Below are 55445 nucleotides of genomic sequence, written 5' to 3' on the forward strand. Positions count from 1 at the left end.
TGGTGCCGCCGGGCCGTTCGGGTGTTGCGTGGTCGTCAGGGTTGCAGGGCGGGGGAGTCGAGTTTGCCGATCAGCCAACGGTTTCCGCTCTTCTCCAGGGTCAGTGTGAGGGCGAGCTGACCGTGGCGGGGTTGGCCCTGGGTGCCGACGCTCGTGATCGATTGGTCGATGATGAGGATCGCCTCGGCGGTGGTGTCGGTGTTGGATCCGATCGCACAGTGGACGGTTCCCGCTGTCGCGACCACGTGGCCCTGGGTGAGGACGTCGCGAAGATCTTTGCTGGTGGCGTCGAATTCCTTTTTCCAGTCACCGGTGGCGTGGTCGAGCACCGCGGCGAAGTACGCATCGATCGTCGTGGAATCGTAGGTGGCCAGGATGGGGCCGAAAGCGCACGCCGCCTGGTGTGCCTGCTCGCGGGCTTCGGCGTGGGCATCGGCCTGCTCGTATTTCGTGCCGAACACCACCGCACAGGCCGCGGCCGCGACAGCGCCCGTCGCCGCGAGGGCGGATGCGCTGCGGCGCAACCACTTTCCGCGCTGCCGGGGTGTGGTGGAATCACCGTCCGCGGGTTCGGTGACGGGTTCGGCGGGAGTCGTCGTCCGCTCGGAGTCCGAGGTCATCGTGGTTCCTTCGTGTGATGGGGTTTCTGCTCACTTCGGCAGCAGGGGCGGGGTCTGTGCGTCGGGGTCGGCGCCCGGCGGCGCCGCGGTGGCACCGGCATCCGGGCGCGGGGCGTTGGCGCTGCCGCGGATCTGCATGCCCGGATCGGTGGTGACGCAGTAGTTGTAGAGGCGGGCCCTGCCGTCGCTGAGCCGCACCGGAGACACGGGGATGCTGTCGTACTCACACGTGGGACGAGGCCAGATGTCCATCAGGGTGTGAAAGGCGTTGTCGTGCACGGGAACACCCATGGCACCCGTGCCGGCCCTCAGCTCCGGGAACAGCGCTCGCAGGGCGGGGGTGCGCAGCCGGGCGGCGCGGGTGATGGCGAGGAAGTTGGTGACCAGGTTGGTGACGGGGTCGGTGGTTTCGGCGACCACCCCGCCCAGGGTCGCGAGCCGGCCGGGCCCGGTGTCGAGCAGTCGCTTCAGTTCGTCGTCGGCGTCGCTGAATTGCCTGAACAGTTCGCTGGAACCCGCTACGAGTGTGGCCAGATCCGGTTGCGCGTGCGAGGTGGTCTCGGCGATCACCTCGAGATGTTCGATCAGGCTGCGGGTCTGGGGCAGCAGGTCGGTCAGGCCGGCCATGGCGTGACTGAGACCGCTGATCACCGTGCGGAGCCGGTCGGGGCCGCCGGCGAGGGCTTTGTCGAGTTCGGCGATGATGCCATCGAGGCGCCGCGGATTCAGCCCCGAGACGAATGCGCTTGTGTTGCTGAGGAATTCGTTGATCGTGACCGGTGTCGAGGTGGCGGCGACGTCGACGACCGCGCCGTCGCGCAGGTAGGGCGCGCCGTCGGAAACGGGCCGGAAGTCGAGGTACTGCTCTCCCGCCGCCGACAGTCGTGCCACCGCCACCGTACCGCCGGCGGGAATGCGGACCGAGGAATCGATGGCGGCGAGGGCGACGACGCCGGCTCCGGCCGGTTCGACGGCGTGGACGGTGCCGACCCGTACCCCGCGGAAGGTGACGTCGTTGCGGGGCAACAGACCTCCGGACTCGGCCAGCTGCACCCGCACGGTGTAGACCTGACGCAGCGGGTTGGCGCCGACCACGCCCACGGTGAGATATCCGGTGCCGGCCATCAGCAGCACGATCAGCCCGGCGGTGGAGAAGGCCACGATGTGGCGGCGGGCCCACTCACCGAGGCGCACGAGAATCCAGGCGCCCAGGTCGAGCAGTTCGTCGAGGTCGCCGACCGCGCGGATCGCGGCGTTCGTGACCCGCGTACGCACCGAGGGCTTCATCGATGGCCTCCCTGTAGCCGGCCGAGCACGCGTTGCAGAACCTGAGCGAGACTGCCGGCGAACGCGCTCAGATCGGATCCGTCGGGCAGCTTGCTGCCCTGCGGGTCGGTGAGCGCACCGATATCCAGGTACGACACGGTGGCTCCGACCGCGAGCGCGTTGCCGCGGGTGGAGCCGAGTAGCCCGGGCTGGATCGCGTGGAGGCGGTCGAGGGCCCCGGCGAGATTGTCGCCCATACCGGTGAAGCCGTCCATCAGTCGTTGCACGCTGTCGAACAGGTTCACGAAACGTGGTCCCGTGGTCGAGGTGAAGTCGCCGAGCGCGGCCATGGTCGTGGATACCCCGGCAGTGAGATCGGTGATGGCGCGGTTGTTTTCGGCGATCACCCCGAGCAGCGGTGGGAAGGTGTCGGCGGTCTGTCCGAGCTCGGTCTTGCGCTGCGCCAGGGTGGTGGTGAGGCCGTCGAGTCCCTGGAGCACGCTGTCGATCTGACCGGTGCGCTGATCCAAGGCGGTCAGCGTCGCGGTCAGTTCGGTGAGCAGGTGCGCCAGTTGCGGGCCGCGCCCGGCGAACATGGAGTTCATCTCGCTGGTGATGCGGGCGACCTGTTCGAGCGCGCCGCCACCGAGCAACATCGAGACCGCTGTCATCAGTTCCTCGACCGATGCGCCGGCCGAGGTGTGCGCGCGATCGATGGTGTCGCCGTTGTGCAGCATCACCGCGCCGGGCTGCTGCTCCGGCAGGATGACGGCGACGAAGATGTCGCCCAGTGGCGTGGGCTGGCGCAGTTCGGCTCGGGTGCCGCGCGGCAACTGGATGTCGGCGCGGATGTCGAGGTCCACGGCGGCCAGGAAGTCGGTGGTGTCGATGTGGGTGACCACGCCGATATCGGAGCCGCCGATCCGCACTCGTGCCCGTTCCGGCAGGTTGAGGGCGTCGCCGAAAATCGCGTGCAGGTGATAGGTGGGCCCGTCGACCCCGGGCTTCGGTAAGGGGACATTGTCGACGGTGACCGCGCACCCGCTGATCGACAGCGTCGCCGTGGCGGCGGCCAGGAGGCGGGCGGTGCGGGCCCTCATCGGGTCAGCCCCAGCAGCGCGCCGGCCAGGCCGAAATCCGGTCCGAAGTCGGTGAGTTCGCCCGTGCGGCAGCCGTCGGCACGCAGCTGTACGCGTTCGCACAGCAGCGACAGGGCTTCACCGTCGAACAGGGACTTGTCGGTGAGCAGATGCAGCCGGACCGAACCGGTCTGCGGGCTCATGGCATCGGCGAAGTTCCGGAAGAACAGCGGCGCCACATCGGTTATCTCGATGAGATCGGTTCCGTGGCCGCGCATCTGGGTGGTGATGGCGGTCAGCCGATTCAGCGCGTCGATGAGTGGCTGCCGGTTCTCGGCCACCACGGAGCTGGTGTTCGCGACGAAATCGTCGAGCTGGGTGAGAACGGCCCGCAGGCCGGGCGCTTGATCTTTCATCAGTGTCACCAGCTCGGTGAGGCGGGCGCTGAATTCGCGCACGGTCCGGTCGTTGTCGGCGACGACCTGAGTGAGGTCGTTGAGCCGGATGACGGCATCGGAGATCTGGTCCTTGTTCGCGAGGGTGGTCCGGAAGGCCGTCGACAGGGCATCGAGGGTCTCGCGGATGCGGTCGCCGTTGCCGTCGAGCAAGGGGAACAGCACCCTGCTCGCCATCGGTCCGCCCGCGTTGTCCCCGGCCAGGGATTTGCCGAGGTCGTCGAAGGTGCGCAGGATGCGGTCGAGTTCTACCGGAGTGCGGGTGTGCTCGAGCGGAATGTGGGCGCCGTCGCCGAGGGTGGGGCCGCGCCCGGTGTAGGCGGGCGTCAGCTCGATGTGGCGGTTGGTGATCAGCTGCGGTGAGACCAGTGCGGCGATGGCGTCGGCCGGAATCGTCACGCCGTCGTCGACGGTCATCGCGACCTCCACGTAGTGGCCGCGCGCGATGACCGAATCGACCTGGCCCACAGGGAGTCCGAGCACCGATACCTCGTTGCCGGGGTAGAGACCGGCAACATTGTCGAAGTCGGCGGTGAGGTGAATCTGTCTGCCCAGCAACCGATTCGGCGTCGACGTCAAGCTGTGCGGAAGGGCGCATCCGGCCAGCATCAGCGTGACGGCGCTCACGATGGCGGCGCGCACGATGGTCGTGATCCGCATCAGCGACACCCCGCGACGGCCTGGGTGGCACACAACCAGTTGTCGGGGAACAACCCCCAGGGCAGGTAGACCTCTCCGTACGGTCCGTTGCCGAAGGTGTTGTTGACCTGCCGCAACGCCACGGGCATCGTTTGATAGAGATGGTCGAGGTTGTCCCGGTTCTTCTGCAGGCCTTGCGACATGGTGTCGAGGCTGCGGATCAGCGGGCCGAGTTGTCCGTTGTTGCCGGCGCCGATCTGCTGCAGGCTTGTCGATATCGTGGCGATGTTGTCGAGGAGGTTCTTCACCAGGTCTTGGCGCTGTGCCACCGCGTCCCCGATCGCCCGGCCCCGGGTGAGCAGCAGCAGAATGCCGTTGCGGTTCTCGTCGACCAATGTGGCTACCGAGTCGATGTTCTTCAGCAGCGTGTCGACTTCGTCGCGGCGGTCGCTGATCACGTCGGCCAGCACACCGACCGAGTCGAGGGCCGCGGCGGTGAGCTGTGGCGAGTCTCCCATCTGACGGGCCACGGCATCGAGGGAGGCCCGCAGGGCAGCGGGGTCGAGCTTCTCGAGGTGTTCGAAGGAGTTCGTGTATTTCGGGTCGTTGACGACCTTGTCCAGATTGTAGGGGACTTCGGTGCGATCGAGTCGAATCACATTGCCTGGCAATCCCTTTCCGTTTCCGGGGTGGAGCTCGACGTGCATCTTGCCGAGAATCGTGCTCATCTTGATCGCGGCGGTGGCGTCGGGACCCAGACGGACCTCGGGGCGAATCTTCAACTCGGCGACGATGCGATCACCGGCCAGGTGTGCCGAGGCGACGGTGCCGACGTCGATCCCGGCCACGTCCACGCTGTTGCCCGGTCGCAGTCCCGCCGCCTGTGCGAACTCGGCGCGCACGGTCCGGTGGCCGAGGTCGAGCCCGGTGACGAAGACGACGCTGGACACGAGCGCAATAACCGCGGTCCCGGCGCCGATGCCGAGCCACAAGTGCCGGTTCTGCCGGTAGGACGGAATCGCGTCCCACATCTCGGGGAGAGTGGGAAGTTGGAATCGGTCCAGCAGCCAGTTGATGCTGCGGAACCGGTCGAGGAATCGGTTCACTATCGACACACCTCCGAGTGCGAGTTGCCGCCGACCTGGGAGAACAACCCCGGAGGGAACAACACGCCCCCCAGGGAGACGTCCAGGCCGCAGACGTAGGAGTTGATGTAGGTGCCGTTGCCGCTGATGCGAGCCAGTCCGGCCAGCAGCAGCGGCAGTTCGACCGCGGCGCGGTCGAGCCGGGAACCGTTGGCCAGCAACAGATTCACGCCCGAGGTGGCCGACTGTTGCGCGTGCGCGATACCGGGTTCGATCGCGGCGATGAGACCGCTGAGCTGCCCGGTCGCTCCGGCGGCACGGTCGACGGCCCCTTTGAGGGTTTCGCCTTCTTCGTACAGCCCGGTGACGAGTGTGCGGGCCTGGGTGATCAGCGTTTCCAGCTCCGATGCGCGGTGGGCGAGTCCGGCGACGACGCTGCTGAGGTTGGTGACGACCCGGCCCAGGATCTCGTCGCGGTCGCGGAACGTATTCGCCAGCCCCGCTGCCCGGGTGATCAGAGCGCTGAGCGAGACGCCGTCGCCCTGCAGCGCCTGGACGAGAGTCTGCGACAGGGAATTGACCTCATCGGGTTGCAGCACGCTGAACAACGGTTCGAATCCGGACAGGACCGTCGATACGTCGAACGACGATTCGGTGCGTTCGATCGGAATCGAGCCTCCCGGTGGTAGCGGCGCGGCCGGGCCGGAACCCGGCGCCAGCGCGATGTAGCGCTGTCCGATGAGGTTTTGATATCGGACCAGTGCCTTGGTCGTGGTGAACAGGTGCTGGCGAGATCGGATCCGGAACCCGACGCGGGCCCGCTGATCATCGAGCTCGATGAAGTCGACGCGGCCCACGCGAACCCCGGCCATCCGCACGTCGTCGCCCACGCGCAGTCCGAGAACATCGGCGAACGTCGCCTGGTAGCGGTCGGTCTCGCCGGACACCGTCCGTTGCAGGGTGGAGTAGACCGTCCAGCTCGCGACCAGTGCGAGAACGACGAAGACCGTGAAGCCGAGTACGGCTGTGCGAGTGGTGATCATGTCAACGTCCGCCGTTCGAGGGTGGTGAGGTGCGCACTGTGACAGCGCCGTCGGCAAGCACCGGGCGCAGCAGCAACAGCTGTGCGGGGTTCGGCTCGCGCCCGAGGAGGGCGGTGATCGCCGCGGTTCCCGTGTAGGAGGCGGGCGTTGCGGGACCGGATGTCATCGGTGCCGGCGGCCCGTCCGCCGCCGGGCCTGCCGGTGCGGTGAGGCCGGGGATGGATGGGGGCCCGGGAACCCAGGGCAGAGCCGGCCCGGCAGGGGCGTTTGTCCCGGGAGCTGCCGGGCCGATCCGTCCCGGCAGCAATTGAGTCGGGAACTCTTGTGGCGCAGGGGAGTTGGGAATCGCACCGCATCGGGGACCGGCGAGCTGCCCATAGTGTGGACAATCGGCGGCGGTATAGGGGCGAAACGGTGTGAAGGTCACGTCGATGGCCCATTGCATCTGCTGATGTGGTCCCCAGGTGAAGATAGTGGCGTAGGCGCTCAGCGCCTGATTCAAATTCGCGACCGAGGCGCCGATCGCATCCGGATCGGCGGCCACGGCGCCGAAGACGTCGTCCAGTCCGGATACCAGTTCCTTTCCGGCGTCCGGGTTTCGGGCGAACAGTCCGTTGGTGGCCGCCACCGCCGAACCGGCGTCGGTGAGAAGGGTGACCAGTTTCGCTCGCCGTTCGGTCAAGGTGCGCGCCGCGGTCACCGAGTCGCCGAGCGCCTCGATCAGCTCCGGCGCCGAGCGGTTCACCGCCGTGGCGGCCGCGCCGAGGTCGCCCAGCATGTCTCCGATCCCCGGGATCGCTCGTACCTGTGTGGTCCAGGTATCGAGTCGTTCGATGGTCGAGCCGGGGACGCGGGCGCCGGCATCCAGCGCCTCGGCGAGGGTTCCCAGGACACGGGCCAACCTCTGCGGCTGGATCGCGTCCAGGACGGTTCGCAGTGTGGTCAGGGTGGCCTGTAGCTGGGCGGTGGCCGCGCTCGTGTCCTGGCGGATCGTTGTGCCGGCGCGCAGACCGTCGCGGGCCAGCCCGTTGTCGACCAGTTCGAGAGCGGTGACGCCGAACAGGTTCGCCGGAACCACCCGTGCGGTCACGGTCGCTGGAATACGCTGAGCCACCGAAGGTTTCAAGTGCAGGCGAACCAGCTGACGCTGACCCTTGGCGGCGATGTCAACGTCGGCGACGGAGCCCACGATCATGCCGCGGAACTTCACATCGGCGTGCGGTGGCATACCGTCGCCCGTGCTCGTCATCTCGGCGGTGACCGCGACCGTATCGGCGAATGCGCCGGTATAGCGCAGGCCCAGCAGATATATGCCCGCTGCCAGGGCGCCGACCATGGTGACGCCGATGGCGCCCAGTCGCAGTACTCCGGGGCCGCGGCCACTCGGATCGATGATCATCGCGACTCCTAGCCCGAGATCCGGATGCCGGGGTCGATACCCCAGATCGCCAAGGTGAGAAGAAGATTGGCGAAGACGACCACGATGATGGTCACCTTGATCGCGCGACCGGCTGCCACGCCCACCCCCTCGGGCCCGCCGGCGGCGACGAAACCGTAGTAGCACTGGATGAAGGACGCGATCACCACGAACGTGACGATTTTCAGCACCGAGTAGAGGATGTCGACCGGGTCGAGGAATTGATGGAAGTAGTGGTCATAGGTGCCCAGAGTTGTTCCGCCCAGGAGCATTACGGCCAGCCGTGTGCTCACATACGCGATCGCCAGGCCGACGGTGTAGAGCGGAACGATGGCGACCGCCGCGGCCAGCATCCGAGTGGTGATCAGATACGGAAGCGGCCTGATCGCAATCGATTCCAGCGCGTCGATCTCCTCCGAGATCCGCATCGAACCGAGTTGTGCGGTGAATCGGCAGCCGGCTTGGGCGCCGAATGCGATCGTCGCCAGCAGCGGGGCCAGTTCGCGGGTGGTCGCGAAACCGGATATCGCACCGGTGAGCGGGCTCATCGTCAGCAGATCGAGCGCGCTGTGGGCCTCCATGCCGACGGTGATGCCGCCGAATCCGCACAGGATCACGATCACGCCCACGGTGCCTCCGCCGACCACCAGAGAGCCGTTTCCCCACGTGACGTCGGTGATGAGGCGCAGCAACTCTTTTCGGTAATGACGGAGCACGAACGGAACGGCGGCCAGCGCCTCGACGAAGACCAGCCCTTGGTGTCCGAGGCGGACGTGCAGGCCGACGGGAACGCGCACAGCGACCGCGGCCCGACGCAGCGGACGTAGCAGCGGTGGGACGTAGACGGCCATGTCACAACACCTTCGAGGGGTAGAGGGTGTTGTAGATCTGGGTGATGAGGATGTTGATGCCGAACAGGACAATGGCGGAGTTCACCACCGCCGAGTTCACGGAGTCGGCCACTCCGGCCGGTCCGCCGCGGGTATGTAATCCGGTGTCGCAAGCGATGATCGCCGCCAGCGCACCGAAGATCGCGGCCTTGAGCATGGCCACCACCAGATCGGTGGCGACCGCGAACGAGGCGAAGGTGCGGATATAGGAGCCGGGTGTACCCGCCTGCATGTAGACGTTGAAGGCGTAACCGGTCGCGAAACCGACGAAGATCACCAATCCGCACAACAGGGTGCTGACCAGAACGGCGGCCGCGAGTCGGGGTGCGACCAGGCGCCGGATCGGGTCGACGCCCATCACGGTCATGGCGTCGATTTCCTCCCGGATCGTGCGGGAACCGAGGTCGGCGCAGATGGCTGACCCGACGGCGCCCGCGATCATCAGCGAGGTCACCAGGGGAGCGCCCTGGCGAATGATGCCCAGCCCGTTCACCGCGCCGATGAACGTCGTGGCGCCGACCTGGCTCACCAGCGATCCGACCTGGATGGAGACGACCACCGCGATCGGCACCGCGACCAGCAGTGTCGGGGTGGCCGACACACTCGCCATGAAGGCGCACTGCTTGATGAACTCCCGCCACGGAAATCGCCGCCGGAACACCGCGGTGACCAGTGCGAGAGTTGCGTGCCCGGTCATCGAGACCTGTCGGCCGGCGGTCTCCACCGAGCGCTGCGGGTGGTCGCGCCAGTAGCCGACGCCGAATCCGATGACGCGTCGACGGTCGGAAGCCGCCCCTGCTGCGCCCGAACGCACCCTCCCGTGCGTGCCCTGCGCTGACATCTGCATCCCTTCATCGGTCCGTCGGAAAACACGCCTCGCTACGAGCACGTAGGCGAGGGTTAATTACGCTCAAGTAGAGTTATTTCTACGGATGCGTAGTAATGAGGTGAGACGTTAGCAAGGGGGTTCGCGACCGCGCTGGCGTTTGAGAGGATTCGTGGGTGGCCATCGAAGAGAAACTCCCCGGTGTGTGGCAGGTCTCCCCCCGGCAGCCCGGGGGAAAGACCGGTAGACGCAACGGTCCGCGGCTCCCGCTGCCCGAGCGCCGGGAGCAGTTGCTCGATGCCGCATTCCAGGTGGTCGGCCGGGACGGACTGTCCGGACTGACGATGCAGGCGGTGGCCAAGCAGGCCGGTGTCGCCAAGCCGGTGCTCTACGCGGTCTATCCCACCGCACCCGAACTCGTCGCCGGCCTTCTGCATCGCGAGCATGCGCGCGGTATCCGCCAGGTGATGGACACGTTGCCCGACAACCTTCGCGAGATCGACCCCGATACGGCCTATGCCGATTCGGTCATGGCCTTCTTGCGTGCCGTGGAATCGGACCCGGTGCGCTGGCGGCTGATCCTGACCCACGCGGACGGAGCGCCCGCCGATTACACCGAACTGTTGTCGGCTGCGCGCGAGAAGATCGTCGGGCGGCTGATCCAGCTCCTCGAAACCGGTATCGAGCTGCGCGGAGGGCCCGCCAACGCCGACCCCGAACTCGTGGGTTACGTCATGCTCGGCTTCATCGAAACCCTCGGCCGCATGGTCATTTCCGATCCTGGCCGATTCCCGCCGGAACGACTACAGACCACGGTGCGTGCGCTCGCACGCACGTTGCCCAAAGGTTCCTGACCCGGCATCTCGGATCGACGAGGCCGCCGGCTCAGTGAGTTCGTGGGCCGAGCGCGAGTCCGAGTAGCGCGGCGACGATGCCGGTGCAGGTGTCGACGAGCCGGTCGCGCTCGATGGTGAGGTGCCCGTCGGTCCATTCCAGATACACCGACGTCAACGCTCCGGCGAGCGCGGTGCCGATGGTGGCGAGCGTGGCGTCGCTGCTGGCGAACAGATCCCCGGCGCTGTCGCCCGACAGGGGAGCCAGAGCCCGGATCACCGCCGGGGTGCGGCGGGTGATGTGCGCCCGTAAATCGTCGTCGGCCAACGGTTCACGCAGCAGCACCCGCGCCCGCCGCGGGTCCTCGTCGAAGAAATCGGCGCAGGTTTGCAGCGCCGACCGGATCGCCGTATACGGGTCGGTGCCCGCGGCGATCACCGACAGCCGCTCGCGCAACGCCGCTTCCACCCGGTCGTAGACGGCCAGGATCAGTGCTTCGCGGCCTTCGAAACTTTCGTAGAAATAGCGCGGGCTCAGATTCGCCTGTCGCGTCACCGCCCGCATCGTGACCGCCCCGGCTCCCGCTGTCCCGAGCAGATCGAAAGCGCACTCCAGCAACTGCTCACGGCGTTCGCCGGACCGGTCCTGCAGCGTCTGGCCTCGCCAGAGTTTGGGTGCGGTGCTCACGCCGGTCATCCTCGCATCCCCACCGCACATCTCATTGACATCACCTGATTCTACATGAATCATATGATTCACCTCGAGGCGCGCAGCATCGGTACCGTGGCCGGTCGCGCCGATCGTGTGAAGGGGTCGCTCATGTTCGACGAGGAACAGTTCCAGCAGGCGCTGCGGCAGCCGCGGTTGTCGAAACCGGTACCGGAATTCCTGAATTCCAATCGCGCCGTACCGATTCGGGCGATCCCCGAAGCCGAACTGCAGGCCGGCACCCTCGAGTGGTTCGGTGAGTTCGAACGCAAACTGGAGCTCTACGGCAAGCTCGGCGTCGATCTGAGCTGGGTCATGGAATGGGCCAAGAAGTACTGGTGGAGCTTTCTGGTCCGGGATATGAGCCTCAACCACGAGCTCTACGCACCCGACATCCGCTACACCGACGTCACGACCTTCGGGCGCACCATCGTCGGTATCGACGAATTCGTGAAATACAACTTCGCCTTCTTCGACGCCATCCCGGACTGGCGCTACGACCCGCTGCCCAACCAGGTGTATCTGGACGTGACGCCGGAAGGCGCGGTGCGCATCGTGATCCGCTACATCGGCAGCGGGCACTGGACCGGCCCGCTGCGCCTGTACCCGTACGACGAATCCGCACCCGTGATCTACGGCAACGGACGCTTCATCCAATGCCCTGCGGTCGACCGCTACCACTTCAACGCCGACGGACTCATGGAAGAAGGCGAAACCCTCTACGACTTCCTCGACGCCACGCAGCGCGGCGGCGTCCTGCCTCGCGATGACAGCTGGCAGTTCCGCGCACTCATGGCCGCCTCCAAACTCCCCGCCCTCCTCGCCAGGATCGGGACAGTGCGGTAGTGGGTGGCCGGGGCGGGGACTGGCTACGCCTGTCCGGCATATCTATCTGTCTACTGCCATATGCGCATCTATTTATTAAAATTCGCCGTTTCTTCCACTCGTTGACACGGTCGGCTGCGGCCGAAAGAACAGCCCGGATGGTCTGGGCCGATCGTCGGGGTGTGGGGCAGTGGAGCCGACAGTAGGGCGAGCAGAGGGCATGTGACGCAGCCTGATTCGGTGCCGCGCGGCGGACTGCGGGCGGCAACAGCGGAATTCGAGTAGCGGTCTACTCGGGTCGGCGGCGTGGTCGGTCCATACGCTGACAGCAACGTAGAAAGTTGATCGCTCGGCGTGGCTCGAACGGATGAAAGTAACGACGTCACCGCCGCAGAGGGATCCGGGTTTCGGTGCTGCTCAGCGCATTACGGTGTCGGCGAGCGTGAACGGCGCCCCGGTTTCACGGCGGCGGTGCGGCTCGGCTTATCGCCGCACAGCACCGTCGGCGCCACAGCACGCCGGTACGGTCGGTCAGCGTCCGCTGTGCAGGCTATCGCTCGTGCCTGGCAACGCAATCCGATAGGAGGTCCGGCCGGTCGATGCCCGGCAGGTCTTCTCCGATCGCGGTATCCGGCCATAGCCGGCGCCGCGACCACGCATTTGCACGGCCGTCCGGTGGGGAGGGGCGGCGGCCGGTTGAGCGGACGACCCGCGCGCACCGGTGCTCGACAGCGCGTACGCCTACCGCCGCTAGTGTGGAGGTTCTGGAAATCGGTGACTGATACCTGTTGAGGTTGGTTGTGATGGCAACGTCGGCGACGCCATATCACCATGGTGATCTGCCCAATGCGCTGGTGCGTGCGGCGATCGAGCTGCTCGAGGAGGGTGGGGCGTCGGAGCTGTCGCTGCGTGGTGCTGCGCGGCGGGCCGGCGTGTCCACCGCCGCGCCCTATCGCCATTTCGCCGACCGTGATGCCCTGTTGTCGGCGGTCGCGGCGGTGGGGTACCGCGATCTGGCCGCGCATCTGGCCGCCGTGCACCCGGAGCAGGTGGGCACCGGCAGCCTCGGCGATATCGCGGTCGCTTATGTTCGGTTCGCGCTGACCCGGCCCGGGATGTTCCGGGTGATGTTCACCGAGTCCTGCGATGCGACCAGCCCGGAGCGGGTCGCCGCGGTGGAGGCCATCCACGACTACCTGGAATCCCTTGTGCGGCAGATCTTTCCGGACGCCGACCCGGAGCCCACCGCGACCGCGATGTGGGCGTTGGTGCACGGCTTGGCCTTCCTGCACCTCGATGGGAAGCTCGACGCCTCCTCCGAGAAGGTCGTCGACGCGCGGGTGCGAGCGGCGGTGTCGGCGATCCTCGATATTCCACGACTTCGCTGAAATTTCGTCCTTTACGCCGAGGCGCCGACGTCGGCGAGCAATCGCTGCGCCAGTTTCTCCGACGATTGGGGATTCTGGCCGGTGTACAGATTCCGATCGACGACTACGTGTGGGCGCAACGGAAGCAGGGCCTTGGAATATTCGACTCCTGTCTCCTTCAATTTGTCCTCGAGCAGCCAGGGCGCCTTCTTCGCGAACCGGTTCAGCAGTTCCTCGCGGTTGGACAGTCCGGTCATCCGGTAGCCGGCGAAGGGTGACTTCCCGTCGGGTGGGGTCGCCGCCAGGATGGCGGCCGGGGCATGGCAGAGCAGGGCGAGGGGTTTGCCGGAGGCGAGCCGCTCGGTGAGCAGCGCCCCGGAGGTCGCGTCGTAGGCCAGGTCTTCCATCGGACCGTGGCCGCCGGGGTAGAACACGACGTCGAAGGCATCCGGGTCGACGGTGTCCAGCGCGACCGGATGGGCGAGGACGCTGTCGATGCGGTCGAGATACTGCTGCACCTCGCGGCGTTTCCAGGGCAGGCCGCCGGCGATTCCGAGACTGAGTCGATCGAGTGTCGGGGCTTTTCCGCCCGGGGTCGCGATGGTGATGTCCCAGCCCGCCTCGGAGAAGATGCGGTGCGGCACCGCCACCTCTTCGGCCCAAAAACCCGAGGGGTGTATTTCGCCGTCGTTCAATGTCCAGCGGTCGGCGGCAGAGATGACGAACAGGACTTTCGGCATTTTCGCTTACCTCCTGTAGTTGTGAAGAGTTTATGCGACGGCTAGGGCGCCGTCGCTCGCAGCGATCGGGTGATCAGGTCCGCGACGGCGTCCGGTGCCTCCCACGGCGGGGTATGTCCGACCGCTCGAAGCGTTGTCCACAGCGACCTGTCGAATTCCACGGTAGGCGCTCGAATCCGTGCGTCGAGTTCGCCGAAGGCCAATCGGGCCGGTTGTGGCAGCCGGGCCAGCCGATCCGGCAGCGCCATCTCGGCGAGGTAGGTGTCGATGGCGCGCGTGCTGGTGGCGAAGTTGCGCCGCCCGCGTGTGCGCGCATCGGTGACGAACCGGTCCGGTATCGGGGTGCCCGGGGCGAATGCACTGCGCTGTGCGTCGCGTTGCCGTTCCTCGGAGGCCGAGGCCCACAACAGATCTCCGATGCCGGGCAGCGTCAGGGCCCGTTCGGCCGGTCCGCGTGCGGACTTCCGGCTCGCCCGCGACCAGGGTGGGCACAGCAGTATCAGCTCCGAGACCAGATCGGGGCGACGTTCAGCCAGGGCGGTGGCGACCAGCCCGCCGCGCGAGTGGCCGACCACGATCGACGGCGAGCCGAGCAACCGAGCTGTGTCGTCGGCGTCGTCTTCGATGCTGCCCGACGAATCTAGCTGCACGGCAACGATATTCGCCCGATCCGCAAGCATCGGCACGACCCGGTCCCACACTCGGTACGAGCTCGCGAGGCCGTGGATCAGGACGACCGTGGGGGCGCCGGGCGTTCCGGTGACCAATGCCCCGGCGCTCATGCCACCACCACCTCCCGGGTGCGGCGATGCAGGAGATGACGGGTGGGATCGAAGCGCAGCGTCCGGCGGCGGAAGTCGAACGTCGATCCGGGCCAGATGTTGGTGTTGCGGCCGTTGTCGTTGAGGTACCAGCTCGTGCAGCCACCGGCGGTCCACACCGAGCCCTCGCCGAGCCGCTCGACGTCCTCGGTGAATGCCTGCTGGGCGGCGGCGGTGGGTTCGATGGCGTCGAGGTCGTGGTCGCGGGCGTAGCCGAGCGCGCCGGCGATGTAGTTGGCCTGGGATTCGAACATGTGGACCACCGAGGTGTGGCCGAGGCCGATGTTCGGGCCGTGGATGAGATACATGTTCGGAAATCCGGAGACTGAGGTGCCGAGATAGGCCGTCGGGTTGCCGTCCCACACTTGCGCCATGGTCCGGCCGTCGGGACCGTAGGTCCGGTCGGTCAGCGGCAGGTGCGAGGTGCGGAAGCCGGTGCCGTAGATAATGGCGTCGACCTCGTGCTGGGTACCGGTGTTGTCGATCAGGCCGGTCTCGGTGATCGAACTGATCCCGTGGGTGTTCACGGTGACGTTGGGCCGGTCGAGTGCGCGCAGATAGTCGTCGGAGATCAGCACACGCTTGCAGCCCAGCCGGAAGTCGGGAAGCAGCTGTTCCCGCAACTGCTCGTCGGCGACCTGGGACTCGAGGTGGCGCCGGGCGCCGCGTTCGGGCAATGCCATCAGCGCGGGGTTGCGGAAAGCGACCACCTGCCATTCGCGACGCAGATACACCCGCAGGCGCTCGAGCCGTTGCAGTGCCGGAATTCGGCGATACACGGCACGGGTCAGCGCGGTGGTCGGGCGGTCGTGGCGGGGGACCACCCAGGCGGGAGTGCGCTGGAAGACGGTCAGCCGTGCGACGTCGGGCGCAATGGCGGGAACGAACTGGACGGCCGAGGGGCCGGTGCCGATGACCGCGACGCGTTTGCCGGTCAGGTCGTAGTCGTGATTCCAGCGCGCGGAATGGAAACTCACACCTTCGAATCGGTCGATCCCGGGAATCGCGGGCAGCAGCGGATCGGCGAGCGCGCCGGTCGCCAGCACCACGTGGGTGGCTGTCCGCGGACCCACAGTGGTGTCGATGCGCCACAGGTAGGCGGTCGGATCCCATTCCAGGCGTTCGACCGTACAGCCGAGTCTCAGGCGGGAGCGCAGCCCCTGCGAACCGGTGACGTTTCTCAGGTACTCGAACAACTCGGGCTGGGTGGCAAAAGTGTTGCGCCAGTCCGGGTTCGGTGCGAAGGAGAACGAGTACAGATTGCTCTGCACGTCGACGGCGGCGCCGGGGTAGTCGTTGTCGCGCCACACCCCGCCGACCTCGCCGGCGCGTTCGAGCATCACGAAGTCGGAGAATCCCGCGCGGTGCAACCGCACCGCGGTCGCGATGCCGCCGAAACCGCTGCCGATGATCGCGACATGGGAGTGTGGGACGGTGTCGGCCGGATTGTGCTGCGGCGCTGTCGTACTCGTGGACATGATTCCTTCGAGGTGTCGACGACGAGCCGGGCTCGCCGAGGGCGGATGGTCGGGGGTTACCGCGTCGCGAGCCGGGAGGCCGGTGACGTGGCTCGTTCGCGCCGCGTCGACGCCAGCCATCGTGAGTAGCGGCGCAGCGCACGCGACTTCGCTCGCTGATCGGCGGCGAGGGCCAGCGCGGGATGGACACCGAGGGCCGGGTCCTTTCCGGCGGCCATGCGCCGCATCTGGTAGCGGACCTGCGCCATCTGCGCCAGCGAGGCGAGTGGTTTGTCCGACCAGGTCACCGGCTTCAACGCGCCGGCCGCGCCCACTCCCTCGCGCCAGCGGTTGGGCAGATCCGGGGTGACGGCGAGGGCGGTGCCCATGCCGACGACGGCGACATTCTTCGCGAGCACGCGCTCGGCGGTGTCGCTGCGTGTGATGCCGCCGGTCAACATCAGCGGAATCGGGCTGGTCTCGGCCAGTTCGGCGGCCAACTCCAGGAAGTAGGCCTCCCGCGCCGCCGTGCGGCCATCGGTGGGCCGCCCGGACATGGCGGGGCTTTCGTAACTACCGCCCGACACCTCCACCAGATCCACTCCGAGGCCTGCCAGCATGCCGATGACCTTGCGCGCGTCGTCGGCGTCGAATCCGCCGCGCTGGAAGTCGGCGGAGTTCAGTTTCACGGCCACCGCGAATTCGGGTGACACCACCGCACGGGTGGCGCGCACGATGTCCAGGAGCAGGCGCGCGCGGTTGGCGAGGGAACCGCCCCATTCATCGGTGCGGTTGTTCACCAGCGGAGACAGGAACTGCGACAGCAGATATCCGTGTGCGGCATGGATTTCCACGCCGTCGAAGCCCGCGATTTCGGCCCGCTCGGCGGTGGTGGCGAAGCGGGTGACGGTGTCACGGATCTGCTCGGCGGTCATGGCGACCGGGCGGCCGAACCGCTTGGAATGCCGGCCCACGTCGACGGCGATATCGGAAGGGCCCCAGACGACTCCCGGCATATTCGCCTGAATTTGGCGACCGGGGTGGCTGATCTGCATCCATATCGCGGCCCCGGCGGCCTTTCCGGCCTCGGCCCAGGCGGCGAACGGCTCGAGTGGGGAATCCGCGTCCAGGACGATGCCGCCGGGTCCGGTCAGCGCCTCGGCATGCACCATTACGTTGCCGGTGATCAGCAGGCCGGCGCCGCCGGCGCCCCACCGCCGGTACAGCGCGATCAGCCGATCGTCGGGCAGCTGTGCCCGCCCGGCCAGTCCCTCCTCCATGGCGGCCTTCGCGATGCGGTTGCGCAGTACCTGGCCGGACCGTAGTTCCACCGGCGAGAACAGCGTGTCTCGTGTCGAAGCGCTGGGCACGGCGGCCTCCTTCCTGGGTATGTTTGCGGCGTTCACATTGTGTGGACAGTGCTAACATAGAGGAAGATGTAAGCGGCGTCAACAATGGAAGGTGGGGATATGGCACTGTCGAGTGCGTCGTATCACCATGGAGACCTGCCCAACGCGTTGGTCCGCGCGGCGGTGGAACTGCTGGAGGAGAGCGGTGCGCCCGAGCTGTCGCTGCGGGCGGCCGCGCGGCGGGCGGGTGTCTCCACGGCGGCGCCCTATCGGCATTTCGCCGACCGTGAGGCGCTGCTGTCGGCGGTGGCCGCCGTTGGATACGGAGATCTGGCCGGGCAACTGGCCGCGGCGCATCCCGAGCCGGAGACGCCCGACGGGTTGGCGGCCGTGGCCAACGCCTACGTGCGATTCGCTCTGACGCGGCCGGGCATGTTCCGGGTGATGTTCGCCGAGCCCTGTGGTTCGGCCGATGCCGAGCGGGCTGCGGCCGAGGTGATCGAAAAATTCGTCGACGGCATTGTGCGGCAAGCATTTCCGCGCACCGATCCGGATGTCACGGCGACCGCGGTGTGGGCGCTGGTACACGGCCTGGCCTTCTTGCACCTCGATGGCAAGCTCGACGCGTCGTCGCCGGAAGTCGTTGCGGCCACGGTGAACTCGGCGGTGCGCGCCGTTCTGGCTGCCGGGTGATGCCCGAACTTCCGGCCGAACCTTCATATGTTGACGTCGTCCACATATCTGCTAATGTATGCGCCGCTTACTCGCTCAGGTGTCAAGCGGACCGCAGCGGCGAGAAATCCGACAAGGGGCACGTGGTGAACAAGAACACGGTGAAAGACGCCGGGGCCAAGATGATGAACATCGCGCACCGGCTGGTGCTCGCGGTCAGCGGAAATCGGCTACTGGCCGAGCCATTCGGTATGCCGGTGGTCGAATTGCACACCATCGGCCGCAAATCCGGTCAGCCGCGATCGTGCTACCTGACCGCGCCGGTGCACGACGAAAACCGGGTGATACTGGTGGCGTCCAAAGGCGGCGACGACCGCCATCCCGACTGGTACCGCAACCTGCAGGCGCATCCCGATGCCGAACTCGTGATCGACGGACAGCGCCGGAAGATCCACGCCCGCACCGCGAATGCGGAGGAACGGGCGCGGCTGTGGCCACAGATCACCGAGGCCTACCGGGGCTACGCGAACTACCAGACGCGGACCACGCGGGAGATCCCGGTAGTCATCTGCGAGCTGGAGGGCGCACGATGACCGCGCGCCCGCGGGCGCGAGGATGACCGCAGTCGGACGCCGTCGGTGATCGCCGACCTCGGCTGCCGCACCATGGCATCGGCCGAATCGTAAGCTGGTGACATATCGAAGGCGGGCGCCGACCACGAGCGTCCAACGGCACCACAATCAATGCAGCTCGCGCGGCTGTACCCCACGCACTCACCGACTGGAGACCCTGGTGACAGAGAGCCGATCAGCCTCGAACCCGCGACGCACGATCGTCATTACCGGTGCCAGCGACGGCATCGGAGCGGTGACCGCGCGGGCGCTGGCCGCGCCCGAGGTCGACCTCGTCATCGTCGGCAGGTCGGCACAGAAACTCGCCGCCGTGACCGCCGACACCGGTGCGACCGCCTTCACGGCCGATTTCGCCGTCCTCGACGATGTGCGCGGTCTCGCCGAGCAGATCGGCGAACATGCCGGCGCGATCGACGTGCTGCTCAACAACGCGGGCGGCCTCTTCGAGCCGCAGCAGCGGACCGTCGACGGGCACGAACCCAACTTCCAGATCAACCACTTGGCACCGTTCCTGCTCACCAATCTGCTGCACGACAAACTCGCCGCCCACGGTGCGCTCGTGCTGAACACCGCGAGCGTCGGCAACCTGTTCGGACGCGTCGACATCTCCGACCTCGACTACCGGCGCCGCCGCGCCTTCGGATGGCGCGCCTACGGGTCGAGCAAGCTGATGAACATCATGTTCACCCGTGGTATCGCGCAGCGCTGGACATCGGACGGAATCGTTTCCGCCGCAGTCCATCCCGGCCCCGTGGCCTCGAGCTTCGGCCGCGACTCCCGCGCCGTCGGCCTCCTCTACCGCACCCCGCTGCGCCACGTAGGCACCATCACTCCCGCCCGCGGCGCCGAACCCCTGATCGAGCTGGCCCGCCGCGGCGCCGACCCGGAAATCAACGGCGTCTACTTCCACCGCCACCGAGCAAAAGGCCCCGAGTCGCCCCAAGCCCACAACCGCCACCTCATCGACGAACTGTGGTCCGCCTCAGCCGATCTCGTCGGGCTGGGGTGATCGAACTTTCCTGAGCTCGTGCGCGAGCGGAGCTATTTAGTGCGCAGGCAGACGACGAGGGTGGTTTGTAGGTTGTAGGTGTTGCGGGTCTCGGTGTAGTACGCGTCCGAGTCGGGATACGCGCTGCCGCAAAGGGGCTCGGCGGATTCGGAGTCGGTGGAACCCGGCGCCTGGGGAACCCCGGAGTGGGCGCCGGGCGCGACAGGGTGCCGAGGACGGTTGCCTGGGCGCGCGGATCGTCGCAGGGCAGGACCTGAACGTTGGTGTTGTCGTCGTCTTGTCCGCCGTTGAGCTGGTGCGTGTTCCAGACACATTGGCCCGCAGTGAAAGTGGTGGACGGGATCGGTGTACGGATGGTGCTCGGATAGGTGTCGCTGAGGGGACCGGTGGTCGAGTACGACGAATGCTTCGTGTTCGGGTCGGATCCGGCGGCGGCGATGATGCCGGCAATCGCGAGGAACGGCAGCAGAACGGCGAGGATCTGCGGCCGACGATAGAGCGGCTTACCGGGATCCATCGGCTGGTACGGGCTGCCGGGAATCGGCGGCGGCAGTTGGCCGATCTCGTAGCGGCAGTACAGGTTCCACAGGATGGTGAGCGGGTTGGCGATGAAGGACACGATGCCCCACCCGCCCTGCCACAGACTTTCGCCGGCATCCGCCGGAAGGTCGCCAGGCCGCAGTCGCGGCAGAACGGGCCGGACGCCTTGCGGAATTGCATGACGATGAGCAGGCCGCGGTGGGCGCGAAGGTTCACGGTGGCCGCCGGTGTGGCGCCGCAGTAGTTGCAGTAGACGCCGTTGGCGGTGGAGTGTTCGGCAGACAGCGGTGACACGTCGGTCACGTTCCCCCGGATATTTTCGTTTGAGCGCGCAGTGCCGGGAATTGAATCACATTCGGCGCTCCTCGTGCGGAATGCCTCGGACGGTTGAACCAGGCCGCAGCCTCCGATCGGGACTCGGTAGTACATTGTCGTCAGGTTCCCAGGAGGTTCCGGCTGACCGGGCGGCCGTCGAGTTCCGTGCTTACCAGCGATGCGGCGTCAGGGAGGAAATGTGGATATCACCCAGTTGATCCTCGATGACCATCACGAGCAGCGGCGGTTGTTCGCGATTCTGGAGCAGATCGATCGGGGGGACACCGGTGCCTTGGGGGTGATCTGGGACAGGTTGGCGGCGTTTCTCGAATTGCATGCGCAGGCCGAGGAGGAGATTTTCTATCCGGCGCTGCTGGAGGTGGGGATCGCGGCTCGGCGGGCGAGCGGGACGGAGGACGAGACGCTCGACGCGATCGGTGACCACAACGAGATCAGGGACGCGGTCGCCGAAGTAGGACGGCACCAGGTCGGCACCGACGAGTGGTACGCGGCGGTCGCGGCGGCGAATCTGGCCAACAGCGATCATATGGCCGAGGAAGAGCGTGAGGGGCTCACCGACTTCCGGCGCCTGGCCGGGTTGCAGCGCCGTCATCACCTTGCGGTGGCCTTCGCCGCGTACGAGGCGCGCAACTACGCCGGTGTCGTGCCCGTCGACAAAGACCCTGCCGGCTACGTCCGTGCGGCGGAGGCGGCGTTGCGAACCGGGGGCAACGGATCGCTCAGCGTGGGTAGTTTGAAGCGAATTCCGCCCAGCTGAGCACCTCACCCCAGGGGAGACGACGCGAATGTCCGCGTGGGCGTGGCACTCTGGACACGTGCCTCTCCCGGTGGGTGGCCGCCGGCACGACAACGCCAGGAGGTCGCAGGACATGGTGAGCGTTATCGGTGGTGGGATCGCGGGCAGTTGCCTGGCCGGTGGTCTCGCCCGGCGAGGGCATCGGGTAGCGGTCTACGAACAACAGCGCCCGGGGCCCGGAGCCGGGGCGTTTCTGTTCATCGACGGGCGCGGGCACGACGCGATGGCGGCGATGGGCGTCGATCGTTCGGCGCTGCACGAGGTTTCGTATCCGCTGGCGGGTCTCGACTACGAGGACAGCCGCGGACGGCGCAGCGCAATGCCCAGTCGCGGTCATCGTTTCTGGTTGCGCCGCAACCTCATGGGCGTGCTGTCGGAGTTCGTCGCGGGCTCGGGCGCCGAGCTGCGCTACGGCGAGCCGATCACCGGCGTGACCGTGGGCGAGGACAACCACACGATCCGGCGCGGCTCCGAAGTCCTCGCCGCCGAGGGACTGCTGATCGGCGCCGACGGTATCGACTCCGTCGTCCGCGCCGCGCTGGAACCCGCTCGCACTCCCGTCTACGCCGGTGACGTCGTGCTGTACGGAATGACCGGCACGCCACTGGATCCGCCACCGCCCACCACCCCCGCAGTCCTCCACTTCTACGCCGAGGTCGCCGAAGCCGGCAGTGCCGGAAGTACTTTCGGCCACATCTGGCGTCCCGAGGATCCGGCAGCCCTGTGGTTCGTGCGGATCCCGCGCGATCCGCTCCCCGGCACCCGCGACGATATCGGGATGCGACCGGTCGACGAGTGGGCCGAAACCGTCCTGGCCGCAACACCTTCCAGCCGGGCGCTGGTGTCGGCCTTCCTGTCGCGGACGGAACAGGTGCACGTCAGCAACGCCCGCAACGTCCCCCTGGAAGATGCACGCGCACCGCAGGATTCGGTCATCCTCATCGGTGACGCCGACCACGCGATCACTCCGGCCGCCGGAGTGGGCGCCCGCGACGCGCTCGAGGACGCCCGCGCCGTCTTCGACGCGATCGTCGGCACCGCCTCACCCGCCGAAGCGATGACGCAACGCCGCAAGCAGATCGTCATCGACCGCGAAGCGGCTCTGCGGGCGCGGCGCCGATGACGACTATCGCACCGGCAGCCCTGTGAGCCGGGCGAGGGCGGTATAACCGTCGTCGGTGCCGGGCCAATGGGCGCGGACCGCCTCCGGGCCGGCGGCGCGGACGACGCTGCGCAGGACCGCGGTGACGATGATGGCGTCGTCGGCGTATCCGATGACGGGGATGATGTCGGGGATCAGGTCCAGGGGTGAGGCGAGGTAGGCCAGCACCAGCCAGAGCCGGATCCGGACGCCGCGTGGCAGGGAGCGGTCGGCGGCCAGGCGGCGGATCAGGCGCAGGGTGTCGGGCAGGATCCGCAGGGCTTCCCGCAGCAGGTTGCCCCGCGGCCGGACGATGATCAGCGCCGTGATCAGCGCAAACCAGCACACGATGAGCGCGGCCGCGACCGCGATCAGCAGATCCCACCACCACGAGCCGGTCATGATCGGTATCCCACCATCACACGTCGCCTCGATCGGCGGTGGGGTCCCCGGGTCCGGTCGTGTTCGCCTCCACACGATCGTGGCGGACACTTCGACCGCAGGTTTGCCCATAGCTTGCCCGGTCGCTTGGCGGTACCGTATTCACAAGCCTCCGCCGTCGGATTGGAGAGCATCGTGAGCGACGAATCGGCTCGCAAGACATTCACCGAACTGAAGGAACGCGCCGGGCGCCGTCTCGTCAGCGGACCGGAGCGTTCGTTCATCCCGGACGCCGATCTCGACGAGTTCTGGGCCACGCTGGAGCCCGCGACCATCGATTTCATGATCGGTGAATGGCAGGGCGGCGAGTTCGACACCGGCCACCGGGAGAACGGAACGCTGGCCCTCATCAACTGGTTCGGCAAGACGTTCGATTCGGCCACCGATGTGAAGCCGCTGGTCTGTCTGGACGCCGACGGCAACAAATACTCGAACACCGACAACGGCGAGGGCAGCCTCTGGATGGAGGAATTTCGCGGCGAGGTCACCGCGACGATGGTGTTCGACGGGCAGCCCGTGCACGACCATTTCAAGAAGATCGACGACGACGCCGTGATGGGCATCATGGACGGCAAATACGCCCTCGACGACGGCCGCTACGCCTACTTCTATCTCGAACGGGCCTGATCCGGCGTCGATGACCGCCTCGCGGGCGATCCGATTCGGTACTCCTGGTCGATGATGCCGACGCCCGCGCGTGGTCGAGCGGCGGCGGTGACCCGTGGCCGCTACGCCCCCGCGAGGGTCTCGAGGTGGACAGCGGTGGCCGGCGAGGTCACCGAATAGTCGGTGGTGCCGGTGAAGTAGGCGCGGGTCCATGTCGTGGTGGTTCGTTCGAGCATGGCCCAGTTGGCGGGCTGCGGTGTGCCGCAGAATAATTCGCCCAATCCATCGCTGGAAGGTCCTTCGGCGTCGGTGTGTTCGCCGGAGGTGAGGCGAATGCCGACGAACGGCCGGTGCAGGTGCGTCTGAAGGGCCGCTGTGCCGCTGGCGAAGTTGTTGCACAGACCGGGTGGGCCGGAGATCGTGAGAATCGGCAGGGCGGTAGGGGCGAGATCGGCCAGAGCGGTGTCGGTGTTGGTGCCGAGGAAGGATTTCACCGGATCCAGCAGGATCAGTCCGCGCAGATTCGGCCAGGCCTGCGCAGCGCCGGCGTGCAGGCGGTGGGCGACGTACTCGACCGCCTCGGCCCCGGCCGAATGGCCGATGAACACGAACTGCCGCGGCAGGGCGGGTGCGGTGACGCCGGCCTGCGCGGCGGCGGTGGCGAGGGCGGTGGCCAGTGGGCCGGTGGGATCGTTCGCGGTAGCGAACAATCGGGCCACCTGATCCAGGAACACCGTATTGTCGCCGAGGTTCTGCAGCGTGCAGCCCGACAGGTTCATGAACGGCAGGCTCGGCGCGAAGACGAGGTTGCCGGCACCGGCCAGACGAGCGGCGAGCGCGGCGACATTGCCGTCGGCGCGGGCGAATCCGTGCTGCAACCACACCAGTCCGCGCGGTGCGCCGGTGGGCAGATACCAGTCGGCATGTTGCTCGAGGGTCGTCCCGGCGCACGGCAGCGCGATCGTCCCCGGCAAACCTGGCGAGTCGGCGGCCGCTGGGGCGAATCCGAGGACGGCGACGCATGCCGCGGCCATGACGGTGAGGGCCGAAGTTCGAAAGGCCATCGCGACTCCCTGTGCCGGGCAGCCGGTTTCGGCGCGGTGAGCCGACCGCGAGGGGGTTCCTGAGAAACCCAACGGGTGGACAGCTCCGGGCCGAGACCGCTATGTTTCATTCACCGAAACGGTGTTTCTTCCAAGGGAATAGTACGGCGATTCCCGAGCCGGTGCGAGGGGTAGTTGATGAGATCGGCGCTCTATGTTCCGGGCAACCGTCCGGCGCTGTTCGACAAGGCGTTGGCCGGACCTGCCGATGTGGTTCTGCTGGACCTCGAGGACTCCGTCCCGGCAGGGGAGAAGGTCCGCGCCCGTGAACTGGTGTCGGCATGGCTGGCCACACTCCCCGCGACGAGCCGCGAACGCATCTGGGTCCGGGTGAATTCCGGCGACGACGCCGATCTGTGCGCGGTGGCGGGCGCCGGACCCGCCGCGGTATGCCTGGCGAAAACCGAATCGGCCGAACAGGTCCGCGCGGCGGCGGGCGTGCTGAGCGACCATGAGCCGGCACCGGGCGTTGTCGGCATCTGCCCGCTGCTCGAAAGCGCGGCGGCGGTGCTCGCTGCCCGCGAGATCGCCGCGGCGCCGCGGGTGCTGCGACTGCAGCTGGGTGAGGCGGATCTGTGTGCCGATATCGGGATGGCGCCGGGCCCCGACGGCGCGGAACTGCTGGCGATCCGCACTCACCTGGTGCTGGTCAGCGGGGCCGCGGGTCTCGAACCGCCGCCGGCTCCGGTCAGCACCGACTTCCGCGATCTGGCCGCACTCCGAGAGAGCACCGAAGCGTTGGCGCGCTTGGGGTTTCGCGGCCGCACCTGTATCCATCCCGCCCAGCTGCCGGTCGTGAACGCGGTGTTCACCCCGTCCGCCGAGGAGCTGACGCGCGCCCGGGATCTGGTGGCGCGCTTCGAGGCCGGGGCCGGTGGCGTCGTACTGGACGCCGACGGTCGTATGGTCGATCTCGCTGTCGTCCGCCGCGCCCAGCGATTGCTGGCCGAAGCGGGCGATCGGTCACTGTTCGCGCAGTAGTCGTCCGGCCCCTTCGACGCGGTCGTCGATCCCGTGCTCGCGCAACGCATGCCACAGCGTCGCGGCATTGATCGCGATCACCGGTTTTCCCAACTCGCGTTCCAGTTCGTCGGCCGTTGCCACGAAGGACAGATTCGTGCCCACCTGCACGATCGCCTCCACCTGCGGCCCGTCCAGTCCCGCGACCACCGCGCGCAGCCGGTCGGGCCGGACCTTGGCGATATCCATGGCGGTCGGGCAGCGCAGCCCGGTGATCGCGGCGACCTCGAAGCCGGCCTCGGTGAAGAACCGGCCCACCTCCTCGTCGGCGACCGGCTGATACGGCGAGAACACCGCGATCCGCCGGCATCCCAGGGCGTGCAGGGCCGCGCGGCACGAACTCGCCCCCGTCGTCACCGGCAGGCCGGTGCGTTCCCGCAGCCGTCGTTCGAAGGCCGCATTGCCCTCGACCCCGCCCCAGAACGTTTCCGCGGACATGCCCATGACCATGCGGTCCGGTTCGGCGGTGAGCACATCGCGCACGGCGGTATCGATGGAGGCGCGGATCTGGCCCAGCAGCGCCCGGAAATCGTCGTCGTCGCCCATGACCGGATCGGGAATGTACATCGAACCGGCCCGGTAGCTGATTCCCGGCAGCCCGGCCCGCCAATAGTCGTGTTCGACAACGGTATTGGTACTGGGCACGATGACGCCGAAGACGGCGCGGGTTCCCACGGCATTGGTCATCTCGAGGTCTCCTCGCTCGCTGCGACCGGCCGCCTCAGCGACGGCCGGAACTGTGTTCCAGTGCCTGATCGACCGCGCGGTGTGCGCGGTCCCGGTCGACGGGGCCGTCCAACAGCAGTACGTCCACGAGCAGCGGCGCCACGATGGACAGCGCGATCTCCTCGATCGCCGCCTGCTCCCGCACTCCGGCGCGGCGCACCGCGGCGCGGAACGGCGCGAGCAGGTCGCTGACGTATCGGTGGCGCAATTCGACGCAGTCGGGATCTGCCGCCGAGGCGGTCACCAGGGCGCGAAGGAACGCGGCAACCGGCTTGTCGCGCAGTCGATCACAGAGTGAATCGACCTCGCCGTGCAGGTCGGCGACCGGATCGCCGGTCGGCTCCGGGGAGGGGTGGGGTGCCACGGTGATGAGTGCGGCGAGGAAGTCCTTGGGTGCCGGCCAATGGCGGTAGATGGTGGTGCGCGCAACGCCTGTCACGGCGTGCAGCCGCCGGGGCGTCAGGGCGGCCGCGCCCTCGGTGAGGACCAGTTCCAGCGCGGCGGTGAGCACGATCTCCGCGGTGTCGGTGGCCGGTCCGGAAGGACGTCCGGGTCTGTTCACGGTAATAAACGATACATCTTGTTTTGCTTATTGATAAGCACTACATTCTGTATCGGAAAGTCAGCTCCGGGAGGAGGACCCCATGCGTCCACATGTAGAGCTCATCGACGACAAAGATCTGATCTGGCACCGCGCCGAGTTCCAGCGCGCCACGGGCAGTGCCGAACAACGCAACCTCAGTTATGACGAGGAGGACGGTTCGGCCTCGCTGAAGGTCCGGTTCACCAGCGACTGGTCCCGGCCCGCAGGCGTGCACGTGGCCGACACCGAATGGTTCGTGCTGTCCGGGCGAATAACCGTGGGCGACAACGAACTCGGAACCCACGGCTACTGGACGGCGCCGGCCGGGGTGTGGACGCCGCCGATCCGGGTAGCGGCCGGTACGGAGATTCTGCTGTTCCGGGAGGGGGGCGGCTGGGGGTTCGACCTGGCGGACGGTGATCGCGAATTCGTGCGTCCCGACCAGGAACTCGTCGTCCTGGATACCGCGTCGATGCCGTGGATCGATGTGAAGGACGGCAGCCCGATGCGGTTCGATCTGGGAGGCACCCCCGTGCCCGGGCTCTACATCAAACTGCTGCACCGCGACGAGAAGACCGGCTTCTACACCCGCCTGATCAAGGCGAAGCCGGGATGGCGGGAGGTGCCGCTGGCGCATCATCCGTGCAGCGAGGAAGCGTATTGTCTCGACGGCGGTTTCGAGTACAACTTCGGCACCATGTGGCCGGGCACCTACTTCTGGCGCCCGCCGTACATCCGGCACGGTGACTTCACCGCCGACGCCGAGCGCGGCTGCACCTGGATCATCCGCTCGGACGCGGACCTGGTCGACTGGTACACCGAGAACGCGAGCGTGTCCATGGCGGGCGATGCCACCAACTGGGGGCCGGACTTCCCGGAGACGGCGGCGCCGCGGTTCATCGAACCGGTCCGGTCGAAATCGGTCGGCGCGTGGGCGAATCCGAGCTATCAGTAGGTCGCGGCCCGTGCCCCTCCCTGGCGCCGGAGGGGCACGGGACCGGTCAATGGTCGCGCAGCAGTGAGCCCGCGCCCTCGATGCGATCGGTGAACCCGTTGTCGCGCAACGCCATCCACCAGGTCGCCGCATTGATCGCCAGCACGGGTTTGCCCAGCCAGCGTTCGGCCTCGTCGGCCAACCGCACCATCGACAGGTTGGTTCCGCACTGCACCAGCGCGTCCACGCCGTCACCGTCGACCTCGCGCAGCGCGGAGCGCAGCTCGTCCTCGGTGACGTGGGCGATGGAAACGGCTGTGGGGCAGCGCAGTCCCTTGATCGCCTTCACCTCGAATCCGAGCTCGCCGAAGAATCGCACCACATTCTCGTCGCCCACGGGTTGATAGGGCGTGACCACGCCGATGCGGCGCGCACCGTAGAGCGCCAGTGCGCGCCGGCACGCCTCGGCGCCGGTGGCGACCTCGAGTCCGGTCACGTCGTGAATCTGGCGCACGAAGCGGCGGTTGCCCTCGACGCCGCCCCAGAACGTCTCGGCCGACATTCCCATCACCATGTAATCGGGTTCGCAGGTCAGCACCCGCTCGCACGCGGCGACGATCTCGTCGCGGATCTGCTCGAGCAGCCGGCCCATTCCGGCGTCGTCGCTCATATCCTGGTCGCGGATGTGAATGCGGCCGAAATGCGCGGTCACCCCGGGCACACCCAGGCGCGCGAAATCGGGCTCGACCACGGTATTGGTGGACGGGGCCAGGACTGCGAACTTGGCTCGCCAGCCGAGTACGTCGGGCATCGAAACAGCTCCTTCTGGAATCGGCTACGCGGCGAACGGGTCGCGGGTGCGAAACGGTGCCGCGGCGAAGCGGCGGATCACCTTGCCCGTGGTCAGCCACTCGACTCGCGCACCGTTGCGGATGCGAGTGACGGCCCGCTCGGCCAGCCAGGGCGCGACGGTGTCCACCGGATCTGCGAGAATCGCGAAGATCTTGCGGGCCTTGGCCAACTCGTCCGGGTCGGTGTATCCGTGGGTGAGCAGGTCGGTGGTGACCATGCCGGGGCTGAGGACACCGACCGAGACGCCGGGCGGAACCTCCTTGGCGAGCGCCACGGTGAGGTAGCCGACCGCACGCTTGCTGGCTCCGTAGACACCGAGACCGGGTACGGTGCGCCCGTCGCTGCCCAACCCCTCCATATTCCAGATGTGGCCGCCGTGCTCGGACATACCGGCGATCGCGACCGCGCAGCCGTTGAGGACGCCGATCAGGTTGGTGTCGATCACCTTTCGCACCGCGGCGTCCGGTAGCTCCCACATCGGCGCGCGGGTCTGGGAGACGCCGGCGTTGTTGATCCAGATGTCCACGGCGCCGAATCGTTGCGCCGCCGCATCCCACAGGCTGCGCAGATCGTCACGATCGGTGGTGTCGGCGGCCAGCACCACGGCGTCCTCGCCGAGTTCGGTGCGTGCCGATTCGATCCGTTGCGGGTCGGTGCCGCAGACCGCGACGCGATGGCCGCGGGCCAGTAGCGCCCGGGCCATCCCCAATCCGATACCCCGGGTGCCGCCGGTGATGACCACGTTGCTCATTGCCGCTCCAGGACGCCGTGCACGATCACCGACAGCCGGTTGTGTTCGAACACTTGATAGGCGACCGCGAGAGTGGACCCTGCGCCCATACCTGGTTCGGCGTCCATCATGAATTCGCGGCCGATGAGCCGACGGCCGTCACGGTGGTGCAGCCGTACGAAATTGGCTCGGCCGCAAGCCAATCCGTTGCCGAACGCGTCGGGGCCCTCGTGGAATGTGCGTGCGCCGTCGCGACGGACGACGGCATCGATCACGGATCCGAGCGGCCCTGCGAACTCGAGCCGATGGGCCGCGGTGAGCAGGTCGAGGGGTCCGACGGTGCGGGTCAGCTGAGTAGTGCCTAGGCTGCGCTGCTCCACCGACCACACTTCCAGATCGCCGGCATAGCAACTGTCGTCCTTGGTGGGAAAAATGAATGTCACTCCACCACAGCGCGTTTCGGTATTCACTCGTTCCTCGGCGAGCGCCGGGTCTCGGGTGTAGAGCCCGGTGAACACGCCGACCATCGCCGGGCCCTGATACAGCACCGACGAATACACCTGGGTGTCGTCGATCGTCTGATTCCACGTGTTCAGCGAGACCTGCCAGCCGGGCCCGTAGTAGTGGGCGTCGACGAATCCGCCGTAGGGCTGCCCGGAGCCGTAGAAGTCGGGCCCGGTGTAGATGCGATCGCCGTCGGAGTCCAGGACACCGAATTCGAACGGGGCGCCGAGGGCGAACCGCCCAGCCATCCGTCCGCCGCCGGAGAGCCCGCCGTCCATGTAGTAGGTGGTCGTGCCGTCCTCGAACACCGAGGACCGGCGGATATCCTCGAATCCCAGCCAGACGCCCTCGGCGTCGAACAGCGAGGGCCGCCCCACCCATTCGCCCGCGATCCGCTGCTGCCAGCGGCTCGGCTCCGTGGTGCTCATCCCTGCAACTCCCGGCGCACCTGTTCGGATTGCTCGGTGCCCAGCAGGCGGGTCACCTGATGCCACACCGGGTCGACCTCGGGGCTGAACAGGTTGGCGCGATTCGCGCGATCGCGGGCCGGCAGATCGGCATCCGGGGCCGGAACGCCCTTGTCCAGCAGGGTGAGCCAATGCCGCAGGTATGCGTCGACGGTCTCGGTGAGTTGCCCGAACGCCGATTCGCTCGCCCGGCACACCACCATCCACGGTGACATCAGCGCCCGCTGCCGGGGACCGATGGCGGCCGGTGCGACGCCGTCGAGCTGCCAGGCCGCATCCAGCAGCGGCGTCAACGGCAGATAGACGGCGTCCAGATAATCCAGATTCACCGCCAGATCGGCACGCGGAATCAGGTCCAGGTGCATGGCGTAGTACTCGCCGCCGTAGACCGCGTCGAGCGTGAAATGCGGCACCGCGGAATCGGCCGCGGTGAACGCGAAGATCATATGGCTGTCCAGGCCGATGGGCGGCACCACCAGATCGACGGTCACCACCTTGTCGATCTGACCACCGCGCAACACCCGCAACCTGCCCACCGGTTCGGGTGACATGGGACTGTGCAGCGCTCTGTCCTCGACGACGATCGAACCCGTTGCGCCGGAAAGTGTTTCGAGAGTGCGCGTACTCAGCGTGATGGGCAGGCTCATCGTGGGTCTCCTCCCTGGCGGGCCTTGTGCACCCAGGCGGCGGCGAGTTCGGGATCGTCCAGGCGCGCGGGGGAGGCGATGACGGTGGCCCTGCGTCGCGGCGAATCGCCGGTGATCACATCGTCGCCGCCGAGCCACCAGCCGTCCTTGATCAACTGGGCGCGGCGCCGGCGGTAGGCGACCTGCAGGGCATCGCTGCGCACATGCAGCTCATCGGACAGGTCGAACGGAAGCAGCTCCGGACGTTGGGATTCCACCACCGGCCGGTCCTGCAGCAGGATCTTCTCGATGCGCTTGCGGGCGTTGCCGTCGGCCCAGGAGGCGGTGAAGAAGTTGCGGAAGCCGAGAATCTTGATCAGTGTGCGGTCCTGCGAAAGCGGAATGTTGAAGTCGTAGAGCATCAGATCGCCGATCGGCAGCCGCACATGCAGTTTCACGATATTCGGCAGATACCAGGCATTGGTGACGGTGACGTACTCCGGCATCGCCTTGCCGCGAAACAGCAGGCCCCACAGCCCCTTCGGTGGTGGCGGGCTCAGCGGAATATCCGCCTCCGCCGACCAGTCCGTCTGCCGTATCCGGAAATCCGGGATCTGCGGTTTGTCCGGGTTGCCGAACGCGGTGCCGTGCACGAAGGGTGTGTGCGAGGCGTCCACCACGTTCTCGAAGGCGCGTTCGTAGTTGGCGTCGATGACCATCTCGTACTGCACGGCCCGGAACGCCGGATCCTCCCACTGCGGAATCTCCGGAATCGGTGGCCGCTGCGACTCGGGTAGATCGCCGAGGAACGCCCACACCATGCCGTAGCGCTCCACCGCCGGATAGGCGTCCACTCGCGCCTTGCGGGGGATGGCCCGTTCGGGCGCGTTGGCGGGGATGCGCACGCACACGCCGCCGGAGTCGTATTGCCAGCCGTGGTACGGGCAGGTGATGCAGTCCCCGCTCACCGTTCCCAGCGACAGGGCGCCGCCGCGGTGCACGCACAGATCCGACAGGCAGACCGGCGCGCCGGATTCGGCGCGATAGAGCACGAAGTCCTGGCCCAGGCAGGTCACCCGGCGCGGCGCCCGGCCGACCTTGTCCGCGAATTCCATTGCGTACCAAAAGTTCTTGAGCACCGTGATCTCCTCAGCGCCGCTTCAGCAGCAGTCCGTCGTCGAAACCCGACAGTTCGTCGCGGGCGGTCGCCGAATCCTTCAGGTGGGCGTTCAGGAACAGTGTGGTCAGCCGTGCGAATCGGGGCAGGGCATCGGACTCCGCGGGCCCGTCGAGGAATGCGCGGGCCGCGGTCGGATCGGCGTCGGCGATGCCGAAATGATTGGCGCCCGGCACGATCGCGAGCAGATGCTCACCCTCGGGCAGTGCCTCGGCGAAGGTGCGGGCCACCGGATCCGGCCGATCCTCGCCCTCACCGTAGCGGTCGGCGCTGCCCTGGATCACGCCGTCGTTGCCGCCGACACCCAGCAGCACCGGGCAGCTCACCTGCGCGGGAAGCACCGTACCCGGGTCCCAGCCCAGCATGGTGGCGACCATGGTGTGCGCGCCCCACGCGAAAACCGCTCGCACGGAAGGGAAGTACCGCGCGGACTGCAACACCACGGTGCCGCCCGCCGAATGGCCGCCCAGTGCGACGCGCTCCGGATCGAGTGCGCCGCGCAACGGTGCGGTGGTGTTCAGTTCGGCCAGCGCGTCCAGCACCGCCGGGATGGTCGGGCAGGTGGGCCGGGTGCCGTAGGTGTCGGGTCGCGCGGCCGCCAGATCGACGCCGGGCGTGAGCCCGCGCTGCCCACCGAACAGATCGGCCACCCGATCGAAGGTGACCACCACATAACCGGATTCGGCGATCGCGGTCGCGAATCGGCGATAGCTGTCCTGCCCGACATTGACACCGGACAGGAAAACCACCACCGGATAGGGTGCGCCGGCCGGATCGGGGGCGAAGACGCCGGTGAGCCGCTCGGCGTCGTCGCCGGAGGCGACGGCGGGGTAGTAGAGCTTGAGGTGGGCAGTGTCGAAGGGGGCGTCGCCGTCGGTGCGCGCGGACCACCACAGGGAGCGGATCAGGCTCATGGTCACCCCACCGGCCGCGGCAGCACCCGGTCCCCGCCCCAGAGGGCGCGCACCAGTCGCTGGGTGAGTTCGGGGCCGAACATGCGCTCGCCCATGACGTTCGCGGGATCGCGTTCGGCGATGTTGCGGCGTATCCGCAGATCCCGGGCCGCGAGGTCGGCGCGCTCGTCGTCGGGTACCGGTTCGGCGGCGTCCACCCATCCCAGCCACTGGTCGACCTTGGCGGTGAGCAGTTCGGCCACGGTGTCGAGATTGGGTCGGGTGGGTGGGAAGGAATAGCAGTAGGCGACCGGTGAGAGGCTGGTGCGGATGAATCCGGTGCGGCTGGTGAACCAGGTGAAGTCGGGGTGGTCCGCCTTGAACGCCAGCCACGGCTCGTCGGCCTCGGCGTAGTAGCGGTCGTAATAGTCGCCGTCGCCCACCAGATCACCACGAGGCACCGCATCCACGTAGAACCAGCCCTGCGGCCACAGCAGCAGCGCCGACGCCAGATGCGGTACCCGTACCTGCGGCCCGAGCCACGCCGTGAGGTGCATGTTCACGAAACCGGTGCGGGGATCGCCGATCCAGGAATGCACCAGCCAGTCGATCTCGGGTCCGGTGTAGGCGGCGAGGCGGCCGGAGGGTCCGGTCGCCGCGTCTCCGTAGGAGTCGAGGTCGGCGGTACTGGGGTCGCGGGTCAGCTCGAACCGGCCGGCGATCCTGGCCTGCAGTCCGGCCAGCAGCCGCTGCCATTCCGAAAATGTCTCGGTGACATCGGTTCTGGGGTTCTCGTCGACCATCTGCTCGACATGTCGCACGGTTTCACTCATGGCAGCTCCGGTTCGGTTGTCGCGGTGGCAGGTTCGCGCAGGAGGGCGGACACGGCGGCGGCGGGACGTCCCGCGACCAGATCGGTGCCCCGGGATACGGCGCGGTTCACGGCTTGGGCCGGTCGGATGTCGGCCTGCACCCGGTTCGCGCCGGGCGGGGCGGAGGTCACCTGCGGGGCGCTGATCACCCCGGTGAACGGCCCGCTCCAGGCCGTCCACAAGGTGAAATCCGGGCTCAGCGCGTAGATCGAACCGGCCAGCGCCCCGGTCGAATCCACGGCGGCGGCGACGATGTTGAGCCGATTCTCGGCCGCTCGTTCCGGCAGGCCGAGCCGCGTTTCCCAGGGTTCACCGAGAGCGTGCGGCACTGCCACCACATCGGCGTCCCCGACCGCGGCCAGGCGGAAGGTTTCGGGGAACAGCGCATCGTCGCCGACCACGAGAGCCAGTCGGCCCCAGGGCATGTCGAAGATTTCGAGGGCATCGCCCAGATCCGACAGCCACGGGTGGCGTTCGGTGCGGTGCAACTGGCGCTGATATCCGGCCACGCCCTCGGCGTTCACCAGCATTCCGACATGCGCGTCACCGTCGCGCAGGGATACCACGACATGCGCCGTCGTCCCCCGCAGCGCCGCCGCCACCTCCGGAACAGACACCGTCGCTGATGGGCGCTCGGCCGACGCCGTGCCGGTCAGCGCCGGCAGCACGATCAATGCGGCGCCGCTGCGGGCGATATCGCCGATGAGGCCGACATCGGCGAGTGCCGCGGCCACGGGGAGGGTCGGCGCACCGGCAGGGGCGCGCCGGGGTGAGATGTCGAGCATCGGGGCGTAGAGGCGGGGGCGGCGAGCGGCGAGCACATCGGTTCCGTCGGGACGCCGTTTGTCGTCGGCGAGACCGATATCGATATCCGCCACGACCACCGCCTCACCGCGTGCTGGTGCGCGCGCCACCGTCGTCCCGTCCGGTGCGACGATCTGGCTCTCGCCGGCACCGTGCAACCGATCCGGCGGGACTCCCAGCCGGGCCGCGATCGAGGGCAGCTCGTCGTCGGGTAGCAGCGGGCCGACCTTGTTGGCCGCCACCACCCATACCTTGTTCTCCGCCGCGCGTACCGGAATGTGCAGGCTCGCCTCGTCGGTGGCGAAGGAGTTGAGGCTGTTGAGCAGCAGCTGCGCGCCGCGTATCGCCAGCGACCGGGTCACCTCGCAGATGACGCCCTCCATGCAGGCGTACAGGCCGATGCGGCCCAGCGGGGTGTCGACGACCTCGGAATCGGAGTCACCGGGGTCGAGGTGATCGTTCTCCGCGCCCATCAGAATCTGCTTGTCGGACTGCCCGAGCAGGGCGCCGTCGGGGCCGAACAGCAGGCCGGTGCCGGTGGTGCGGCCGTCCTCGCGGGCCAGCGTCACCCCGATCTTGGTGTACATCCGATGCTGTGCGGCGCGTTCGGCGATCGCGGTCAGGAATCGATCTCCGATCCGGCACGCCATTCGGTGCGCGTGGTCGCGGTCGGCGTACCACGATAGGTGGTTACAGAACTCGGGCAGGACCACCAGATCCGGCGCGTGCGCTGCGGCGTCGTCGATGAGGCGCAGGCAGGTGGCGAGGTTGACCGCGACATCGGTGCCGGCGGCGAGCTGGACGGCGGCGATTCGCGTCATCAGCGCGCACCTCCTTGCCGAACCCGTTTCGTAGAACGAAACGATGTTTCCAATAGTTGCGATTCTGTACCGGCGCCGCGCATCTGTCCAGTGGACGGTCGAGATTTCTGTCGCAATCCTCACCGGATCGCGAAAATCGGCTGTTTCCATGCCGTTACGTGCTTGTTCTCGCTTGACAGCCGTCGTCGCCGACGGTTCAATATGGCAACTGCGAAACCGTGTTTCTTTCTGCGAAACGCGGGCGGAGGTGAGATATGACGACACCACCGGCGGGAGCGCGGCCCGGGTCCGGAGCCACGCGTGCTGAACTGCCCCCCGCGAGCCGGACCGGAACGTGGCTGCTCGCCATCGCCGCGGCGGCGGCCGGGCCTATGACGGGTATCGAGATCGTCTTGCTGAGCAAACCGCTCGGTGGTGTGGTCGGGCTGCCCGGCGCGGTCGTGGGGTATATCGCCCTGACCGCGGGGGTGCTCGGGGGTCTGACGGTGTTGCCGGGCGTGCGGCTCCGGTTCACCGCGTCGAGTCGCCGCACCGGCGCGCTCGCCGTCCTCGGTGGCGTGGGAATACTTGTCGCAGCGCTGTTTTCGTCGATGCCCGCCTTCCTGTGTGGCGTGGTCGTGGCCGGTGTGGCGGCGGGACCGCTGCTCGTCACTGCTCGGGCCGTCGCCGGTGTCCGAGTCTGCTACGCAGCGGTGACGGTCGCGTTGCTCGCGGGTGCCGTGCTGGCCGGCGCGTGCGGCCGGCAACCGGACGAGGCGCTGTTCGTGGCCGGGAGTGTGGTGATCGCGGCCGGATTGTCGGTGTCGGTGCGGAACGCATCTTTCGGCGGTGTCGCGGGCGGCCTGCGCGTGTCCGGTACCGCGCTGCGCGGCGGGATGGGATATGCGGCAGTCGGATTCGCCCTGGGGGCGACGGTGCTGCCGGCCCTGCACCTGCTGCTGTTTCGCTGGGAGGTGCTCGACGCCGATCAGCCTGCGCGCCTAGCCCTCGCGATGGTGCCGGCGGTGCTCGTGGTCGCCGCGCGCGGATACCGGCTGCGTGCGGTGCCGCCGCTGCTGATTCTCGCCGCCGGCGGCCCGGTGCTGGTGGCGACCGCGCCCGGCGCATGGCAGTCGATGATCGGTGTGGCGGTCACCGTCACGGCAGCGATCCGTTGCCTCTCCTTGCTGGACCACGAACTGCGACAGCGACTTCCGGGTAGCGAACAGTGGTGGAGCGCGGTGACCGGACTCGTCGTCGGGGTCGGTGGGATCTGCGGCCTCGGCGGCGCCGTCGCCTGCGGGCGGCTGTGGGGGACCGGCTCCGCGCTCACCCTGGCCAGCGTGCCGGTGTTGCTGGCCGCGCTGGTGATCGCGCGGACGTCGGCGCCCGGCGGCGGCCGAACCCAGACCGTCGACCGCCGCGCCGATCCGGACGACCGTCCCACCGCCCCTCAGCCCAGCGAGATCGCCGTCGAAGGAGGCGCCCGATGAAACGCGCACTACTACGGGGTGGACTGGGCCTCGCGTTCGCGGCCGCCATCGCGGCACCCGCCGCGGCCGACACGCCCGCCACTCTGCACATCGACGCCGCGACGGACCTGCGGGAGGGGCAGCGAGTCACGGTGGACGGCAGCGGTTTCCAGCCAGGCCTGGCGGCGGTTGCCGTGGGGCTGTGTAAACAGGGCTATACCAACGGGTTGAACGATTGCGATCTCGACGGCGGCGCCACCTTCGTCAATATCGCCTCCGACGGAACCTTTCCGACGCTCGTGCTCACTCTGCATCCGAAGTTCGAGAACATCGACTGCCTGCGGCAGCAGTGCGTGATCGCGGCCGCGCCGCTGCCCGGTACCGAACCCGCCGGAGTCATCGCCGCCAATTCCGCCGTGACTCCCGTGGTTTTCGCGGGCTCGAGCCTTCCCCCGCCCGCGGCCGTGCCGGTGGCCGGCACGGTGGCGGCGGGCTCCACCGATACGCGCGGCCCGTCCGCGGTGCTGTGGTCGCTGACCGCGGCACTGCTGGTCGTCGTCGCCGCAATCGCCCTCGCCGACCGGCGGCGGCTCTAGGAAATCCAGGAGGAGCACATGTTTCGAACCAGAAACCTGGTGAGCGCGGTATTCGCGGGACTCACCGCCGTCGCGATGTTCGGTGGGGCGCCCGCCCAGGCGGCCACGGTCGCGGTGAGCCAGTCCGGTGGTGTCGCGGTCGGGCAGAGCGTCAGCGTCTCGGTGAGCGGGCTGGCACCCGATCTGGCCTCGGTCGCGGTCGGGCAGTGCACGACGAACATCTCCGGGCCCTCGGACTGCAATCTCGCCGGCTCGCTGCTGGGCACCGCCGACGCGCAGGGTAATTGGGACGCCGGCAGTATCACCCTGGTCGGCTCCGTCGGTGGCGTGGACTGCACGGCGCAGGCGGGCGCGTGCACGATCGCGGTCACCAGCCTGACCGACCCGACCAATATCCTCGCCTCGATTCCCCTCAGCTTCGGATGAGGTCGACACCATGAGACGCAGCATCTTTCGCAGCGCCGTCGGCGCGGCGGTGACGGCCGTCGCGCTGCTGGTGACGGCCCCGCTCGCCGCGGCCGCACCCACCCTGCATCCCACGCCCACCGGCGATGTCACCGTCGGTGAGGTCGTCACCGTCGCCGCGGACGGACTGCCATCCAACCTGGCCCAGGTGGCGGTCGGCCAGTGTAAACCGCAGGTGGTCGCGCCCACCGACTGCAATCTCGGCGCCTCCCTGCTCGGCTCCGCCGACGCGCAGGGGGCCTGGCAGCCCGGAATGCGCGGCAACACCATCACGCTGACCGCGTCGGTCGGTGCGGTGGACTGCACCTCGGCGCCCGGCGCCTGCACCCTGGCCGTCACCAGCCTCACCGACCCCGGCAATATCCTCGCCTCGGTGCCGCTGACGTTCACCCACGCCCCGGCGGTCGCCACGACGGCACCGAAAGCTGCTGCGGCGGAAAGTGATTCATCCGACTCGCACACGACGGCGATCGTCGTCGCGATCGTGGTGGTCGTGGTCGTCGTGCTCGCGGTGGCCGGATTGCTGGTGCGGCGACGACGTCGAACCTGACCTCGGCGTGTTCGTCCCTGTGCGGATATCCGTACAGGGACGAACACGTGTGCCGATCAGGGCGGGTAGGCGCGAGCGGACAGCCCCGCACCGCCGGCGCGGAACGCTGCGGGCAGGTGGGTGACGGTGGTCTGCACGTATTCGCGCAGTCCCTCATCGCCGTATTCCCGGCCGTATCCGCTGCGTTTGGTCCCGCCGAACGGGGCACGCAGTGACATTCCGGTGCGGTTGTGGGTGTTGACGAAGGTGAAGCCGGCTTCCAGTCGCGCGGCGAAGTCGAAGGCGCGCTCCTCGTCGGCCGACCACACCGACGCCGCGAGCCCGAGCGCGGAATCGTTGGCGCGAGCCCGGACTTCGTCCTGCGTGCGGTAGGTGAGCAGCGGTACCGCGGGCCCGAACTGTTCGGTGACCACGAGCGGCGCATCGTCGGGCAGATCCAGGACGAGCACGGGGTCGACGAAATAGCCCTCTCCCACCGGGCCTTTCGCCAGCGGGACGACGCGTCCACGGCTGCCCGCCTCCGCGATCAGTGCTCGAAGTCGTTCCGCGGCGGCGCGCGTCACCACCGGGCCCATGGTGACATCCTCGTCGACCGGATCGCCGACCCGCAGAATCCGCTGGGCCGCAGCGGTATACGCCGCCAGGAACTCCGCCGCGCGGTGTTCGGGCACATAGAGCCGTTTGGCGGCCATGCATACCTGTCCGGAGGTGGCGAACGACGCCAGCACCAGCCGCTCGTAATCGTCCGGAGAGAGCGCGAAATCATCGAGGAAGACCGCCGGATCGTTGCCGCCGAGTTCGAGCACCACCGGCGTCAGCGCTTCCCCCGCCGCGGCGGCGATGCTGCGCCCGGCGCTCTCGCCGCCGGTGAAGGCGACCTTCCCGACCGCGGGATGGGCGATCAGCGTCCGCACCACCTCCGGCCCGCCGTGCACCACGGTGGTCTCCGGCAGCGCCTCGGCGACCGCCGACACCGCGAGCGGCGCCAGCGGTGAGGGCTTGAGCACCACCGTATTTCCGGCGGCCAAGGCGGGACCGAGTTTCACCATCGCCAGAATGATGGGAGCGTTCCACGGTGTGATAGCGGCGATCACACCGAACGGGCGCGGCGTGATCCGCAACCGCCCTTGGGCGTCATCGATCTCGGTGTCGGCGAAGATCACCGGAGCCCGATCGCAGAGCCAGCGCAGATAGGTGACGGCGAAACCGATTTCGCCCCGGCAGTCGGCGATGGGCTTGCCGGACTCCCGGGCGAGCAGCAGCGCCAGCGCCTCCCGGTCCGCCGCGATGCGGTCGGCGGCGGTGCGGAGTCGGGCCAGCCGTTCGTCCAACGGCCGCCGCGACCAGTCCCGAAAACTCCGTTCCGCGTGCCGCACGAGCGCATCCACCTGTTCCGGTGCGGTGACCCGGACCGAGCCGACGATCTCGGCCGGACGGGCCGGATTCTCGCGCTCGATCCTCACGCCGTCGACTCCAGGCTGTCCATCAGGCAGGCGCGGCGCAGATAGGCGCGGGCCGCGGCGGGATCGGCAGCCAACTCCCGCAGACCACGGCGGTATTCGGCATCGTGGGTGCGCAAGCGCGTCCAGTTGGCCCGGCTCGTGCGCTGCACATGGTCGACCGCCACCCTCCGGCGCTGCCGGACCGCCTGCTCCAGCACCTCGTCGGGAGCGCCCGCCAGCACGTCGGCGAGAGCGGACCCCATCCGCACCGCGTCGTGAATGCCGCTGTTCATCCCCAGTCCACCGAGCGGATTGTTCACGTGCGCGGCATCGCCCATCAACAACACCCGGCCATAGCGGAACCGTGGCGCGACCCGCTCGTGCACGTGATACAGCGAGGCATGCGCGATCCGCCACGACCGGCCGAGGTCGGCTACCCGCGCCAAACGTTCGGGCAGACGGCGCAATTCGAGATCGTCGGCGGTATTCGCGGGCGTCGGCAGCAGCACCCGCCAGTGGTCGGGGGTGCGCAGCAGCACCAGCCACTCGTCGGGGTCGAACACGTAGTTGATCGGGGCGATACCCGGCAGCGCCGCGTCGAGCTGTTCGTCGACCGAGGCGACCAGGAACCGCTCCGGATAGGTGCTGCCCTCGAACTCCGCGCCGACCTCACCCCGGACCGCCGAATGTGCCCCGTCCGCGCCGATCAGCCAGTCACATCGCACCGGCCCGCGCGAGGTGGACACCCGCACGCCGTGGGATCCCGTCTCGACGCCGTCGACGGTATGGCCGAACCGCACGCGCACCGAATCGGGAAGCGCGTCGAGCAGTATCGGGGTGAGTTTGCTCTGCTCACACTGCACCCGGTACGGGAAATCGGTATCACCGGCCAGTACGCCGAGATCGAGGGTGGCCACCGGGTCGCCGCCACGCTCGCGGTACTGAAAGGTGCTCGCTACCAGTCCTTTTCCCAGCAGGGCGTCGACGACGCCGAGATCGCGCAGCATTTCCAGCGTCGGCGGATGGAAGGTCGACGCGCGCGATTCACCCGCCAGTCCCGCACCCTGCTCGAGGACGGTGACCTCCACACCGCGCCGCGCCAGCACCAAGGCGGCGGTGAGCCCCACGGGCCCGGCCCCGGCGATCGCCACCGTGGTCATGACGTGTGCAGGGCGAAGCGCCCCTCGACGCCGACGACCCGCGCGCCGGTGAAGAACTGCAAGGTCTCGGCCGTCCCCTCTTCGCCGAGTCCCGAGATGCCCCAGGCGGGACGCGGGGTCATCGGATGCAGGCTCATGATCGAGGAGCCGTTCACCTTCACCTCACCGGCTCGGATCCGGCGCGCGACCGCGAGCGCGAATTCGGTGTCCGTTCCGCATACATAGCCTTCCAGGCCGTAGGGCACGGCGTTCGCGATGTTCACCACGTCCTCGACGCGGTCGTAGGTGACGACCCCGGCGACCGGGCCGAAGATCTCCTCGTGCGAGTCGCCGTCCAGAAGTGCTGGGGCGCAATAACTTCCCGACTGCGGCAGCACCCCGTACACGTGGTGTTCGCTACCGTCCAGCGCGGCGCGGATCGCGGCCACATGCCGTGAGTGCACGAGCGGGCCCAGATCGGTGCCGAGATCCAGTGGTGGACCGATGGACAGCGTCGCGAGCTGCTTACCGATGGCCTCTGTCAATTCCCCGGCGCGGTCCGCGGGCACGATCAGCCGCCCCAGCGCTCGGCACCATTGCCCGTTGAGGGTGGTGAGCAGTTCGGCGGCCATCCGCGCCGCGGTCTCGGTGTCGGCGTCGGGAAGGACGACCAGGGGATTGTTCCCGCCCAATTCCAGCTGGCACGGCCGCAACAGCGGCGCCGACGCGCCCGCCACAGCGCGCCCGCCCGCCACGCCACCGGTGAACGACACCGCCTTGATCCGGGCATCGGCGGTGAGCCGGGCGCCGGTGCCCGCATCGCCGTGCACCAGCTGGAACATGCCGGCCGGCACCCGTTCGGCGATCGCCTCGGCCAGTATCACCGCACTGTAGGGCGCCAATTCGCTCACCTTCAGGATCACCGGGCAGCCGGCGGCGAGGGCGCCCGCGACCTTGTGCGCGGCCATCGGCGCGGGTGCGTTCCACGGCACCAGGCACAGCGCCGGACCCAGCGGCAGTCGATGCACCTCGACGCCGTCGCGATCCGCGCGCAGTGCGCCGCCCCGAATCTGCGCGGCGGCCAGGCGGAACGAACCGGCGACGATGGCCCCGAGCGGCCGGGTCTGCCGCAGCGGCACCCCCGTCGCGAAGGCGTCCAGTTCGGCGATGCGTTCCAGACGTGGTTCGAGGTCGTCGGCGATCGCCTCGAGGGTTTCGGGCTCGATGCGTCCGGTGGCGTTGTCGGCCACCGCGAGTGCGCGCTCGAGCCGGTCGGCGGTGGTGGCGACGGTACGGCTCACAACCTGCCCGGTGGCCGGATCTTCCAGCGTCCCCTCGAGTTCCGTGCCGGGCATACTCCAGGTGTCGTCGATCAGATCGCGAATCGCGGGCAGGCGCACCGTCATTTCGCGGCCTCCGCCGGCGCGGTGGCGAACAGGTGGTTGGCGCGCGCGTCGGTGACGATGCGGGCCACCTCGAGGAGTCCGCGTTCGGCCGGGAAGGTCATGACCAGCCCCATGGCCAGATCGCGCAGTGCGCGGCCGGCGATACCGTTCATCGACGCCGCCGATGTCCCGCCCGCCTTCAGCGCGCCCAGTGCTACCTGGAAACAGGCCTCGGTGACCGCGCCCTTACCCAGGCGCCACTGCGCGAACACCTCCTGCTTCGGCTTGAACGGCACCTCCGCGGTCTCCACCGCGAGCTGATAGCGCAACCACAGGTACGCGGTCTCCAGCTGGCGGGTCATCTCACCGAACAACACCTGATGCACCGGTGAGGACGCGATCGGCTCGCCGGTATCGGCGAAAGTCTTCGTCGTTGTCGCCGTGAGGATTTCGTCATACACCCGCTGTGCGCATCCGGTGTAGACCGCGGCGATGGCGAGCTGATTGCCGACGAAACTGCCGCGGCTCATGGTCAGCATCTTGGTGAAGGCCCCCGGAACAGCGAGCGCTTCGTCGTCGGGGATGAACACGGTGTCGAGCCGGATGCCGTTGTTGGCGGTCGCGCGCATTCCCAGACCGTCCCACGGCGCCCGCACACTCACCCCGTCGGCGGCGCGTGGCACGAAGAAGGTGGCCAGACCCTCCGCGGTGTCGTAACCCTCCAGTTTCGCGGAGGTCAGATAGTAATCAGCGACGCCGGTCGCGCAGCCGAAAGACTTCTCCCCGTGGAGAACCCATCCGCCGTCGACCTTCGTCGCGGTCGTCGCGATGGTGATGTTGGCGGACGAGGTCTTCACCGATTCGGAGGCGAAATTGGCCAGCCACACCCCGTCGGCCATCCGGGTGAGCACCTTCTCGGCGAAGGCGCGCACCACCGGAATCTCCGCCTCGTCGAACAATCCGGCGTCGATCGCCTCCAACGGCAGCAGCCCGCGCGAGGCGCTGGTGTTGTGGAAGAAGTAGGCCAGTGCCGTGGACGGGCAGGCGGTGCCCATGGCGTAGGTGGCGGCGGCGAGATCGCGCAATGTGCCGCCGAGGCCGCCGAATTTCTCCGGAACCACCAGCCCCAGCAATCCGGCGTCGCGGAGCAGCGCGATATGCGAGACCGGGAAGGTGGCGGTGCGGTCGGCCTCCTCGGCCGCCGCACGCAGTGCCGGTAGCACCGATTCGACGCGACGGGCGCGTTCGCGCTCCGCGGCGGTCATCTGTTCGACGAGTCGTTCTCCGATCATCGGGCAATCCCCTCGTGGTAGCAGCGGTCGTGGTAAATGAGCGGTGCGGCCGGGCGCGGCGTGGCCGCATCGTGGACCAGGCCCAGGATGATGGTGTGGTCGCCGGCCGGATAGCATGCCGCGACAACGCAATCCACCCACGCGACCGCGTCGGCGAGCACGGCCGCACCGGTGGTCGCGGTCTGCCAGCGTCCGGTCGCGAAGCGGTCACCGGACGCCGGGGCGGAGAATCGGCGGCCGATCTCCTCGTGATCGCTGCCGAGCATGTTGACCGCGAAAACGCCGCTGTCGTGGATCATCCGGCAGGTGGTGCCCTGCGAGGCCACACAGATCGAGACGAGCGGCGGATCGAGCGCCACACTGGTGAAGGAACTGGCGGTCATGCCGTGTCGTCCACCGCCGGCGGCGGGGGTGGTGATCACCACGACCCCGCTCGCCCACTGTGCCAGCACCGTACGGAGATACTGCGAATCCATCTCTACTCCGTTTCGGTAGTGGAAACGCTGTAACGCACAAGGTAACGCCATGGACCTGGTCGCGCAAGGGGAACGAATGGGGATGGTGTTTCCCATGGGGAAATCCGCCGCCTAGACTAGCCGGGTGACCGTTACCGAATCCGACAGTCAGAGCCGGTCCATCGCCGCGGTCGAACGCGCTATGGACGTGCTGCTGCTCTTCGGCCGCAGCGGCCGGCCCGATCTCGGCGTCACCGAGATCGCCAACGAACTCGGCATCACCAAGGCCGCTGTCCACCGCATTCTCACCGCGCTGCGCAGCCGCGACCTGATCACGCTGGAGCCGACCACCCGCCGCTACGCGCTCGGGCATGCCGCGATGGCGCTGGGGCGGGCGTATCTGGCACGCACCGATCTGCGGGTGATGGCCGGTCCGGAGTTGCGGCGGCTGGCGACGCTGACGGGGGAGACCGCGACCCTGTCCATTCGGCGCGGTGACACGCGCATGTACGTGGACCAGGTGGTGCCGGATCAGGAATTGCGAATGGAAGTGGCGCTGGGACAGCCGTATCCGTTGCATGCCGGCAGCTCCTCGAAGGTGATTCTGGCGCATCTGCGCAAGCAGGAGATCGACGACTATCTCGAACGGCACGAGTTGACCGCGCTCACCGACGCCACGGTGACTTCGCAGCGCAAACTGCGTGCCGAGCTGACCGCGATCCGCAAACGCGGCTACGCGGTATCGCTGGGGGAGCGGCAGGTCGGCGCGGCATCGATCGCCGCGCCGATTCTCGACCACGACGGCGGGGTGGTGGCGGCCATCAGTGTGTGCGGGCCACTGTCGCGCTTCGAGCCGCGCATGGACGAGTGCGTGCCGATGCTGCTCAAGGCATCCGGGGCGCTCTCGACCCAATTGGGCTATTCGGGTTAGAGATTCGCGCCCGGTTTGAACACCCCGAGCGCCGCGGCCCCCAGGACACTGCCCCAGATCACCCAGACATACGGCAGGCAGCCGTTCACGCTACGGCGCAGCACCGACTCGAAGCCCGGGCTCGAACCCTCGGACTGGAGCCGGCCGAAGGCGGGACCGAAGGGGCGCAACGTCATTCGGATTCCGAGGCCCGCGGCCACGGCGGCGGTGTAGAGCAGGATCTTCCCGCCCAGCCATCGGGGATCGGTGGTGACGCCGAACGGATCCTCGGCGGCCAGGGTGTAGACCCCGGCGACGGCCGCCGCGGCGATCACCGCGATCCGGATGGTCAGATCGGCGCGATGGACGACGACGATCCGGCCGTGAGTGCGGTGGGCGGTGATCGCCAGCGCCAGCCATCCTGCCGCGAACAACCAGACCAGCACCACGAACCACCACGGAAACAGGGCGATTCCGAACAGGGTGGCCCCGTGTGGATCCAGCGCCATGAGGGTGATGCCGCTCGGCAGGAACAGGATCAGGCAGATCTTCGGCCCCAGATCGAGACCGCTCATGATGGCCAGGGCGGTGGCGCGGGCCGTAGGGGTGCGTTCGGGATCGATGACGAAGCGGCTGGAGTAGAAGACGCCGAGATCACCGCCCAGCCAGAAGACGAACAGCACCAGATGCAGCAGGATCCACCAGCCGTGCGGATGCGGGCCCATAGCGTTCCTCACGATCGAGTCGAAAAGTGATGTGACAGTGCATGTTCAGCGCGCGTCGAGTACCGACAGGGCGCCGGCGAGGTCGACGACGTCGGCGTACTTGGCATCCAGATCGAGCAGATTGGCCTCGTGCAGGCGCGGATCGCGATCACCGCAGGCATCGGCGACCACCAGCGGACGGAAGCCGTGCTGCAGCGCATCGGTGGCAGTGGCGCGCACACAGCCGCTGGTGGTCAGGCCGGTGATCACGACGGTGTCCACGCGCTGCGCGGTGAGGGTCGCCGCCAGCGAGGTGCCGTGGAAGGCACTCGCATACTGTTTGGTGACGACCACCTCACCGGGTTCCGGTGCCGGGGTGTCGAGGAATGCGCCGAGTGGATTACCTTCCTCGAAGACGTCGAGCGCCGGCACTTTCCGGCGGAACAGGCCGCCGTCCGCGCTGCCGGGGCGATAGTGCACGCGGGTGAAGATGACGGGGTGTGCGGCGGCGCGAGCGTGCGTGACCACCCGGTCCGCGGCCGCCACGGCCGCTTCCACCGGTGCGCGCAGCGGTGAGCCGTCGGTCAGGTACGCCGCGCAGATGTCGACGACCAGCACGGCGGGCCGCTCGCCCGCGCCGAGGCGGGCGGCGAATCCGTGCCGGCGATAGTCCTCGGCGAGGTCGGACATGGGACAACCCTTCAGACGATGCCGTTTTCGGCCAGCCGGCTCAGTTCGTCCGGGCCGATGCCGAGCAGCCGCTCGTATACCTCGGCAGTGTGCTCACCCAGTTCGGGCCCGGTATGGCGCACGCTGCCCGGAGTTTCGCTCAGTTTCGGAAAGACGTTCTGCATGGGAATCTCGCCGAGCTCGGGATGAGCCAGGCGCACGATCGCCTCGCGGGCGGCGAAATGTGGATCAACGAACATGTCGCGGGCGGTGTAGATGGGTCCGGCGGGCACGCCGGCGGCGTGCAGGCGGTCCAGAAGGTCGTTCGTCGGCAGTGTGCGGGTCCACTCGCCGATGATGTCGTCGAGCTCGGCCATGTTCTCCCCGCGCGTCGAATGCGTGGCGAACCGTTCTGTCGTCGCGAGCTCGGGGCGGCCCATGACCTTCACCAGCCGCCCGAACACCGTGTCCTGATTGGCCGCGATGAGGACGAGATCATCGCCGGCGGCGGGATACACATTGCTCGGAGCCACATTGGGCAGCACCGCACCGGTGCGTTCGCGTTGGTACTGCGTGATATCCCATTCGGGCAGCAGCGATTCCATCATCGCCAGCACCGCCTCGTAGATCGCGGAATCCACCAGCTGACCGTGTCCGGTGCGCTCCCGGTGGTGCAGTGCGGCCAGCGTGCCGATGGTCGCGAAGACCGCGGCCAGGGAATCGCCGAGGGAGATACCGGTTCTGGCGGGCGGATGACCGGGATCGCCGGTGGTGTAACGGATTCCGCCCATCGCCTCGCCGATGGAACCGTATCCGGCGCGCGGTGCGTAGGGGCCGGTCTGTCCGTAGCCGGTGACCCGGGTGAGGATCAGTCCGGGATTGCCGGCGCGCAGGGTCTCGAAGTCCAGGCCCCACCGCTCGAGGGTGCCGGGGCGGAAATTCTCGACGACGATATCGGCCTGCGCGATGAGATCGCGGGCCAGCTTCTGTCCCTGCGCCGTGCGCAGATCGCAGGTCACCGACTTCTTGTTGCGCGCCACTACCGGCCACCACAGCGATCGGCCGTAGGGCTTCTCCCGGCCCCACTCCCGCATCGGATCGCCGCGGCCCGGAGATTCGAGTTTGATCACCTCGGCCCCGAAATCGCCCAGTAGCTGACCGCAGAACGGGCCCGCCAGCAACTGTCCCATTTCGATGACCCGCAGGTCGGCCAGCGGACCCGCCGCGGCGTGATGGTCTGGCATCGGGCCAACTCCGTTCTGTCGCAGCGCCGCGGGAGGAATCCGGCCGCGCGGTCCCGTGAGAATGGATACAATGTATCCCGTAGCGAAACACTCGGCAAGATCAGGAAACGGAGGAGCCGTGGAGATCACGCTGGTCGACGTCGCGCCGCGGGACGGATTGCAGAACGAGCCGGAGCCGATCGCGACGGCTGACAAGATCGAGCTCGTTCGCCGATCGGTCGATGCCGGACTGCGCCGGATCGAGGCCGTGAGTTTCGTGCATCCCGACCGGGTGCCCCGCATGGCCGACGCCGAAGCGGTGCTGGCCGGTGTACCGCGCGACGACGAAACCTCCTATGCCGGGCTGATTTTCAACGACCGTGGACTCGACCGTGCCCTCGCCGCAGGCGTCGACGAGATCAATGTGGTGGTGGTCGCGACCGATACCTTCAGCCGTCGCAACCAGGGCTGCGACACGGAGGATGGCATTGCCCGCTGGGCGCGGTTGGCGGCCCGCGCCGCCGAGGCCGGACTGTGGCGCACCGTCACCATCGCGGCCGCCTTCGGCTGTCCGTTCGAAGGGGAGGTGCCGGAGTCACGCGTGCTCGACCTCGTCTCCCGAGTCGCCGAATCCCGCCCCGACGAAATCGCGCTGGCCGACACCATCGGCGTCGGCACCCCGGACCGCGTGCGACGCCTGGTCTCCGGCGTGCGCCGCCGGGCGCCCGGGGCCGTGGCTCGCTGCCATTTTCACAACACTCGAAACACCGGCTACGCCAATGCGATAGCGGCGCTCGATGCCGGCGTGCAAGTTCTCGACGCCAGCACCGGCGGTATCGGCGGTTGCCCCTTCGCTCCCGCCGCCACCGGCAACATCGCCACCGAGGATCTGCTGTACACCCTCGACCGCATGGGCGTCACCACCGGCGTCCGCATCGAGACGGTCATCGAGACGGCGAACTGGCTCGGCGGGGTCTTGGGCGCGCCGGTGCCGGCCCTGCTCGGCCGAGCCGGAGTCTTCCCCGGCGCACCCGCGGCGTCCTGAGCGGAGTGCTCGAGAACAACGGGGATCTGGCCGGCGCCACAACGGCGTTCATTGGGCCCCCTGCGCCGACCCGATCGTGCGCAGGGGTTCCAGCAGCGGGTCGAGGGTCGCGGCTCCAGCCAGGTTGAAGGCGGTTTCGCTGAGGATGTCCGCTGCCACGGGGGAGAGCGCTCGCTCGGTGTTGAGCCGGAATTTGAGGGCCAATTCCTCCGGGGTGAGCGGATTGCCGGGGCCTCCCCGGTTGGATTCGACGCGTTCGGTGAGGGTGCGGCCGTCGTGCAGGCGCGCGGTGAGGACCGCGGGGAACTGCGTGGGAAAGATGTCGTCGCTGCGGAGATCGGGAACGCAGCGCACCCGAGCGGCCAGGTCCAGGCGGTCGGGGTCGCGGGCGGCGGTGTCGGTGAAATCCTCATGGAACACCCCGAGTCCACCGCCGCCGGTGAGGGCCGCCGCGACGGTGTAATGCCCGGAAAAGGCGGCGTGATAACCGGATTCGGGACGAGACTTCAGTTCCGGTGGATAGCCGATGGTGCGCAATGCCGCCGCGGGTGCGCCCAATTCCAGTTCCGCGATGTCCTCGGGCCGCACACCCTGCGCGCGCAGGCGCAGTGCCGCGTCGATGCCGGCATGGGTGAAGTGATTGCAGGGGTAGGGCTTGAAGCACACCTCGGGCAGCCGCCACCGGTCGCCGAGCCCGTCGACCAGTGCGGCGGGATCGGCCTGATCGCCGCAGAAGGCGTGCAGCAGACCGAATCTGCCCTCGAAGACCGTCGGGGGGCCGGTGAGCCCGGCGCGTGCCAGCCCCGCCGCGGCCACCGCGGCATGTGCCGCCCATCCACAGTGCACGCGCTTGACGGTGCCACCGGTGCGATTGGCCTCCAGCAGACCCGAGCCCATACTCGCCGCGATCGCCATGGCATGGGCGATGCCGTCCGCCTCGAGACCGGACAGCATCGCCGCGGCCGCCGCACCCCCGACGGCGCCGCAGATGGCGGTCGCATGCAATCCGCGTTCGAAGAACACCGAATTGCGCAGCGTCGCATCGTATCCGGCCATTCCGGCTCGCACCGTGATCTCGATTCCCACGGCCACCGCGTCGAGCAGGGCGGCTCCGCTCGCGTCGCGGGATTCGGCGACCGCGAGCGCCGCGGGTACCACCGACGCCGACGGATGCAGCACCGACGGCAGGTGGGTGTCGTCGAAATCCAGAGCGTGCGCGAGCGTGCCACCCAGCAGTGCGACGCTGGGCGCCGGATATCCGCCCTCCAGTCCGAGCGCGGTCGCACCGGTGTGGCCACCCCACTCGGTGATCACCGCGCGCACCGCCACCGCGGGCGGGGTGTCCAACGCCGCAATGCTGTTACCGAGCACATCCAGCACTCGGCGCGACGTATCGGCGCGCAATTCGGCTCCGACTCCGGTGACTCGCGCGGCCGCGGCGAAGTCGGCGAGCCGGGCGAGAATCGTCTGTTCGGTCATCGGCTCACCGCCGCGAGCGGGCGCACCGGTGATCCGGTGCCGCCGACAATGCGCAACGGTGCCGCCAAGAAGACGAATTCCGGAAGCTTCTCGGCGGCAAGCTCTTCCAGGGCCAGATGCTCCATGATGTAGATCCCCGACTCCACCAGCAGCACCCGGTGTACCGGCAGCACCCTGTGCCCCGCGCCCGGCCGGACGCATTCGTAGGCGGTGGTGTCGCAGCCGGTGGCCACCACCCCGCGGCCCGCCAGCCAGCGCGCCGCCTCGACCCCCACGCCCGGCACACCGGTGGCCGCACCGAGGTAGGCGTCGCCTTCATCGAACAATCGCGACCATCCCGTCCGGATCAGCGCGACGTCGCCCGGCTGCGGTTCCGATCCGGTCGCTTTCGCCGCCCGCCGCAGATCCTCGACCGTGATCTCGTACCCGCCCGGCAGCGTCGGCACCCCGTGCAGGGAAGCCACGTCGAGCAGCACCCCGCGCCGCAGCAGTCCCGGCAGGTTCTCCGCCCCGAGTTCGTGGAAGAGACCGCCGCGCTGTGCCTGTGCGGCATCCACCCCGCCGTGCAGCAATCCGTCGTGGCTGACGTGGCTGAGCGCATCGATATGCGTCCCGACATGCCCACCGGTGACGATGATCTCGTTGGCGGCCGAACCACCGTCGGGGCGCGTCATGTCACCGTGGCGGCGGATGAGGGTCATGCGGAAACCGGGGTGATTCGGTGAACACGGCATCCCGGTGAAGAACGGCTGGCCCAGTTCGATCAGTCGCACTCCGCCGGAGACCGCCGCCGTCAACGGATCCCGCGCGCTCATCGGATCACCCCCGCTGTACGCAGCCGGGCCAGGTGCGCCTCGCCGACCCCGTAGGAGCCCAGGACCTCCTCGGTATGTGCCCCCAGCGGGGGGCCGGTCCAGCGGATGCGGCCAGGGGTGTCGGAGAGCCGGAACAGCACGTTCTGCATCCGCAGCGCACCGAGTTCCGGATCATCGAGGGTGATGATCGATCCCAGCGCGCGGAACTGCGGGTCGGCGAGGATGTCGGCGGCGGTGTAGATCGGGGCGACCGCCGCCTCGGCCTTCTCGAACGCGCGCACCACCTCATCGGTGTCGCGGTGGGAAATCCATTCCCCGACAGCGGCATCCAGCTCGTCGGCGTGCGCGGCGCGGCCGGTGCCGGTGGCGAACCACGGCTGCTCGATGTAGTCGGGCCGTTCGACCAGGCGCATCACTCGTTCGGCGATCGATTGCGCGCTGGTCGACACCGCGACCCAGCCACCGTCGGCGGTGCGATAGGTATTGCGTGGCGCGTTGTTGGTGGAACGGTTGCCGGTGCGCGGCGCCATCTCCCCGAGCTGATCGTAGGCGAGGATGTGCGGGCCGAGCAGGGTGAGGATCGGCTCGATGATGGCCAGATCGATCTGCTGGCCGCGACCGTCGCGATCGCGGGCCCGCAGTGCGGACATGATCGCGAAAGACGCGGCGAGAGCGGCGATCCCATCGGCCAAGCCGAAGGGCGGCAGCGTGGGTGGGCCGTCGGGTTCGCCGGTCATCGCCGCGAAACCGCTCATCGCCTCCGCCAGGGTGCCGAATCCGGGCCGGCGAGCATACGGCCCCACCTGCCCGAACCCGGTCACCCGCGCCAGGACGAGACCCGGATTGTGTTCCCGCAGTGCGGAATAGCCCAATCCCCACCGTTCCAGGGTGCCGGGCCGGAAGTTCTCGATCACCACGTCGGCGTCGGAGGCCATCCGCCGGAACAACTCCTGCCCCTCGGCCGACCCGAGATACAAGGTCACCGACTTCTTTCCGCGCCCCAGCATCTTCCACCACAGACCGACACCGTCGCGCTGCGCGCCGTGCCCGCGCACCGGATCGCCATCCGGATGTTCGATCTTGATCACCTCGGCTCCGAAGTCGGCGAGCAGCGTCGCCGCGAGTGGGCCCGCGAACAGCGTCGCCGCATCGATGACCCGGATTCCCGACAGTGGTCCCGCCATGACTGAACTCCTCATCGACCAAACGTTTCTCAGAGCGAAACATGCGCAAGCCGCTGTACCGATTGACTACCTGCGAATAGTACTGCGATGATCGCTTCGTTGGTAAGAGTGTTTCGCAGGACGAAACTGGAGAAGGTTGTGGCGGAGATCGAGCTGCTGATCCGGAATGCCCGCGTGGTTCACCCCGATGGCGACGCGGAGGTGCCGGAGCCCGTGGATATCGCCGTCGCCGGAGGAGTGGTCCGCCTTATCGCCCGCGACATCGCGGCCGGGCCGGCGACCGAAGTCGTCGATGCCCGCGGACTGCTGGCGTTTCCGGGGGTGGTCGACGCGCATCAGCACTGGGGCATCTATTCCGACCTGGCCGCGGACACCGAATCAGAGAGCCGGGCGTGTGCGCAGGGCGGGGTGACGACGTCGTTGAGCTATCTGCGCACCGGCCGCTACTATCTCAACCGCGGCGGCCCCTACCGCGACTTCGTCCCCGAGGCGCTCGACCGCATGTCCGGACGCTCGTATGTCGATTTCGGTGTCCACCTGGCGCCGATGACCCGGGAGCACATCGGCGAAATCCCCACGCTGGTCGAGGATTTCGGTATCACGTCGTTCAAGATCTTCATGTTCTACGGTGGTCACGGCTTGCACGGACGCTCCGGCGACCAATCCGAATTCCTGATGATCGGCCCGGACGAACGCTACGACCTGGCGCATTTCGAATTCGTCATGCGCGGGCTCGCCGAGGCCCGGGAACGCTACGGCGATGTCGTCACGCTGTCGCTGCACTGCGAAACCGCCGAAATCATGGCCGCCTACACCGAACTCGTCGAACGCGAGGGCACGCTCAGCGGGCTGCGCGCCTACAGCGCCTCCCGCCCGCCCCATTCGGAAGGACTGGCCATCACGATGGCCGCCTACCTCGCCCACGAAACCGGTTTCCCCAATATCAACCTGCTGCATCTGTCATCGGCGAAAGCGGTAGATGCCGCGTTGCGGATGGCGAAGGCGTTTCCGCACATCGACTTTCGGCGCGAGGTGACCATCGGGCATCTGCTCGCCGACGTCGACACCGCAGACGGTATCGGCGGCAAGGTGAATCCGCCCCTGCGCGAACGTCGCGACGTCGAGGCGCTGTGGCAGCATCTGCTGGCCGGCGATATCGACTGGGTGGTCAGCGATCACGCCTGCTGCCGCGACGAACAGAAGTTCGCCACCGACCGCGCCGACGTCTTCGGCGCCAAATCCGGATTCGGCGGTGCCGAGTACCTCCTGCCCGGCCTGGTGAGCGAGGGAACCAAACGCGGATTGCCCCTGGCCCGGGTCGCGGCCCTCACTGCCACCGAACCCGCCCGTCGCTACGGCCTCACGCGCAAGGGGCGCATCGCACCCGGCTACGACGCCGACGTCGCCCTCGTCGACCTCGGCGCCCGCTGGACCGTCCACGCCGAATCCTCCGAATCAGCCCAGGAATATACGCCTTTCGAAGGATTCGACATGTCTGCCCGCGTCACCGACGTTTTCCTGCGCGGTCGGCGAATACTGCGTGACGGAGCAGTCTGCGGACCGCCGCGCGGTGAGTACCTGCGTCGCGCGGCCCTACCGTGATATCTGCTCGACATTCGCCGATGAATTTCGGGCGCGCACGACGTCTGTCCCGTTATGAGGAGACTGAGCTACGGGATCAGCATGTCCCTGGACGGTTACATCAACGACCGCGACGGCAGCATCGACTGGTCCCATCCGGACGACGAGTTGCACCAGTTTCACAACGACCGGTATCGGGACATCGAGATGTCGCTGCACGGTCGTCGCCTGTACGAGCTGATGGCCGATTACTGGCCGCATGTGCCCGAGGACGCGCCGCCGATCCAGCGTGAATTCGGCAGGTTGTGGACGGAGAAGCCGAAGGTCGTCTTCTCGCGGACACTGACCGAGGTGCACTGGAACAGCACGCTGGTCAGCGAGAACGCCGTGGAGGAGGTGCGCAGGCTCAAGGCCGAGGGCGACGGCGTCATGGAGGTCGGCGGCGCGAGTCTCGCGGCCTCGCTGATTCCGCACGGGCTCATCGACGAGTATCAAGTGTTCGTCCTGCCCGTGGTGCTCGGCGGCGGTACACCGATGTTTCCCCTGCTGGACAAGCGTATTCCGCTCCGGTTGGCGGAGACGAGGCATTTCGACACGGCGGTGATGCTGCGCTACATCCTCGACTGAGGTCGGGTCCGGTTCGAGGCGTCGCCATTGTGCACGTGCTCCGACTCGGGCACAGTTCGGTGCGGCGGTGACGGGGTCGTCCACCGCCGGTTGGGATCGTTCGAGGCTCGGGTAGCGGAAAGCAGGCGATGCGGTGGGTGTGTACGTGGTGACCGGGGCGGCGTCCGGAATGGGACGGGCCGCGGCGGAGAAGTTGCGCGAGCGGGGCCATACGGTGGTCGGGGTCGATCTGCGGGACGCACAGGTGGTGGCGGATCTGTCGACTCCGGCCGGGCGCCGCACCGCGATCGACGGTGTGCTCGCACAGGTGGACGGGCATCTCGACGGCGCGATCCTGGCGGCGGGGGTGGGCCCGGCGCCCGGTGCGGACCGGCCGCGGCTGATCTTCGAGGTGAACTATCGCGGCGTCGTCGACCTGCTCGACGGCTGGCGCTCGGCGCTGGCGCGCGCGGACGAGGCGAAAGTCGTTGTGTTCGGCAGCAATTCGACGACCACCACGCCGCTGGTGCCGCGCCGGGCGATTCGAGCGCTGCTGGCGGGTGACACCGAGAAGGCGCTGCGAGCGTTGCGGATCTTCGGCAGGAATGCGCCGTCGATCGCGTACGGGACGTCGAAGATCGCGGTGAGTCACTGGGTGCGCCGCCAGGCGACGACCGCGCAGTGGGCCGGGGCGGGAATCCGGCTCAACGCCCTGGCGCCCGGCGCGGTGCTGACGCCGCTGCTGGAG

At 68.1% G+C, this 55445-nt stretch carries 58 protein-coding genes (1 of these 58 running past the window's edge); 20 read left to right on the top strand and 38 right to left on the bottom strand.

What is annotated here, in order from left to right; translation table 11 throughout:
* Positions 1–35: 35 nt before the first annotated feature.
* From AC5592_RS29365 to AC5592_RS29405, 9 genes are read right to left on the bottom strand one after another with little or no spacing between them, the layout of a single operon-like run.
* Positions 36–620 (bottom strand): Rv1363c family protein, encoded by a 585-nt coding sequence (locus AC5592_RS29365; protein WP_063066084.1) that lies wholly within the window; start codon positions 618–620, stop codon positions 36–38.
* Positions 621–650: 30 nt separating this feature from the next.
* Complete coding sequence (locus AC5592_RS29370) at positions 651–1907, bottom strand: MCE family protein (protein ID WP_084507372.1); 1257 nt, start codon at positions 1905–1907, stop codon at positions 651–653.
* Positions 1904–2986: an MCE family protein gene (locus AC5592_RS29375; protein ID WP_063066085.1), complete on the bottom strand. Its 1083-nt coding sequence runs from the start codon at positions 2984–2986 to the stop codon at positions 1904–1906. Before AC5592_RS29375 ends, AC5592_RS29370 begins: the two co-directional genes overlap by 4 nt.
* Positions 2983–4080, bottom strand: a complete 1098-nt coding sequence (locus tag AC5592_RS29380; protein ID WP_063066129.1) for an MCE family protein — start codon at positions 4078–4080, stop codon at positions 2983–2985. The genes AC5592_RS29375 and AC5592_RS29380 overlap by 4 nt, the downstream gene beginning before the upstream one ends.
* Entirely contained in the window at positions 4080–5165 is a 1086-nt protein-coding gene (locus AC5592_RS29385; protein WP_232329605.1) for an MlaD family protein, read from the bottom strand. The genes AC5592_RS29380 and AC5592_RS29385 overlap by 1 nt, the downstream gene beginning before the upstream one ends.
* Entirely contained in the window at positions 5165–6187 is a 1023-nt protein-coding gene (locus tag AC5592_RS29390) for an MCE family protein (protein WP_063066086.1), read from the bottom strand. Before AC5592_RS29390 ends, AC5592_RS29385 begins: the two co-directional genes overlap by 1 nt.
* Position 6188: 1 nt before the next feature.
* Positions 6189–7586: an MlaD family protein gene (locus AC5592_RS29395; RefSeq protein WP_063066087.1), complete on the bottom strand. Its 1398-nt coding sequence runs from the start codon at positions 7584–7586 to the stop codon at positions 6189–6191.
* Between the two features lie 8 nt (positions 7587–7594).
* Positions 7595–8455: an ABC transporter permease gene (locus tag AC5592_RS29400; RefSeq protein ID WP_036505785.1), complete on the bottom strand. Its 861-nt coding sequence runs from the start codon at positions 8453–8455 to the stop codon at positions 7595–7597.
* Between the two features lies 1 nt (position 8456).
* Positions 8457–9341, bottom strand: a complete 885-nt coding sequence (locus AC5592_RS29405) for an MlaE family ABC transporter permease (protein ID WP_371507532.1) — start codon at positions 9339–9341, stop codon at positions 8457–8459.
* A gap of 155 nt (positions 9342–9496) precedes the next feature.
* Between AC5592_RS29405 and AC5592_RS29410 the strand changes: the two genes are divergently transcribed.
* On the top strand, positions 9497–10174 hold the full coding sequence (locus AC5592_RS29410; RefSeq protein WP_063012461.1) for a TetR/AcrR family transcriptional regulator: 678 nt from the start codon (positions 9497–9499) through the stop codon (positions 10172–10174).
* A gap of 31 nt (positions 10175–10205) precedes the next feature.
* Here AC5592_RS29410 and AC5592_RS29415 read toward each other — a convergent pair whose 3' ends face one another.
* Positions 10206–10850, bottom strand: coding sequence for a TetR/AcrR family transcriptional regulator (locus AC5592_RS29415; RefSeq protein ID WP_063920417.1), 645 nt, complete (start codon positions 10848–10850; stop codon positions 10206–10208).
* Between the two features lie 45 nt (positions 10851–10895).
* On the opposite strand from AC5592_RS29415, the gene AC5592_RS29420 reads away from it, so the two are divergent.
* The gene (locus AC5592_RS29420; protein ID WP_232329607.1) at positions 10896–11708 is read left to right on the top strand and encodes a nuclear transport factor 2 family protein; all 813 of its coding nucleotides are present in this window, start codon (positions 10896–10898) and stop codon (positions 11706–11708) included.
* A 782-nt stretch (positions 11709–12490) separates the two neighbouring features.
* Complete coding sequence (locus AC5592_RS29425; RefSeq protein WP_036505787.1) at positions 12491–13075, top strand: TetR/AcrR family transcriptional regulator; 585 nt, start codon at positions 12491–12493, stop codon at positions 13073–13075.
* Between the two features lie 11 nt (positions 13076–13086).
* On the opposite strand, the gene AC5592_RS29430 is transcribed toward AC5592_RS29425, so the two are convergent.
* From AC5592_RS29430 to AC5592_RS29445, 4 genes are read right to left on the bottom strand one after another with little or no spacing between them, the layout of a single operon-like run.
* The gene (locus AC5592_RS29430) at positions 13087–13794 is read right to left on the bottom strand and encodes a type 1 glutamine amidotransferase domain-containing protein (protein WP_036505788.1); all 708 of its coding nucleotides are present in this window, start codon (positions 13792–13794) and stop codon (positions 13087–13089) included.
* 41 nt (positions 13795–13835) lie between these two features.
* On the bottom strand, positions 13836–14576 hold the full coding sequence (locus AC5592_RS29435; RefSeq protein WP_063066089.1) for an alpha/beta fold hydrolase: 741 nt from the start codon (positions 14574–14576) through the stop codon (positions 13836–13838).
* Entirely contained in the window at positions 14573–16093 is a 1521-nt protein-coding gene (locus tag AC5592_RS29440) for a flavin-containing monooxygenase (RefSeq protein WP_063066090.1), read from the bottom strand. Before AC5592_RS29440 ends, AC5592_RS29435 begins: the two co-directional genes overlap by 4 nt.
* A 56-nt stretch (positions 16094–16149) precedes the next feature.
* On the bottom strand, positions 16150–17442 hold the full coding sequence (locus tag AC5592_RS29445) for an NADH:flavin oxidoreductase/NADH oxidase family protein (RefSeq protein WP_063066091.1): 1293 nt from the start codon (positions 17440–17442) through the stop codon (positions 16150–16152).
* 99 nt (positions 17443–17541) lie between these two features.
* Here AC5592_RS29445 and AC5592_RS29450 point away from each other — a divergent pair, with 99 nt between their 5' ends.
* The 3 genes from AC5592_RS29450 to AC5592_RS29460 all read left to right on the top strand — a co-directional run bounded on the left by AC5592_RS29450 (position 17542) and on the right by AC5592_RS29460 (position 19734).
* Positions 17542–18114, top strand: a complete 573-nt coding sequence (locus AC5592_RS29450; RefSeq protein WP_063066092.1) for a TetR/AcrR family transcriptional regulator — start codon at positions 17542–17544, stop codon at positions 18112–18114.
* A 125-nt stretch (positions 18115–18239) separates the two neighbouring features.
* Positions 18240–18686 carry a nitroreductase family deazaflavin-dependent oxidoreductase gene (locus AC5592_RS29455; protein WP_036505800.1) on the top strand — a complete coding sequence of 149 codons (447 nt, stop codon included), beginning with the start codon at positions 18240–18242 and terminating at the stop codon, positions 18684–18686.
* 199 nt (positions 18687–18885) lie between these two features.
* The gene (locus tag AC5592_RS29460; protein WP_063066093.1) at positions 18886–19734 is read left to right on the top strand and encodes an SDR family NAD(P)-dependent oxidoreductase; all 849 of its coding nucleotides are present in this window, start codon (positions 18886–18888) and stop codon (positions 19732–19734) included.
* On the opposite strand, the gene AC5592_RS29465 is transcribed toward AC5592_RS29460, so the two are convergent.
* Positions 19685–20353, bottom strand: a complete 669-nt coding sequence (locus tag AC5592_RS29465; protein WP_157122305.1) for a hypothetical protein — start codon at positions 20351–20353, stop codon at positions 19685–19687. The genes AC5592_RS29460 and AC5592_RS29465 overlap by 50 nt on opposite strands.
* Before the next feature lie 435 nt (positions 20354–20788).
* On the opposite strand from AC5592_RS29465, the gene AC5592_RS29470 reads away from it, so the two are divergent.
* A complete protein-coding gene (locus tag AC5592_RS29470; RefSeq protein WP_036505792.1) occupies positions 20789–21367 on the top strand; it encodes a hemerythrin domain-containing protein in 579 nt (192 codons plus the stop codon).
* A 112-nt stretch (positions 21368–21479) separates the two neighbouring features.
* A complete protein-coding gene (locus AC5592_RS29475; RefSeq protein ID WP_198163965.1) occupies positions 21480–22529 on the top strand; it encodes an FAD-dependent oxidoreductase in 1050 nt (349 codons plus the stop codon).
* Between the two features lie 3 nt (positions 22530–22532).
* Here the strand turns inward: AC5592_RS29475 and AC5592_RS29480 are convergent, their stop codons facing one another.
* Complete coding sequence (locus AC5592_RS29480) at positions 22533–22949, bottom strand: YkvA family protein (RefSeq protein WP_036510413.1); 417 nt, start codon at positions 22947–22949, stop codon at positions 22533–22535.
* A gap of 174 nt (positions 22950–23123) precedes the next feature.
* On the opposite strand from AC5592_RS29480, the gene AC5592_RS29485 reads away from it, so the two are divergent.
* Positions 23124–23615: a DUF4334 domain-containing protein gene (locus tag AC5592_RS29485; protein ID WP_036510622.1), complete on the top strand. Its 492-nt coding sequence runs from the start codon at positions 23124–23126 to the stop codon at positions 23613–23615.
* A 101-nt stretch (positions 23616–23716) separates the two neighbouring features.
* On the opposite strand, the gene AC5592_RS29490 is transcribed toward AC5592_RS29485, so the two are convergent.
* Positions 23717–24658 (bottom strand): alpha/beta hydrolase, encoded by a 942-nt coding sequence (locus AC5592_RS29490; protein WP_157122309.1) that lies wholly within the window; start codon positions 24656–24658, stop codon positions 23717–23719.
* 177 nt (positions 24659–24835) lie between these two features.
* Here AC5592_RS29490 and AC5592_RS29495 point away from each other — a divergent pair, with 177 nt between their 5' ends.
* Positions 24836–25678, top strand: a complete 843-nt coding sequence (locus AC5592_RS29495; RefSeq protein WP_036510416.1) for an HpcH/HpaI aldolase/citrate lyase family protein — start codon at positions 24836–24838, stop codon at positions 25676–25678.
* Here the strand turns inward: AC5592_RS29495 and AC5592_RS29500 are convergent.
* Positions 25661–26404, bottom strand: a complete 744-nt coding sequence (locus tag AC5592_RS29500) for a maleate cis-trans isomerase family protein (RefSeq protein WP_063012429.1) — start codon at positions 26402–26404, stop codon at positions 25661–25663. The two genes, AC5592_RS29495 and AC5592_RS29500, sit on opposite strands and share 18 nt — an antisense overlap.
* 34 nt (positions 26405–26438) lie before the next feature.
* Entirely contained in the window at positions 26439–27005 is a 567-nt protein-coding gene (locus AC5592_RS29505) for a TetR/AcrR family transcriptional regulator (RefSeq protein WP_036510422.1), read from the bottom strand.
* An 82-nt stretch (positions 27006–27087) separates the two neighbouring features.
* Between AC5592_RS29505 and AC5592_RS29510 the strand changes: the two genes are divergently transcribed.
* Positions 27088–27981, top strand: a complete 894-nt coding sequence (locus AC5592_RS29510; protein WP_036510425.1) for a DUF4437 domain-containing protein — start codon at positions 27088–27090, stop codon at positions 27979–27981.
* A gap of 46 nt (positions 27982–28027) precedes the next feature.
* On the opposite strand, the gene AC5592_RS29515 is transcribed toward AC5592_RS29510, so the two are convergent.
* Genes AC5592_RS29515 through AC5592_RS29550 form a run of 8 tightly spaced genes read right to left on the bottom strand, consistent with a single transcriptional unit; the run spans position 28028 to position 35706 of the window.
* Entirely contained in the window at positions 28028–28771 is a 744-nt protein-coding gene (locus tag AC5592_RS29515) for a maleate cis-trans isomerase family protein (protein WP_036510428.1), read from the bottom strand.
* 24 nt (positions 28772–28795) lie between these two features.
* On the bottom strand, positions 28796–29563 hold the full coding sequence (locus AC5592_RS29520; protein WP_036510430.1) for an SDR family oxidoreductase: 768 nt from the start codon (positions 29561–29563) through the stop codon (positions 28796–28798).
* The gene (locus AC5592_RS29525) at positions 29560–30474 is read right to left on the bottom strand and encodes a hypothetical protein (protein WP_063066095.1); all 915 of its coding nucleotides are present in this window, start codon (positions 30472–30474) and stop codon (positions 29560–29562) included. Before AC5592_RS29525 ends, AC5592_RS29520 begins: the two co-directional genes overlap by 4 nt.
* Positions 30471–31160, bottom strand: coding sequence for a hypothetical protein (locus AC5592_RS29530; protein ID WP_063066096.1), 690 nt, complete (start codon positions 31158–31160; stop codon positions 30471–30473). Before AC5592_RS29530 ends, AC5592_RS29525 begins: the two co-directional genes overlap by 4 nt.
* Positions 31157–32278, bottom strand: coding sequence for an aromatic ring-hydroxylating dioxygenase subunit alpha (locus tag AC5592_RS29535; RefSeq protein ID WP_063066097.1), 1122 nt, complete (start codon positions 32276–32278; stop codon positions 31157–31159). Before AC5592_RS29535 ends, AC5592_RS29530 begins: the two co-directional genes overlap by 4 nt.
* A 10-nt stretch (positions 32279–32288) precedes the next feature.
* Positions 32289–33230 (bottom strand): alpha/beta hydrolase family protein, encoded by a 942-nt coding sequence (locus AC5592_RS29540; RefSeq protein WP_063066098.1) that lies wholly within the window; start codon positions 33228–33230, stop codon positions 32289–32291.
* Positions 33231–33232: 2 nt separating this feature from the next.
* Positions 33233–34042 (bottom strand): oxidoreductase, encoded by an 810-nt coding sequence (locus tag AC5592_RS29545; protein ID WP_051025599.1) that lies wholly within the window; start codon positions 34040–34042, stop codon positions 33233–33235.
* Positions 34039–35706, bottom strand: coding sequence for a carbon-nitrogen hydrolase family protein (locus tag AC5592_RS29550; RefSeq protein WP_063066099.1), 1668 nt, complete (start codon positions 35704–35706; stop codon positions 34039–34041). The genes AC5592_RS29545 and AC5592_RS29550 overlap by 4 nt, the downstream gene beginning before the upstream one ends.
* Positions 35707–35960: 254 nt before the next feature.
* Between AC5592_RS29550 and AC5592_RS29555 the strand changes: the two genes are divergently transcribed.
* From AC5592_RS29555 to AC5592_RS29570, 4 genes are read left to right on the top strand one after another with little or no spacing between them, the layout of a single operon-like run.
* Positions 35961–37178, top strand: coding sequence for a hypothetical protein (locus AC5592_RS29555; RefSeq protein ID WP_157122311.1), 1218 nt, complete (start codon positions 35961–35963; stop codon positions 37176–37178).
* Entirely contained in the window at positions 37175–37753 is a 579-nt protein-coding gene (locus AC5592_RS29560; RefSeq protein WP_036510452.1) for a neocarzinostatin apoprotein domain-containing protein, read from the top strand. Before AC5592_RS29555 ends, AC5592_RS29560 begins: the two co-directional genes overlap by 4 nt.
* A gap of 18 nt (positions 37754–37771) precedes the next feature.
* Positions 37772–38179 (top strand): neocarzinostatin apoprotein domain-containing protein, encoded by a 408-nt coding sequence (locus AC5592_RS29565; RefSeq protein ID WP_083871526.1) that lies wholly within the window; start codon positions 37772–37774, stop codon positions 38177–38179.
* 10 nt (positions 38180–38189) lie between these two features.
* On the top strand, positions 38190–38768 hold the full coding sequence (locus AC5592_RS29570; protein ID WP_063066101.1) for a neocarzinostatin apoprotein domain-containing protein: 579 nt from the start codon (positions 38190–38192) through the stop codon (positions 38766–38768).
* A gap of 56 nt (positions 38769–38824) precedes the next feature.
* On the opposite strand, the gene AC5592_RS29575 is transcribed toward AC5592_RS29570, so the two are convergent.
* Genes AC5592_RS29575 through AC5592_RS29595 form a run of 5 tightly spaced genes read right to left on the bottom strand, consistent with a single transcriptional unit; the run spans position 38825 to position 44502 of the window.
* A complete protein-coding gene (locus tag AC5592_RS29575) occupies positions 38825–40231 on the bottom strand; it encodes an aldehyde dehydrogenase family protein (protein ID WP_051025600.1) in 1407 nt (468 codons plus the stop codon).
* Positions 40228–41370 (bottom strand): FAD-dependent oxidoreductase, encoded by a 1143-nt coding sequence (locus tag AC5592_RS29580; protein ID WP_063066102.1) that lies wholly within the window; start codon positions 41368–41370, stop codon positions 40228–40230. Before AC5592_RS29580 ends, AC5592_RS29575 begins: the two co-directional genes overlap by 4 nt.
* On the bottom strand, positions 41367–42755 hold the full coding sequence (locus tag AC5592_RS29585; RefSeq protein WP_036510464.1) for an aldehyde dehydrogenase family protein: 1389 nt from the start codon (positions 42753–42755) through the stop codon (positions 41367–41369). Before AC5592_RS29585 ends, AC5592_RS29580 begins: the two co-directional genes overlap by 4 nt.
* The gene (locus AC5592_RS29590) at positions 42752–44026 is read right to left on the bottom strand and encodes an acyl-CoA dehydrogenase family protein (protein ID WP_232329608.1); all 1275 of its coding nucleotides are present in this window, start codon (positions 44024–44026) and stop codon (positions 42752–42754) included. The genes AC5592_RS29585 and AC5592_RS29590 overlap by 4 nt, the downstream gene beginning before the upstream one ends.
* Positions 44023–44502, bottom strand: a complete 480-nt coding sequence (locus AC5592_RS29595; protein ID WP_063012401.1) for a flavin reductase family protein — start codon at positions 44500–44502, stop codon at positions 44023–44025. Before AC5592_RS29595 ends, AC5592_RS29590 begins: the two co-directional genes overlap by 4 nt.
* 124 nt (positions 44503–44626) lie before the next feature.
* Here AC5592_RS29595 and AC5592_RS29600 point away from each other — a divergent pair, with 124 nt between their 5' ends.
* Positions 44627–45412 carry an IclR family transcriptional regulator gene (locus AC5592_RS29600; RefSeq protein ID WP_063012399.1) on the top strand — a complete coding sequence of 262 codons (786 nt, stop codon included), beginning with the start codon at positions 44627–44629 and terminating at the stop codon, positions 45410–45412.
* On the opposite strand, the gene AC5592_RS29605 is transcribed toward AC5592_RS29600, so the two are convergent.
* From AC5592_RS29605 to AC5592_RS29615, 3 genes are read right to left on the bottom strand one after another with little or no spacing between them, the layout of a single operon-like run.
* Positions 45409–46116 (bottom strand): hypothetical protein, encoded by a 708-nt coding sequence (locus AC5592_RS29605; RefSeq protein WP_063066104.1) that lies wholly within the window; start codon positions 46114–46116, stop codon positions 45409–45411. The genes AC5592_RS29600 and AC5592_RS29605 overlap by 4 nt on opposite strands.
* Positions 46117–46161: 45 nt before the next feature.
* Positions 46162–46785 carry an isochorismatase family protein gene (locus tag AC5592_RS29610; RefSeq protein WP_063066105.1) on the bottom strand — a complete coding sequence of 208 codons (624 nt, stop codon included), beginning with the start codon at positions 46783–46785 and terminating at the stop codon, positions 46162–46164.
* Between the two features lie 11 nt (positions 46786–46796).
* Positions 46797–48008, bottom strand: coding sequence for a CaiB/BaiF CoA transferase family protein (locus tag AC5592_RS29615; RefSeq protein ID WP_063066106.1), 1212 nt, complete (start codon positions 48006–48008; stop codon positions 46797–46799).
* A 70-nt stretch (positions 48009–48078) separates the two neighbouring features.
* On the opposite strand from AC5592_RS29615, the gene AC5592_RS29620 reads away from it, so the two are divergent.
* Complete coding sequence (locus AC5592_RS29620) at positions 48079–49032, top strand: hydroxymethylglutaryl-CoA lyase (RefSeq protein WP_063012391.1); 954 nt, start codon at positions 48079–48081, stop codon at positions 49030–49032.
* 48 nt (positions 49033–49080) lie between these two features.
* On the opposite strand, the gene AC5592_RS29625 is transcribed toward AC5592_RS29620, so the two are convergent.
* Genes AC5592_RS29625 through AC5592_RS29635 form a run of 3 tightly spaced genes read right to left on the bottom strand, consistent with a single transcriptional unit; the run spans position 49081 to position 52510 of the window.
* Entirely contained in the window at positions 49081–50511 is a 1431-nt protein-coding gene (locus tag AC5592_RS29625) for an MmgE/PrpD family protein (protein ID WP_063066107.1), read from the bottom strand.
* Positions 50508–51326: a cyclase family protein gene (locus AC5592_RS29630; RefSeq protein WP_063066108.1), complete on the bottom strand. Its 819-nt coding sequence runs from the start codon at positions 51324–51326 to the stop codon at positions 50508–50510. Before AC5592_RS29630 ends, AC5592_RS29625 begins: the two co-directional genes overlap by 4 nt.
* Positions 51323–52510 carry a CaiB/BaiF CoA transferase family protein gene (locus tag AC5592_RS29635; protein WP_036510494.1) on the bottom strand — a complete coding sequence of 396 codons (1188 nt, stop codon included), beginning with the start codon at positions 52508–52510 and terminating at the stop codon, positions 51323–51325. Before AC5592_RS29635 ends, AC5592_RS29630 begins: the two co-directional genes overlap by 4 nt.
* Before the next feature lie 138 nt (positions 52511–52648).
* Between AC5592_RS29635 and AC5592_RS29640 the strand changes: the two genes are divergently transcribed.
* The 3 genes from AC5592_RS29640 to AC5592_RS29650 all read left to right on the top strand — a co-directional run.
* On the top strand, positions 52649–54112 hold the full coding sequence (locus AC5592_RS29640; protein WP_063066109.1) for a dihydroorotase: 1464 nt from the start codon (positions 52649–52651) through the stop codon (positions 54110–54112).
* Positions 54113–54166: 54 nt separating this feature from the next.
* Positions 54167–54718 (top strand): dihydrofolate reductase family protein, encoded by a 552-nt coding sequence (locus tag AC5592_RS29645; RefSeq protein ID WP_036510502.1) that lies wholly within the window; start codon positions 54167–54169, stop codon positions 54716–54718.
* 133 nt (positions 54719–54851) lie between these two features.
* A protein-coding gene (locus AC5592_RS29650) for an SDR family oxidoreductase (protein ID WP_036510506.1) crosses the window boundary here: on the top strand, positions 54852–55445 show its 5' portion. The gene runs 258 nt beyond the window's last position; only the first 594 of its 852 coding nucleotides appear in the window; the start codon lies at positions 54852–54854; its stop codon lies off the right edge, out of view.

Origin of the sequence: Nocardia violaceofusca NBRC 14427 (assembly GCF_963869435.1) — a bacterium.
In the GTDB taxonomy this organism is placed as follows: domain Bacteria; phylum Actinomycetota; class Actinomycetes; order Mycobacteriales; family Mycobacteriaceae; genus Nocardia; species Nocardia aobensis.

Bases quoted from the DNA above. Each gene is read 5' to 3' on its own strand.
- AC5592_RS29365 (WP_063066084.1), bottom strand. From the start codon at position 620: ATGACCTCGGACTCCGAGCGGACGACGACTCCCGCCGAACCCGTCACC.
- AC5592_RS29370 (WP_084507372.1), bottom strand. From the start codon at position 1,907: ATGAAGCCCTCGGTGCGTACGCGGGTCACGAACGCCGCGATCCGCGCG.
- AC5592_RS29375 (WP_063066085.1), bottom strand. From the start codon at position 2,986: ATGAGGGCCCGCACCGCCCGCCTCCTGGCCGCCGCCACGGCGACGCTG.
- AC5592_RS29380 (WP_063066129.1), bottom strand. From the start codon at position 4,080: ATGCGGATCACGACCATCGTGCGCGCCGCCATCGTGAGCGCCGTCACG.
- AC5592_RS29390 (WP_063066086.1), bottom strand. From the start codon at position 6,187: ATGATCACCACTCGCACAGCCGTACTCGGCTTCACGGTCTTCGTCGTT.
- AC5592_RS29395 (WP_063066087.1), bottom strand. From the start codon at position 7,586: ATGATCATCGATCCGAGTGGCCGCGGCCCCGGAGTACTGCGACTGGGC.
- AC5592_RS29400 (WP_036505785.1), bottom strand. From the start codon at position 8,455: ATGGCCGTCTACGTCCCACCGCTGCTACGTCCGCTGCGTCGGGCCGCG.
- AC5592_RS29405 (WP_371507532.1), bottom strand. From the start codon at position 9,341: ATGCAGATGTCAGCGCAGGGCACGCACGGGAGGGTGCGTTCGGGCGCA.
- AC5592_RS29415 (WP_063920417.1), bottom strand. From the start codon at position 10,850: ATGACCGGCGTGAGCACCGCACCCAAACTCTGGCGAGGCCAGACGCTG.
- AC5592_RS29420 (WP_232329607.1), top strand. From the start codon at position 10,896: ATGAATCATATGATTCACCTCGAGGCGCGCAGCATCGGTACCGTGGCC.
- AC5592_RS29425 (WP_036505787.1), top strand. From the start codon at position 12,491: ATGGCAACGTCGGCGACGCCATATCACCATGGTGATCTGCCCAATGCG.
- AC5592_RS29430 (WP_036505788.1), bottom strand. From the start codon at position 13,794: ATGCCGAAAGTCCTGTTCGTCATCTCTGCCGCCGACCGCTGGACATTG.
- AC5592_RS29435 (WP_063066089.1), bottom strand. From the start codon at position 14,576: ATGAGCGCCGGGGCATTGGTCACCGGAACGCCCGGCGCCCCCACGGTC.
- AC5592_RS29440 (WP_063066090.1), bottom strand. From the start codon at position 16,093: ATGTCCACGAGTACGACAGCGCCGCAGCACAATCCGGCCGACACCGTC.
- AC5592_RS29450 (WP_063066092.1), top strand. From the start codon at position 17,542: ATGGCACTGTCGAGTGCGTCGTATCACCATGGAGACCTGCCCAACGCG.
- AC5592_RS29475 (WP_198163965.1), top strand. From the start codon at position 21,480: ATGGTGAGCGTTATCGGTGGTGGGATCGCGGGCAGTTGCCTGGCCGGT.
- AC5592_RS29480 (WP_036510413.1), bottom strand. From the start codon at position 22,949: ATGACCGGCTCGTGGTGGTGGGATCTGCTGATCGCGGTCGCGGCCGCG.
- AC5592_RS29490 (WP_157122309.1), bottom strand. From the start codon at position 24,658: ATGGCCTTTCGAACTTCGGCCCTCACCGTCATGGCCGCGGCATGCGTC.
- AC5592_RS29495 (WP_036510416.1), top strand. From the start codon at position 24,836: ATGAGATCGGCGCTCTATGTTCCGGGCAACCGTCCGGCGCTGTTCGAC.
- AC5592_RS29500 (WP_063012429.1), bottom strand. From the start codon at position 26,404: ATGACCAATGCCGTGGGAACCCGCGCCGTCTTCGGCGTCATCGTGCCC.
- AC5592_RS29510 (WP_036510425.1), top strand. From the start codon at position 27,088: ATGCGTCCACATGTAGAGCTCATCGACGACAAAGATCTGATCTGGCAC.
- AC5592_RS29515 (WP_036510428.1), bottom strand. From the start codon at position 28,771: ATGCCCGACGTACTCGGCTGGCGAGCCAAGTTCGCAGTCCTGGCCCCG.
- AC5592_RS29520 (WP_036510430.1), bottom strand. From the start codon at position 29,563: ATGAGCAACGTGGTCATCACCGGCGGCACCCGGGGTATCGGATTGGGG.
- AC5592_RS29525 (WP_063066095.1), bottom strand. From the start codon at position 30,474: ATGAGCACCACGGAGCCGAGCCGCTGGCAGCAGCGGATCGCGGGCGAA.
- AC5592_RS29530 (WP_063066096.1), bottom strand. From the start codon at position 31,160: ATGAGCCTGCCCATCACGCTGAGTACGCGCACTCTCGAAACACTTTCC.
- AC5592_RS29540 (WP_063066098.1), bottom strand. From the start codon at position 33,230: ATGAGCCTGATCCGCTCCCTGTGGTGGTCCGCGCGCACCGACGGCGAC.
- AC5592_RS29545 (WP_051025599.1), bottom strand. From the start codon at position 34,042: ATGAGTGAAACCGTGCGACATGTCGAGCAGATGGTCGACGAGAACCCC.
- AC5592_RS29550 (WP_063066099.1), bottom strand. From the start codon at position 35,706: ATGACGCGAATCGCCGCCGTCCAGCTCGCCGCCGGCACCGATGTCGCG.
- AC5592_RS29555 (WP_157122311.1), top strand. From the start codon at position 35,961: ATGACGACACCACCGGCGGGAGCGCGGCCCGGGTCCGGAGCCACGCGT.
- AC5592_RS29560 (WP_036510452.1), top strand. From the start codon at position 37,175: ATGAAACGCGCACTACTACGGGGTGGACTGGGCCTCGCGTTCGCGGCC.
- AC5592_RS29565 (WP_083871526.1), top strand. From the start codon at position 37,772: ATGTTTCGAACCAGAAACCTGGTGAGCGCGGTATTCGCGGGACTCACC.
- AC5592_RS29570 (WP_063066101.1), top strand. From the start codon at position 38,190: ATGAGACGCAGCATCTTTCGCAGCGCCGTCGGCGCGGCGGTGACGGCC.
- AC5592_RS29580 (WP_063066102.1), bottom strand. From the start codon at position 41,370: ATGACCACGGTGGCGATCGCCGGGGCCGGGCCCGTGGGGCTCACCGCC.
- AC5592_RS29585 (WP_036510464.1), bottom strand. From the start codon at position 42,755: ATGACGGTGCGCCTGCCCGCGATTCGCGATCTGATCGACGACACCTGG.
- AC5592_RS29590 (WP_232329608.1), bottom strand. From the start codon at position 44,026: ATGATCGGAGAACGACTCGTCGAACAGATGACCGCCGCGGAGCGCGAA.
- AC5592_RS29595 (WP_063012401.1), bottom strand. From the start codon at position 44,502: ATGGATTCGCAGTATCTCCGTACGGTGCTGGCACAGTGGGCGAGCGGG.
- AC5592_RS29605 (WP_063066104.1), bottom strand. From the start codon at position 46,116: ATGGGCCCGCATCCGCACGGCTGGTGGATCCTGCTGCATCTGGTGCTG.
- AC5592_RS29610 (WP_063066105.1), bottom strand. From the start codon at position 46,785: ATGTCCGACCTCGCCGAGGACTATCGCCGGCACGGATTCGCCGCCCGC.
- AC5592_RS29615 (WP_063066106.1), bottom strand. From the start codon at position 48,008: ATGCCAGACCATCACGCCGCGGCGGGTCCGCTGGCCGACCTGCGGGTC.
- AC5592_RS29620 (WP_063012391.1), top strand. From the start codon at position 48,079: ATGTATCCCGTAGCGAAACACTCGGCAAGATCAGGAAACGGAGGAGCC.
- AC5592_RS29625 (WP_063066107.1), bottom strand. From the start codon at position 50,511: ATGACCGAACAGACGATTCTCGCCCGGCTCGCCGACTTCGCCGCGGCC.
- AC5592_RS29630 (WP_063066108.1), bottom strand. From the start codon at position 51,326: ATGAGCGCGCGGGATCCGTTGACGGCGGCGGTCTCCGGCGGAGTGCGA.
- AC5592_RS29635 (WP_036510494.1), bottom strand. From the start codon at position 52,510: ATGGCGGGACCACTGTCGGGAATCCGGGTCATCGATGCGGCGACGCTG.
- AC5592_RS29645 (WP_036510502.1), top strand. From the start codon at position 54,167: ATGAGGAGACTGAGCTACGGGATCAGCATGTCCCTGGACGGTTACATC.